We start from the raw sequence: 57671 nt of genomic DNA on the forward strand, positions 1-57671 counted from the left end.
GCTCCTATGTAGCGACCGCGGCCAAGCACGGCATCGGTATGTTCGACGCCCTGGTCCACCTGGCCGAGGGCCGGTGCTGGATGCCCGAAACCGTCTGATCCTTCTCCGGGACACCTGAACAGTCACGCTCTCGCAATGACGAAGGAACCCGCCCGAAGCACACACGCTGACTTTGCCGATACCCAAGCCCTGCGGGCCCTCGCCCGCCAGCTCCGGGCGGACAGTATCCGCTGCTCCACGAGCGCGGGGAGCGGTCACCCCTCATCGAGCATGTCGGCCGCCGACCTCCTTTCAGTCCTTGTAGCACGTCATCTGCGCTATGACTGGGACGCGCCCCGGTCTCCCGCCAATGACCACTTGATCTTCTCGAAGGGACACGCCTCACCTCTGCTGTACTCGGTGTACAAGGCGGTCGGTGTGATCGACGACGAAGAGTTGATGACCACCTACCGTCGGCACGGTCACCGGCTCCAGGGGCACCCGACCCCGGTCCTGCCGTGGGTCGACGTCGCCACCGGATCACTGGGCCAAGGACTTTCGTACGGCGTCGGCATTGCGTGGGCGGCGTCGAGGCTGGATGAGAGCCCTTCCCACATCTGGGTGCTCTGCGGTGACAGCGAAATGACCGAAGGCTCGGTATGGGAGGCGTTCGAACGCGCCTCCACGGCCGGGATCGGCAACGTCACGGCCATCGTCGACGTCAACCGGCTGGGCCAGCGCGGGCCGACGGCGCTGGGGTGGGATCTCGACACGTACCGGACGCGCGCGGAGGCTTTCGGGTGGCTCGCGCTCGTGGTGGACGGACACGACGTCGACGCGATCGACGCCGCGCTGACAACCGCTCACGAAAGCGACCGGCCCTGCGCGATTTTCGCTCGGACGGTCAAGGGCAAAGGGTTCTCCGAGATCGAGGACAGCCCGACATGGCACGGCAAACCGCTTCCCGAGGAGATGGCGGAACGGGCACTCGCCGAGATCGGCTCGGACGGAAACATCCGGGTCCGCGGCCCGTTGCCCGACGCCGGTCAGACACGCAGCGAGGAGGAGCTGAAGGACCACCCCCTGGAACTCCCGCGCTACGAGCTCGGCGAGCGAGTAGCGACCCGCCGCGCGTACGGTGAGGCCCTCACGGCCGCTGGCGCGCATCCACGCGTCATCGCCCTCGACGCCGAGGTGAGCAACTCCACGCACGCCGAGATCTTCGCCAAGGCGCATCCGGAACGCTTCTTCGAGGCCTTCATCGCGGAACAGCAATTGGTGGCCACGGCCGTCGGGGCGGCGGTTCGCGGATACGTCGCTTTCGCGTCGACGTTCGCGGCTTTCCTCACTCGGGCGTACGACTTCATCCGCATGGCTGGGATCAGCGGAGTGGACCTCCGCCTGATCGGCTCGCACGCGGGCGTTGAGATCGGCGCGGACGGGCCGTCTCAGATGGCGCTGGAAGACCTTGCGGCGTTCCGTGCCGTGTACGGGTCCACCGTGCTCTACCCTTCCGACGCGACTTCCACCGCCGCTTTGGTCGAGTCGATGCTGGCCCTCCCCGGGGTTGCGTACCTTCGCACCACCCGCGGCGCCTACCCCGTGCTCTACTCACATGACGAGGTCTTCGGAGTGGGCGGGTCCAAAACCCTCGTCTCCTCCCAGAGTGACGACGTGACGCTCGTCGGCGCTGGCGTCACCGTGCACCAGGCCTTGTCCGCAGCGCGCACACTCGCGGACGAAGGCATCGCGTGCCGCGTCATCGATCTCTACTCCGTCAAGCCGGTCGATACGGAGACGCTCAAGCGGGCCGCACAGGAGACCGGCCGGATCCTCGTGGTGGAGGACCACTACCCCCAGGGCGGTCTCGCCGCGGCAACGATGGAAGCGCTCTCCGCCAGCGGCACAGTGTGTGCCGTCAGGAGCCTTGCCGTCCGCACGCTGCCGGGATCGGGGGAAACGGCCGAGACGCTCGACGCAGCGGGAATCTCGACCCGGCACATCGTGGCGGCGGCGCGCGGCTTCGTGCAGCAGGAAGGCTGACCTTCTGACGAACACCACCCCCGCCGGCCAGTGCCGAGTACGGGGGGTGTGGTGCGCGGCGCCGGGGCGAGACCGCACTGGTGTCGGCCTTCGCGGGGCTGGTCGCCAACCGCCAGTGTGACGTCGGGTAGGTCGATGCCGCCTTCAACCGAGGGCTAGCCGAACGCGCCGAAAGGTCACGGCACGATGTTCGCAAGCGGTCGCAGGTGAGGTGAGCTCAAGCGATTTCAGTGTTGCCCGGATCCGTTTGTCGGCACGTCGCAGATGTGGCTGGTGAGGGGCGGGGCTCCCCGGGTTCCGGTGGCTTGGTACTCTTCCCCGGCCAGTCGATACCACAGATGTGGTCAGGGAATCCGGTGTGAGTCCGGAACTGACGCGCAGCGGTGTGGGGGACGGCCGGAGCACGAATGCCACTGGGAAGGGCCGCCTCGACCGCAGGGTCGGGGAGGCGCCGCCTGGGAAGGCGCTCCGTCCGGTTGAACCCGAGTCCGAAGACCTGCTGGCACCTGCGTTGCACGTGCACGAGGTATCAGAAACCAGGCTCCGCGCCCGAGCCCCGACCCCTCTGAGGCACACCCATGTCCCAGCTCGCGACCCGCTACGCGTTCTCCCACACGTCCCGTCGCACCCCGTTCCGGGTGATGGCACTCTTCCTCACCTCCTCCCTCCTGCTCGCCGCCTGCACGTCCCCCGACGGGACCGAGGCCGACCCCTCCGAAGCCGATGCGGCCGGCTACCCGCGGACTCTCGACAACTGCGGCCACGAGGTCACCGCCGAGGCGCCGCCGGAACGGGCCGTCTCCCTCAACCAGGGCAGCACCGAGATCCTCCTCTCCCTTGGCTTGGAGGACCGCATCGTCGGCAGCGCCACCTGGACCGACCCGGTCATGGACGGCCTGGAAGAGGCGGCCGATGCGGTCCCTCGCCTGGCCGAGGACCAGCCCTCCTTCGAACGGGTCCTGGACACCGAACCGGACTTCGTCAGCGCCTCGTTCGTCTCCACGGTCGGCCAGGGCGGTGTCGCCACCCGTGACCAGTTCGAGGACCTCGGCGTGCCCGCCTACGTCGCACCGTCCGACTGCGCCTGGGGCAAGGAGAACGAAAGCGGCGGCGACGGTTCCCGGTCCGAGGAACTCATCCTCGACGCCGTGTACGAGGAGATCGAAGACCTCGCCCACCTCTTCGACGCCGAGGATCGCGGTGACGAACTCGTCGGCGAACTCCAGAGCCGCGTGGACACCGCGACCGAGGGACTCGACGCCTCCGACGTCTCCCTCATGTACTGGTTCGCCAACTCCGAGTCCCCCTTCCTCGCCGGCTGCTGCGGTGCGCCCGGGGCCATCACGGCGGAGATCGGCGCGGAGAACGCCTTCGACGACACCGATGAGGAGTGGCCCCAGATCAACTGGGAGACCGTCGCCGACCGCGACCCCGACGTCATCGTGCTCGGCGACCTCACGCGCGACTCCCAAACCGCCGAGTCGGCCGAGGAGAAGATCGCTTTCCTGGAGGACCACCCCGCCACCAGCAACCTGACCGCCGTGCAGGAGGAGCGCTACGTCCTGCTCAGCGGCCAGGCCATGAACCCCTCGATCCGGACCGTCGAGGGCGTCGAGCAGGTGGCCGACGGACTTCGGGATCTCGGACTCGCCCAGTGAGAGGCGCCCGTCTGACCCTGCTCCTGGTGGGCGGGCTGGTCGCGCTGGCGGTGTCGGTCTCGGTGACTGTGACCATCGGCCCCGCGGCCATCACCCCCGGCGAGGTGTGGTCCTCGCTCGGTGCCCGCCTCGGGATCGGCGAGAGCCCTCTGACCCCCATCCAGGACGGCATCGTGTGGGACCTGCGCATGCCGCGCACCCTCATCGCCGCGGTGTGCGGGGCGGGACTGGCCCTGTGCGGTGCGGTCATGCAGTCCCTGCTGCGAAACCCGCTGGCCGACCCCTTCGTGCTCGGGGTCTCGTCCGGCGCCTCCACCGGTGCGGTCGCGGTGATCGTGCTCGGTTGGGGCGCCGGGGTGCTGTCCCTGTCGGCCGGGGCGTTCCTCGGTGCGCTGCTCTCCTTCGGGATGGTCATGCTGCTCAGCCACACCCTCGGCGGGACCATGGACCGGGTCGTGCTGTCCGGGGTCGCTGCCATGCAGCTCTTCTCGGCCCTGACCTCCTTCATCGTGCTCATGTCGGCCGACGCCGAGACCACGCAGGGCGTGCTCTTCTGGCTGCTGGGTTCCTTCAGCAACGTGGGCTGGGCCGATGTGGTTCTGTGCGCGGGGGTCCTGGTGGTCGTGCTGGCCGTGTGCCTGGCCCACACCACCACCTTGGACGCGTTCGCTTTCGGGGAGGAGGCCGCGGCCTCGCTCGGCGTGCGTGTGGCGCGGGCGCGTGTGCTGCTGCTGACCGCGACGGCCCTGCTCACCGCCGCACTCGTGAGCAGCGTGGGCGCGGTCGGGTTCGTGGGGCTGATCCTGCCGCACGCCACCCGGATCCTGACCGGGTCGATGCATGCCCGGCTGCTTCCGGTGACCGCGCTGATCGGGGCCGTGTTCCTGGTGTGGGTGGACACGCTGGCCCGTACCGTCCTGGACCCGCAGGAGATCCCTGTGGGTGTGGTCACCTCGCTCGTCGGCGTGCCCGCCTTCATCGCCGTTCTGTACCGCTCGAGGAGGCAGACGTGAGATCGTCCGGATCCAGTTCCCCCGGCCACGGATGGTCCGGCAACGGTCCTCCCGAGGCCGGTTCCGGGGGCGGCCACCTGCGCGCCGACGGTGTGGTGCACCGGATCGCCGACCGCATCGTGCTCGACGGGGTCACCCTCGCCCCGCGCCCCGGTGAGACGGTCGGACTGCTGGGCCCCAACGGATCCGGCAAGTCCACCCTGCTCCGGCTCCTCGCGGGGGTTCTCGGACCCACCGCCGGGACGGTCACCCTCGACGGGGACCCGTTGCCGCGCATCGGCCGCCGGGCGGTGGCCCGGCGTGTGGCCGTGGTCCAGCAGAACTCCCACACCCAGACCGAGATGACCGTGCGCGACGTCGTCGCCTTGGGGCGTATCCCGCGCCGCCGCGCCTGGACCCCGGTCTCCACCGACGACCTGCGCGCGGTCGACACGGCCCTGGAACGCACCGGGCTCACCGACCGTGCCGAGCAGTCCTGGCACACCCTCTCCGGTGGGGAGCGCCAAAGGGTCCAGATCGCCCGGGCCCTGGCTCAGGAACCCAGTGAGCTCCTGCTCGACGAACCCACCAACCATCTCGACATCCAGTACCAGCTCGACCTGTTGGAGCTGGCCGTGAGCCTGCCCGTGACCACGGTGATCGCGCTGCACGACCTCAACCTGGCCGCGATGTACTGCGACCGGCTCGTCGTGCTCCGAGCCGGTCGGGCGGTGGCGGAGGGGTCGCCGGGCCAGGTGCTGACACCCGAGCTCATAGGAGAGGTCTACGGGGTCCGGGCCGAGGTCACCACCGACGGTGAGCGCCCCGTCGTCCGGTTCCTGCGCCGCCGGGATCCGGAGCAACCGGGCTCCCGACCGCTCCCGGGGCACGAGCCCACTACATGACCGCGCTGTGCGCCTCTCGAACGGAGTGCCGCTCGCCGTACGTTCCTGCGGTCGGCGGCCCTGGAAAGGGGAGGCCCGTCGCGAGTCGGCTCGCGGCGCCCGTTAGTGTGTGAGCTCCTCGTTCGTGGCACAGGAACCCGGTGCGAGTCCGGGACGGTTCCGCCACTGTGACACCTCCCACCAGGTGCAAGTCAGACACTGTCCACGAGCGGTCCGACCATCGACGGGGCGAGAACCCCTGGGGAGGAATTCCGGCCATGACGGTACGGATCGCGCTGCTTTCCACGTCCGACACCGATCTGCTCTCTGCGCGGGCCAGTGGCTCCGCGTACGTGTGGGCCAACCCCTCGCGTGCCACCGACACCGAACTCACCGAAGCCGTCGAGGGCGCCGACCTCGTCGTGGTCCGGATGCTGGGATCCCCGCACGACCTGTGGTCGGGCCTGGCCGCGGTCCGCGAGCGCGGCACCCCGCTCGTGGTGCTCAGCGGTGAACAGCAGCCCAGCGCCGAACTCATGGAGCGCTCCACGGTTCCCATGGGTGTGGTTACCGACGCCCACCGGTACCTGGCCGAGGGCGGACCCACCAACCTCGACCGCCTGCACGCGTTCCTGTCCGACACCGTGCTGCTGACCGGCGAGGGGTTCGAACCGCCGCAGCACGTGCCCCTGTGGGGCCTGGCCGAGCGCGAGGTCCCACAGGACCCGTCGCTTCCCAAGGTCGGCATCCTCTACTACCGCGCCCACGAGGCCGGCGGGAACACCGCCTTCGCCCACGCCCTCGCCGACGCCGTCGACGCCACGGGCCGCGCCGTCGGTGTGCCGGTCTTCGCCGGGTCGCTGCGTTCGGCCCCCGACGACCTGTTCGAGGCGTTGCGCGACTTCGACCTCCTCATCGTCACCGTCCTGGCCGCCGGCGGCAGTGTCCCCGCGTCCGCGAGCGCGGGTGAGGACGACGAGGCCTGGGACGTGGAACGTATCGCCGCCCTCGACATCCCGGTCCTGCAGGGCCTGTGCCTGACCAGCTCCCGCGCCGACTGGGAAGAGGCCGCCGAGGGCGTCAGCCCGCTCGACTCCGCCACCCAGATCGCGATCCCCGAGTTCGACGGGCGCATCATCACCGTGCCGTTCTCCTTCAAGGAGATCGACGAGGACGGCCTGCCCCGCTACACCGCCGACCTGGAGCGCTGCGCCCGCCTGGCCGGGATCGCCGCCTCCCACGCCCGCCTGCACCAGGTCCCGGCCTCCGAGAAGCGCCTTGCCGTCGTGCTCTCGGCCTACCCCACCAAGCACTCCCGCATCGGCAACGCGGTCGGTCTCGACACCCCCCGCTCCCTGGTGCGCCTGTTGCGGCGGCTCCGCGAGGACGGCTACGACCTGGGCGAGCCCGACGCCCTGCCCGGCCTGGACCTGCCGGACGAGACCGAGGCAGGCGACGCCCTCATCCACAGCCTCATCGAGGCCGGCGGCCAGGACGAGGACTGGTTGACCACGGCACAGATGACCGAGGCCCAGGTACGCATCGCCCCCGAGCAGTACGCCGCCTGGACCGAGGGCCTCCCGGCCTCCCTCAAGGACGCCATGGCCGAGACCTGGGGTCCGGCCCCCGGCAAGCTCTACGTCAACGACGAGGGCGAACTCGTCTTGGCCGCGCTCCGGGCGGGCAACGTCGTGGTCCTGGTCCAGCCCCCGCGCGGCTTCGGCGAGAACCCCATCGCGATCTACCACGATCCCGAACTCGCGCCGAGCCACCACTACATGGCCGCGTACCGGTGGCTGGAGCACGGGTTCGGCGCCGACGCCGTCGTCCACCTCGGCAAACACGGGTCGCTGGAGTGGCTGCCCGGCAAGGATGCCGCTCTGTCCGCCGCCTGCGGCCCCGACGCGGTGCTCGGGAACCTGCCGCTCATCTACCCGTTCCTGGTCAACGACCCGGGCGAGGGTGCCCAGGCCAAGCGTCGCGCGCACGCCACCGTCGTGGACCACCTCGTCCCGCCCATGGCCCGCGCCGAGAGCTACGGCGACATCGCCCGCCTGGAGCAGCTCCTCGACGAGCACGCCAACATCGCCGCCATGGACCCGGCCAAGCTCCCCGCCATCCGGGCTGAGATCTGGTCGCTCATGCGCGCCGCGGAGATGCACCGCGACCTCGGGCTCGAGGAGCGCCCCGACGACGAGGAGTTCGACGACTTCCTGCTCCACGTCGACGGCTGGCTGTGCGAGATCAAGGACACCCAGATCCGCGACGGCCTGCACGTGCTCGGCGAGCCTCCGGAGGGCGAACCCCGCGTCAACCTCACCATGGCCGTCCTGCGCGCTGCGCAGGTCTGGGGCGGGGTCGGCGCCGCCGTGCCCGGCCTGCGCTCGGCCCTGGGCCTGAAGGGAGAGGCCCCCACCAACGAGGTCGACGAGGTCGAGGCCCAGGCCCGCGCACTGGTCGAAGGGATGGAGGCCGCCGGCTGGGACCGCTCCGCCGTGGCCGACCTGCACGAGGACCCCGACGTGCGCCGGGTCCTGGAGTTCGCCGCCGACCAGGTCGTGCCGCGCCTCGCCCGCACCACAGACGAACTCGACCACCTCACGCACGCCCTCACCGGCGGGTTCGTGCCGGCCGGCCCCTCGGGCTCCCCCCTGCGCGGGCTGGTCAACGTGCTCCCGACCGGCCGGAACTTCTACACGGTCGACCCGCGCGCCGTGCCCTCCCGCCTGGCCTGGGAGACCGGCCAGGCGATGGCCGACTCCCTGTTGCGCCGCCACATGGAGGAGACCGGCACCTACCCCGGGTCCGTGGGCCTGTCGGTGTGGGGCACCTCGGCGATGCGCACCTCCGGCGACGACGTGGCCGAGGTCCTGTCCCTGCTCGGTGTCCGCCCGGAGTGGGACGAGGCCTCCCGCCGGGTCAGCAAGCTCGACGTGATCCCGTTGGAGGAGCTGGGGCGCCCGCGCATCGACGTGACCGTGCGCATCTCCGGGTTCTTCCGCGACGCCTTCCCGCACGTGGTCGCCATGCTCGACGACGCTGTGGCACTGGTCGCCGACCTCGACGAAGCCGACGAGGACAACTACGTGCGCGCCCACACCCGCGCGGACCTGGCCGACCACGGCGACCACCGACGCGCCACCACCCGGATCTTCGGTTCCGCGCCCGGATCCTACGGCGCCGGGATCCTGCAGCTCGTGGAGTCCGGGAACTGGCGCGACGACCGCGACCTCGCCGAGGTGTACACGGCCTGGGGCGGTTACGCCTACGGGCGCGGCCTCGACGGGGTTCCGGCCGCCGACGACATGCGGACCAACTACCGGCGCATCAAGGTCGCCGCGAAGAACGTCGACAGCGCCGAGCACGACATCGCCGACTCCGACGACTACTTCCAGTACCACGGCGGCATGATCGCGACCGTGCGCGCGCTTTCGGGCGCCGAACCCAAGGCCTACGTCGGCGACTCCACCACCCCCGACGCGGTGCGCACCCGGCCCCTGGCCGACGAGACCGCACGAGTGTTCCGCGCCCGCGTGGTCAACCCGCGCTGGATCGGGGCCATGCGCCGCCACGGGTACAAGGGGGCCTTCGAGCTGGCCGCAACCGTCGACTACCTCTTCGGGTTCGACGCGACGGCCGGGGTCGTGCACGACTGGATGTACGAGAAGCTCGCCGCGGAGTACGTGCTCGACGAGGAGACTCAGGCGTTCATGCGCCGCTCCAACCCGTGGGCGCTCAACGGCATCGTCGAGCGGCTGCACGAGGCGGCGCGGCGCGGTCTGTGGGCCGAGCCGGACCAGGAGACGCTGCAGGCGCTGTCGGAGGTGTACCTGGAGGTCGAGGGCGACATCGAGGAACGCTCCGAATGAGGGTCCGCATCGTCGGCATCGGGATGGGCCCCGACCAGCTCACCCCGGAGGCCTCCGCCGCGCTGCGCGGGTGCGACTACGCGGTGGCGGCGCGCAAGCGGCGGGACGACGGGTTGTTCGACCTGCGCCGTGCGGTGTGCGAGGCCCACGGGGTGCCGCTGGTGGCCGTGGCGGACCCGGAACGCGACCGCGACGACCCAGCCGACTACCGCGCGGCGGTCGCCGACTGGCACGAGGCGCGCGTGCGGGCCGTCGAGGAGGTCCTGGCCGAGCGGGGCGGCAGCGCGGCGTTCCTGGTCTGGGGAGACCCGTCCCTGTACGACTCGACGCTGCGGATCGTGGCCCGCATCGATGATCGGGGGAAGGTGCCCGTGGAGTACGACGTGCTGCCCGGGATCAGCGCCCCGCAGCTCCTCGCGGCCCGGCACCGGATCGTGCTGCACGACGTGGGGCGGCCGGTGCACGTCACGCCTCTGCGGAGGCTGGACGACGCCGTCGCCGCCGGCCAGGACAACATCGTCGTCATGCTCGGGGCCCGCCCCGCCTTCGAAGGGTTGGGAGAGTGGTCCGTGTGGTGGGGCGCCAACCTCGGCACCGGATCGGAGGAGCTGGTGGCCGGGCGGGTCGCCGACGTGCTCCCGGAGATCGGTGAGGCCCGGGCCCGCGCGAAGGAACGGGCCGGCTGGGTCATGGACACCGCACTGTTGAGGAGGCCGTCGTGAGCGGGGACGCAGCAGGAGGACTCACGGGAGCGCACGGGACTCCCGGCGGATCCGGCGGCGGTGGCCTGCTGGTGGCGGGGGCGACCTCCGACGCCGGCAAGAGTGTGGTCACCACCGGGCTCTGCCGGGCGCTCGCCCGCCGCGGGGTAGGCGTCGCGCCGTACAAGGCGCAGAACATGTCCAACAACTCCATGGTCTGCCGCGGCCCTGACGGGCGTCCCGCCGAGATCGGCCGGGCCCAGTGGGTGCAGGCGCTCGCGGCGGGGGCGGACCCGGAACCGGCGATGAACCCGGTGCTGCTCAAACCGGGCACCGACCGGCGCAGCCACACTGTGCTCCTTGGGCACCCTGCCGGGGACCTGTCCTCCATCGACTGGGAACAGGGGCGCCGGCACTTGGCGAAGGCCGCCCACGAAGCCTTCGACGACCTCTCCACCCGGTACGGCGTCGTCGTGGCCGAGGGCGCGGGCAGCCCGGCCGAGATCAACCTGCGCGCGGGCGACTACGTGAACATGGGCCTGGCCCGGCACGCGGGGCTGCCTACGGTGGTGGTCGGCGACATCGACCGGGGCGGGGTCTTCGCCTCGCTCTACGGCACCGTGGGTTTGCTGGAGGCCGCCGACCAAGCGCTGGTCTCCGGTTTCGTGATCAACAAGTTCCGGGGGGAACCGAGCCTGCTGCGGCCCGGGTTGGACGACCTCGAACGGCTCACCGGGCGCCGGGTGTACGGGACCCTGCCGTGGGACGCCGGGGTGTGGCTCGACTCCGAGGACGCCCTGGACCTGGCGGCGCACCGGGCCGGGGACGGATCGGAGAGCGGTGCCGTGCGCCGGGTCGCGGTGGTGCGGCTGCCGCGGATCAGCAACTTCACCGACGTGGACGCCCTCGGGTTGGAGCCGGGGCTCGACGTCGTATTCGCTTCCTCCCCGCACGACCTGTCCGACGCGGACCTGGTGGTGCTGCCCGGGAGCCGGTCCACCCTCACCGACCTGGCCTGGCTGCGTGCGCGCGGCCTCGACCGGGCTCTGCACGACCACGTGCGGCGGGGCCGACCGTTGCTCGGGGTGTGCGGCGGGTTCCAGATGCTGGGGCGGACGATCGCCGACCCGGACGGGGTGGAGTCCGGAGCCGGGATGTCTGCCGACGGGCTCGGGCTGCTGGACGTGCGGACCGAGTTCACCGCGGACAAGACCCTGCGCCTGCCCACGGGGACCGCGCTCGGGGCGCCCGCGCACGGTTACGAGATCCACCACGGGCAGGTCACCGTCGGCGGTGGGGACGAGGAGTTCCTGGGCGGGACCCGGTCGGGTGCGGTCTACGGGACCATGTGGCACGGGAGCTTGGAGGGCGACGGGTTCCGGGCCGCGTTCCTGGCGCGGACACTGGGCATGGAGTCGTCCGGTACGGAGTTCGCGGCAGCGCGGGAACGGCGGCTGGACCTGCTGGCGGACCTGGTGGAGCGCCACCTCGACGTCGACGCGCTGCTCGGCATCGCCCGCGCGGGCGCGCCCGGTGGGATGCCTGTGCTGCCGCCCGGGGCGCCGGGCGAGGCGGGGGCTGCCGCGACCGGCGGGTCGGCGCAGAGGGCACCCGCCCAGGAGGCACCGCGCGGGGCCGCTCCTGCGGCAGGCCCCGCCGCCCCGCGGGTGCTGATCCTGGGTGGGACGTCCGAGGCACGCGAGCTCGCCGCCCTCCTGGTGGAGGCCGGCGTGCACGTGACCTCCTCCCTCGCCGGACGCGTGGCCCGCCCGAGGCTACCCGTCGGCGAGGTCCGCATCGGCGGGTTCGGCGGCGTCGACGGGCTGCGCGCGGCCCTGTCGGACTACGACGCCGTGGTCGACGCCACCCACCCCTTCGCCCTCGGCATGACCGCCAACGCGGCCACCGCCTGCACCGGGCAGCTCCCCCTGCTGCGGTTGGAGCGCCCGCCGTGGGAGCCCGACCCGGCCTGGCACTACACGGACACCCACGAGGAGGCCGCCGACCGGGCCGCTGAACTGGGCGGGCACCCGTTCCTCACCGTCGGCCGCCAGGAGCTGGCGCGGTTCGTGCCCGCCTTGGGGGGACGTTCCGTGCTCGCACGGGTGGTCGACGTGCCCGACCTCGAGATGCCCGAGGCGTGGCGACTCGTCACCAGTCGCGGCCCCTACACCTTCGACGGGGAACACGGGCTCCTGCAGGGCCACGGCACCGGCGTCCTCGTCACCAAGGACGCGGGCGGGAGCTACACCTGGCCGAAGATGGCGGCGGCGCGCTCCCTCGGTGTCCCGGTCGTGGTGGTCCGCAGGCCGTCCGGTCCCCCAGGGGTCCCGGCCGTGCACGACGTGTCCGCGGCGCTCACCTGGGTGCTCTCCCTGCGGTAACGGCCGGCCTCCCCGGCGGCGGTCCGGCCGCACACGCCCCCGTCATACGTGCGCCTCGCACGCAGTCTCTTCGGTCTTCGGGAGTTCGGCCAGGGCGGCGAGCAGTCGTCGGGTGGTCCTCTCGGGGCGGACCGCCACCCGGATCCAGGAGGCGTCGAGCCCGGGGAACGTGTCCGCACGGCGCACGGCGATACCGGCGTCCCGCAGACGGCCGTGCACCCCGAGTCCCACCCGCGCCAGCACGAACGGTGCACGGGACGGAACGAACGCCACCCCCAGCTCGCGCAGCCCGGCCTCGAGCACGGCGCGCTGGTTCTCCAGGATCCGCGCCCGCGCGTCGGCCTCGGCGGTGGCCCGCGCGTCGGTACACGCCACGGTCGCGGCGATCGCGGGGGTGGAGACCGACCACGGCGTCTGGGCGCGGGTGAGCTCGCCCACCACCCGCGCGTCGCCGACCACGTAGCCGGCGCGCAGGCCCGGGATGGACCAGTGCTTGGTGAGGCTGCGCAGGACCACCAGGCCGGGGAGCGCCTCCCCCGCCAGCGACTCGGGTTCTCCCGGGACCGCGTCCATGAACGCCTCGTCCACCGCCACCACCCGGCCCGGTCGGCACAACTGTCGCAGCGTCTCGGCCGGGTGCAGGATCCCCGTGGGGTTGGTCGGGTTGCCGACGACCACGAGGTCGGCGTCCTCGGGCACCGCTCCCGGGTCGAAAGCGAACCCGTCTTCGGCCCGGCAGAGCACGGTCGTCACGGCGTGCCCGGACTGTTCCAGGGCGGCGTGCGGTTCGGTGAACTGGGGGTGCACGACCACAGGACGCTGCCACGGGCGCACCCGCGCGAGCAGGGTGAAGGCCTCGGCAGCGCCCGCCGTCGGCAGGACTTCGTCGGCGCGGCGGTGGTGTCGGTGGGCGATGGCAACCCGCGCCGGCGCCGCGTCGGGGTAGGCGCCCACGTCGTCGAGGCTGTCCCGCAGTGCCTGGTCGAGCCACTCGGGCCGGGGACCGGAGTACACGTTGACGGCGAAGTCGAGGCGCCCGAAACCCGCCTCCCGGTCCCCGTGGTGCCGCAGGGGATCGGACACGGGGACTGGTACGGCGGCCGCCTCCCCTGGACCGTGTGTGTCCGCCGAACCCTGCTCGTGCCCGTGGGCGGCAGCGCGCGGAGCGGCGGTGGCGGCGCTCGGCGCGGTGGCGGCAGCGCGCGGACCGGTCCCGTGCACGGCAGCGGCGAACCGCGCCGCCAGCCGCGGGTGTCCGGCCCAGTGGACGTGCAGGTACGAGGCGTGCACGCTCGGGGACGCGAACCCCTCGGCCGTTCCGTCGATCTCCCACGCCGGCGTCCGCCCGCAAGCCCCCGGTGTCAGCCGCGTCCGGTGGAACTCGTGCCCCGTGACCCGCTCCCCGGCGCGCGTCATCAGCGTGTCCGACGGCGCGACGGCCTCCGGATAGCGCAGGGTCAGCCGCTCCGACATCCGCGCGTCCGCGTCCAGCGCCCCAGCCATGGGCTCCCCGTCCAGGGTCCTGGCCAGGTACAGCATCCCGGCGCACTCGGCGACCGTCGGGACACCGTCGCGCACCGCCTCCCGCAGCTCCCCCAGCAGCCCCCGGTTCGCGGCCAGACTGCCGGCGTGCACCTCGGGGAAACCGCCCCCCAGATACAGCCCGCGCGTGCCCGCAGGCAACGCCGAGTCCCGGAGCGGGTCGAATACCTCCACCCGGCATCCGGCCTCGGCCAGCAGCTCCTCGGTCTCGGCGTACCGGAACGTGAACGCCCGGCCGCCGGCCACGGCCACCACCGGGCGGTCGTCAGTACCCGAAGCACGCGCCCCGGACCCCGGCGGCCCCGAAACCGCCGGCGACCACGGATCCACCTCCAGCGCGGGCGCGGACCGGGCCACCTCCAGTACCGCGTCCAGGTCCACCTGCCGCGCGATCTGCTCGGCCATGCGCTCGACGACCAGCGCCGCACCGTCCCGCTCGGCCGCCGGCACGAGCCCCAGGTGCCGGGACGGCGAGGCCAACCCCTCGTCCCGGCCCACCACACCCAGCACGGGCAGACGCAACGACCGCACGATCTCCGTGGTGTTGCGGTCCGACCCCGCCCTGTTCAGGATCACCCCGGCGACCTCCACGGCCGGGTCGTAGGCGGCCATGCCCGCTACCAGCGCGCCCACCGAACGCGACATCCGCGCCACGTCCACCACGAGCACCACGGGGGTCCGGGTCAGGGCCGCCACGTGCGCCGACGACGCGAACCCGTCCGTGCCGAGCCGCCCGTCGTGCAGGCCCATGACGCCCTCGAGCACGGCCGCGTCCGCCCCGCGCGCCCCGTGCAGCAGCAGCGGCGCCACACGGTCCTCACCGACCAGGTGCGGATCCAGGTTCCGGCCCGGTCGCCCGGTCGCCAGCGCGTGGTACCCCGGATCGATGTAGTCGGGCCCCACCTTGTGCCCGCTCACCGCGAGCCCGGACCCGCGCAGGGCCGCCATGAGCCCCGTCGCGACCGTGGTCTTGCCCTGGCCGGTCATCGGTGCGGCCACCATGACCCGTGGCAGGGCCCCCGCCGCCCCCGTTCGGGCAGCTACCGAGGACGTCACCACTCGATCCCCCGCTGGCCCTTGCGGCCGCTGTCCATCGGGTGCCTGACCTTGGCCATATCCGTGACCAGGTCCGCGGCCTCCATCAGGCGCGGGTCGGCCCGCCGACCGGTGATGACCACGTGCTGGCGCCCCGTCCTGTTCGACAGGGTCTCCACGACATCGTCCACGTCGATCCAGCCCCACGCGAGGGGGTAGGTGAACTCGTCGAGCACGTACAGGTCGTGCCGCTCGTCGGCCAGGCGGCGCTTGATCTCGGCCCAGCCCTCCGCAGCGGCCGCCGCGTGGTCCTCCTCGCCGTCCTTACGGCGGATCCACGACCATCCGGAACCCATCTTGTGCCACTCGACCGGGCCGCCCTCACCGGTCTCCTCGTGCAGCTTCCCCAGCCGCTCCAGGACGGTCTGCTCGCCGATCCTCCACTTGGCCGACTTGACGAACTGGAACACCCCGATCCGCCAACCCTGGTTCCAGCTGCGCAGCGCCAGCCCGAAGGCCGCGGTCGACTTGCCCTTGCCGTCCCCGGTGTGGACGGCCAGCAGCGGCTGGTGGCGGCGCTGTCGTGTGGTGAGCCCGTCGTCGGGCACTACGGACGGTTGACCCTGCGGCATCAGGCGGCCCTTTCTCGTACGGCAGTGTTCAGAGCATCGGCGTTGACCTCGCCGACCGGCAGGTGTTCGGCGCCCAGGCGGGAGGCGAGCGCGAGGGCCAGCCCCAGTCGCATCGGCCCGGACTCGCTGTCGACCACGACCGTGGCAACCTCCTGCCCGGCGATGTGGTCGGCCGCGGCCAGGGACTGCTGGACCGCACCGCGCGAACCGGTGGCCCGCCCGTCGGTCACCACGACCAGCAGCGGACGCAGGCGGGGGTCGCGCCGCTGTTCGCGCCGCAGCACCCGGTCGGCCTCCAGCAACCCCTCCGCCAACGGCGTCCGGCCGCCCGCGGGCACGTCCTCCAGCCGGGCCGCGGCCACGTCCACCGAATGTGTCGGCGGCAGCACCAGCTCGGCCCGCTGGGCGCGGAAGGTGATGAGCCCGACCTTGTCGCGGCGCCGGTAAGCGTCCAGGAGCAGGGACAGGATCGCGGTCTTGACCTCGCTCATGCGTTTGCGCGCCGCCATCGACCCGGACGCGTCCACGCAGAACAGGATCAGGTTGCTCTCCTGGCCCTCGCGCACCGCCATCCGCAGATCCTGCGGACGGATCCGCACCCCGCCGCCGTCCCTGGGACCGGCCGCCGCGGCGCGCACGGTCTCCACCAGGTGAAGCGACGACCCGGAACCGGCGCCGGGCCGCGTGGCGCCGATCCGGCGGCCGCGCCGGCCCACCGCCCGGCTCCGCTTGCCGTCGGCGCCCTGGCCCGCCCCGCGCACGGTGAGTTTGCGGGCGCGGTAGGGGGCCGTGGAGCCGACCGTGCTCGTGGCCTTCTCCGACGAGGGAGGCGGGGTGTCGCCGTCCTCGGAATCCTCACCGGGGTCCCGCGGGGCGTCCGTGTTCGGGGGTACGTCGGTCTCCTGGGCCTCGCCGGTCTCCTCCGAGGCGTTCTCCTGGCCCTGGGTGTCGGGGCCCGCCTCCTCGGGACCCGCGTCCTCCGGGGACTGTTCCGGCGGGTCGGGGGCCTCCGAAGGATCCATGGTCTCCGGGGAGTCCGAGGAATCCGGCGACTCCGGGGGTTCCGGCGGCTGCGGCGGGTCCGGCGGCGGCTCCTCGTCACCCAGGATCCGGTCGAGCAGCTCCTCGTCCAGTCCCGGTGCGTCGAACGGGTTGCGACGGCGCCGGTGCGGCAGCGTCAGCAGGGCCGCGCGGCGGATGTCGGCGCGCGTCACCGTCTCGCGCCCCGCCCAGGCGGCGTGCGCCACTGCTGCGCGGGAGGTCACGATGTCGGCCCGCAGCCCGTCCACCTCGAAGGCCGAACACACCTCGGCGATCTTCAACAGCGCCGCCTCCGACAGGTGCACCCGGTCCAGCGCGCTGCGCGCCTTCGCGATGCGGTCGGCGAGGGCCTCCTCGGCGTCGTGGTACCTGGCGGCGAACCCCGCGGAATCGCTGTCGTAGGCCATCCGCCGACGCACCACCTCGGCCCGCGCGGCGGGGTCGGTCGGCGCCGTCACCTCGACGGTCAGCCCGAACCGGTCCAGGAGCTGGGGCCGCAGCTCGCCCTCCTCCGGGTTCATGGTTCCGATGAGCAGGAACCGGGCCGCGTGTTCCACGGAGAACCCGTCGCGCTCCACCGTCACCCGGCCGGTCGCGGCGGAGTCCAGGAGCAGGTCGACGAGGTGGTCGTGGAGCAGATTCACCTCGTCCACGTACAGGAGTCCGCGATGGGCCCGCGCCAGCAACCCCGGCTCGTAGGCGACTTTCCCGTGCGTGAGCGCCTGCTCCAAGTGCAGCGATCCCAGCACCCGGTCCTCGGTGGCGCCGACGGGCAGGTCGACCAAGCGGACCGGTCGGCTCTCCACGGCGGTCTCGGCGCCGAAGGGGCCGTCGGGGGACTGCTGTCCGGAGTCGGCGGGGTCCACGGAGAAACGGTCGCCCCGGTACACCTCGACCGGGGGCAGGAGTGAGGCGAGCGCGCGCACGGCGGTGGACTTCGCGGTGCCCTTCTGTCCGCGCACCAGCACCCCTCCGATCTCCGGGGACACGCTGGTGAGGACGAGCGCCAGCCCCAGGTCGTCGAGCTGCTCGGTGTCACACCCCACGATCGCGGAGAAGGGGTAGTGCGCAGGCCGGTGAGGCATAGTGAGGCTCCCGCTCGTGTTCGCCGTCGGTAAGGGGCGGGCGCGAGGCCGGTCTTCGGACTTGCCGAGTCCCCGTGTTCGGGGCCCGGTTCACCGCAGCGGGCCTGTGCCGGACTCTCACCGGTCTTCCCAGATTCTCCCCAGCCTCCGTAGCCGCCGTTTCCGACGGCTGGGGGCCCGGGGCACCTCGTGCCTGTGCACGCCACGATAACGTCACAGCCATGACGGTCGACAAGCGCCCTCCGCCCCGCCCCGGGATCACCGTTGTCGGGGTCGGCGCCGAGGGTTGGGAAGGGCTCCCGGAGCGGGCACGCCGGCTCGTCCTGGACGCGGACACGGTCCTGGGCGGGCGCCGGCACCTGGCGATGCTCCCGGAGCGCCCCGGGCAGCAGCGGGAACCGTGGCCGTCACCCCTGCGTGAAGGGCTGCCGTCCCTGCTGTCGTCGCTCGGGGACGGCAAGGTGGTCGCCCTCGCTTCCGGCGACCCCTTCGTCTCCGGTATCGGCACCACGCTCGTCGAAGTGCTCGGTGCCGGCACGGTGCGGGTGGAGCCTGCGGTGTCCTCGGTTTCCCTGGCGCGCGCCCGCATGAACTGGCCCGCGGAACGGTGCACGGTCGTGAGCCTGGTCGGGCGCGACCCCCGCTTGGTGCTGCGCCACCTGGGGCCGCGGCGGCGTCTGCTGGTGCTGTCCTCGGGACCGTCGGCCCCCGCGCAGGTCGCCGTTCTGCTGGCCGGCGCCGGGCACCCCGCATGCCGGATGACCGTGCTCGGCGATCTGGGGGCTGCGGACGAGTCCCGTTTGGACGGCACCGCCGATACCTGGTGCGCCTCGCCTCCTGCGGATGTTCCGGCCCTGCACGTGCTCGCGCTGGAGACCGTCGACCCGGTCGGGTACGGGCTGCTCCCCGGCCTGCCCGACGACGCCTTCGAACACGACGGCCAACTCACCAAACGCGACTTGCGGGTCTCTGCGCTGGCCCGCTTGGCGCCCTCGCCGGGGCAGCACCTGTGGGACGTCGGTGCGGGCGCGGGTTCGGTCGGTGTCGAATGGATGCGCGCCGACCCGACCTGCACGGCCACTGCGGTCGAGTCCGGGGCCGAGCGCGCCGCGCGGATCGGGCGCAACGCCGGCGCGCTCGGGGTTCCCGGGCTGGAGGTGGTGCACGGTCGCGCACCGGAGGCGCTGCAGGGGTTGCCTGCCCCCGACGCCGTCTTCGTCGGCGGGGGAGCGACCCGCCCGGGGGTGCTCGAGGCCTGCTTGGAGGCGTTGCCACCGGGCGGGCGGATCGTCGTCCACGGGGTGACCCTGGAGACCGAACACTTGCTCGCCGACGCCTACCGCGCCCGCGGCGGGGAACTGGCCCGGACCGCGGTGGAGACCACCGCACCCGTCGGCACGTTCACGGGATGGACCCCGGCACGCACCGTCACGCAGTGGTCCCTGACGCTCTAGGCGGACTGACCGCGGGGGCGCTCGGGGTCGTACAGGAACGACTCGCCGCCCTCCCCCGGTGTCAACGCGCGCCCCACGAGGATCACCGCGGCCTGGCGGAACCCCGCCTCCTCCACCGCGTCCGCGATGTCGCCGACGGTCCCGTGCAGCACCGCCTCCTCCGGCCCGCCGACCCGGTGTGCGACCACGACCGGGCAGTCCGCCCCGTACTCCGGTTCGATCCGTTCCATGAGCCCTCGCACCCGCCGGATCGCCAGGTGCAGCACCAACGTCGCCCGGGTCGCCGCGAACGCCTCCAGCGACTCCGTCTCCGGCATCGCGCTCGACCGCGACTGCGTCCGGGTCAGCACCACCGACTGCGACACCAGCGGCACGGTCAGTTCACGGCCCACCAGCGCCGAAGCGGCCGCGTAGGCGGGCACCCCGGGCGTGACGTCCCACGGCACGCCGCGCGCGTCGAGCCGCCGGGTCTGCTCCGACAGCGCCGAGTACACCGACGGATCCCCGGACGTCAGCCGCACCACCGCCAAACCCTCCGTGTGCGCGGCGACGAGGCGTTCGGTGATGCGGTCCAGGTCCAGGCCCTGGGTGTCGACCAGCTCCGCGCCGGGTGCACAGTGGTCCAGAACCCCCGGGTCCAGGTACGTGCCCGGGTAGAGCACCACGTCCGCCGCTGCGAGCATGCGCGTGGCGCGTACCGTCAACAGGTCGGCGGCGCCGGGACCGGAGCCCACGAAGTGCACGGTCACGGCCGCGCCTCCTGCTCCACCCACCGCGGGGTCCACACACGTCCGGCTTCGGAGACCCGGGTCCCGGACGCGCCGACGATCAGTAGGCACCGCATGTCCACCGTTGCCGGATCCAGGTCACCCAACGTCGTCACCTCCAGGGATTCGCCCTCCCGGCCCACACTCCGGCCCACGACCACGACCGTCTCCGGCGCGCGGTGCTCCAACAGAACCCGGCGCGCGGTGGCGATCTGTTCGGTCCGGGACCGTGAGGCCGGGTTGTAGACCGCAAGCGCCAGGTCGGCCCCGGCCACCGCACGGAGCCGGCGTTCGATGACCTCCCACGGCTTGAGCCGGTCGGACAGGCTCATGACCGCGAAGTCCCCGCCGACCGGGGCACCCGCACGCGCCGCCACGGCCTGGACGGCGCTCACCCCGGGCAGCACCCGGACCGGCACGTCCCGGTAGTCGGGGTCCTCGGCCGCCTCGAACACGGCCGTGGCCATCCCGAAGACCCCCGCGTCCCCGCCGGAGACCACCGCGACCCGTTCGCCCTTCCGAGCCAGGTCGAGGGCGAGGCGGGCCCGGTCGAGTTCCACGGTGTTGCCGGAGGAGTGCCGGGTGAGCCCGGCACGCTGCGGTACCCGGTCGACATAGGCGCCGTACCCCACCACGTGGTCCACCCCGGCCAGCGCGGCGGACGCCTCGGCGGTGAGCCAGCGGTCCGGTCCCGGCCCCAAGCCGACGACCAGGAGTTCCGCGGCCGGCCCGGTGGCCTCGGGCACGGTTTGCGGGGAGGTCCGGCCGGTGCGGGACCGGGTTCCGTTCCGGCTGTCCCCGGTCACCAGGATCAGCGAGAAGTAGGGGACCGTCTCCGGGTCGACCTCCGCGACCGGCATCCTGCGCTCTTCCTCCATCGACGCCCGCTCCACGTACACCGCGTGCTCCAGCCGTCCGGCCGCCTCCAGTGCCCGCCGGACCGCCGGGAACGTGCGCCCCAGCTTCATGACCACGGCCGCGTCGGTGCCGGCCAGGCGCCGGGCCAGCTCCGGTTCGGGCAGGGTCCCCGGAAGCACCGTGAGCACGTCGGTCTGCCGGGCCAGTGGGGACTCCGCGGCCGAGGCGGCGGCCGCGAACGCGGGGATACCCGGAACGATCTCGGTCGGGTACCGCCCCGAGAGCCGGTCGTGCATGTACATGTACGAGCCGTAGAACAGCGGGTCGCCCTCGGACAGCAGCACGACGTCCCGCCCGGCGTCCAGGTGCGCGGCCAGGCGCTGCGCGGAACGTGCGTAGAAGTCCGCGAGCGCGCCCGTGTACCCGCCCGGGTGGTCGGTCGTACCGGTCGTCACCGGGTAGGTGAGTTCCTCCTCGATCGCCGTGTCCGGGACGAGTTCGGCGGCGATCCGGCGGGCGTTCGAGCGTTTGCCCGCGCCGGCGTGGTAGGCGACCACGTCGGCGGCGGAAATGAGCCGGGCGGCCTTGAGCGTGATGAGTTCGGGGTCCCCGGGGCCTACGCCGACACCGTGGAAACGGCCGGTCACTCCTCCTCCTTGGCAAGTGCGTTCAGGGCCGACGAGGTCATCGCGGACCCTCCGCGACGGCCGAGGGCGGTCACGAAGGGGACGTCGATGCCGTGCCGGTCGGCCAGCTCGGTCAGGGCCTGTTTGGACTCCGCAGCGCCGACGAACCCGACGGGGCAGCCGACGATCGCGGCAGGGCGCGGGGCGCCGTCGATCAGCATCTCCAGCAGGTGGAACAGCGCGGTGGGCGCGTTGCCCACAGCCACTACGGCGCCCTCAAGCTCCGGTTCCCACAGGGACACCGCGGCCGCGGACCGGGTGGTGCCCCAGTCCCGCGCGAGGCCGGGAACCCGCGGGTCGGACAGCAGGCACCGCACCTCGTTCTCGCCGGGCAGCCGCGCGCGGGTGACGCCCGCCGCCACCATGCCCGCGTCGCACAGGATCGGCGCGCCCGAGCCCAGCGCCTTCCGGGCCGAGGAGAGCAGACCGGGGTGGACCACCAGGTCCGCGGCGAGGTCGACCTGGCCGGTGCCGTGGATCATGCGCACCGCGAGCCGTTCGGCGTCCGGCGGCAGGTGCCCCAGCGAGGCCTCTCGCCGGATCGTGGCGAAGGAGTCGGTGTAGATCGCCGGCCCGTCGTCGATGTAGTGGTAGTGCCGGTTCGGTCGGTTCAGCCGGTTCAGGGGCGTCAAGAGCTACCTCCGGGGACGAGGGCACCGGGGACGAGGACGCCGCGCCACGGGGTCACGACGAGGGTGCCGTGGCCGGTGGCACGGATCTCCTCGGTGAGCGTGTCGGCGGCGGCTCGGTCCAGTCCGGTGCCGTGGACGGGTACGTGATGCCCGCCCCCGGGCACGGGGCCGTACGGGAGCGGGGGTGCGGGGGGAGGCAGCCGCGGGTCGGGAGGTGCAGACTCGGTGAGCGGGGCCGGGAGTTCGGAGACGTGCCACGCGGCGGAAGGGCCGTCCCCGCGGTGCTCCAGGAACCGGTCGATGAGCGAGACCAGGGCCTCTGCCGCCTCGTCGAGGGCGACCACCGGGCCCCAGCCGTTCCCGACCCGGATCTGCGCGCGGTGTGCGTCGAGGGCGGTCAGGCCCAGGTCACAGGTGCGGTCCATGAGGTCGCCGCGGCCGTCATCGAGCACGAACAGGAACCGGCCGGGGAGCCCTGCACGGTGCGGGGCCGCGCACAGGAGCCGGTCGAGCTCGGCGGCGACCGGGCGTAGGTCGGCCCGCCCGCTCCAGAGGCCCGAGCCCGGGGAGACCATGACGTTGCGGACCAGTTCGTGGGTGCGCGAGGGGAGGAGCCCCGTGCCCTCGAGCGCGCCGACGACCTCCGGGGCGAGGGTGCCGTCCTCCCCCGGGAGGGCGCGCAGCTGCAGGTTGGCCCGCACGGTGGCCCGGACCCGGCCGTCACCGTACCGTTCCGCGACCCCGACCAGTGCGGTCAGGGTGTCCGCGGAAAGGCGCCCGCCGATAAGCCGGAGCCGGACCAGGAGCCCGTCGTCGGCCTCCCACGGTCTGAACGTGCCGGGACAGCGGTCGCGCCGGTCGCGCGGTCCGGCCGTTCCCGGGGCACGGAGCTCCGTGCTGTCGCTGCCCGGACCGGGTGGGCCCGATGCAGGTCGACCGGTTGGCGGCATGGACGTCCTTCGTGTCAGGGGGCTCCTCTGCGTGGCCCGGGGGTGACCGACGGCTCGTACCGTCGGCGCCAGCAGGTCCTCGAACGCGGGGGCGAGCGGGTACGGATTGCCTGCGCGGTGTCCCCCGCCAAGACGTGCCCGCCCGTCCCCGCACCGCTGCGGGTCAGTCCCGGATCCGATCCGGTTCCCTGGCCCGCAAGGTGGAGTCCGACTGGCCTGACGAGGTTACCCGGTCTCCCAGGTGCCGCGTCAGGCAGGCCCCCGCAGGCGGGGCCGGGGACCAAGCCCGCGCATGTGTTCCTGGCGCCGACGCTCAAGTGTGGTCACGTCGAGGACGGGGACGTGATCGATCGCATCGCTGGACCCGACCTCGCTGCGCTCAACCGCCAGGCGGTCCACCAGACCCTGCCAGCAGGACATTCCTGACATAGGCCGCGGTTGTCGGCGTTCGCCCGGTGCGCTTGGCCCCGTTTCCCTAGGGTCGCTCGGAAAGATCCCGAGGAGCCCTGATGCCCAACGACGCCCCCGAGCAGCCCCTCCCCCGCTCCCCCTATCGGAACCTGGTCCTTCTCGCTCTACTCACCCTCTCCGGCAGCAAGGAACCTCACGGTCTGCTGGAACACTCCCACCGGCTCGTGACCGGCGCGCTTCCGAGGGGACGGCGCCACCCCCGGCCACACGAATACCTGCGCGTCCGCCGCCGGGTCCTGCGGCGAGCGCTCCTCCCCCGCGGCTGGCACCCCCGTGGCCCGGCGGGCTTGCGGGTCTCACCCCTCGACGGGGTCGGGGCCGAGGCCCGCGCCTTGGAGGCGCTGGCAGGCCTGGATTCGGCCGACCGCGCCGCCTACGCCCTCCTGAAGGTGGAGGGCCTGGACACCCAGCAGGCCACCGAAGTCCTCTCCGCCGCAGGGATCCGCGACGCGGCGACCGCCGTGGAGCGTGCCCGGCGGGTACCGGAGCCGCCGCACCTGCCCGACCCCACGGTCGTGCGGGTCAGCGGCCGGGGTGCCCTGGTGCACCGGCGGGGGCTGGCCGCCGCCGCGGCCCTCCTGCTCCTGGCGGCAGCCGCCCTCGGCCTTGCCACCGCCGGCCCCGACGGCGGCGTCGGCGTCCCCACGGTCGCCGCGCCCCCGGCTCAGCTCTCCGAGCCGACCGCGCCCGACACGTGGCGGGAGAGCTTCCGGCTGGACCTGACCGCCTGGCACCCCCGAGGCGACGCAGCCGATGACGAGGACCTCGCCCAGCGGGCCCTGGCGGCCTGGACCGAGCAGGAGGGCCAACTGGGCTCCGCCGCTCCGGCCTCACCCGCGCTGCTGTTCGCCGGCGATGTGGCCGACAGCGACGTCGTACTCCTGCACGACGGCCCCAGGGTCGCCCGCTATACCCGCCGGAACGGCGAGGAGCGGGTGGAGGTATTCGCCGAACCCGGCAACGGGGTGGCCAACTGGCCCGCACTGCGCCTGGCCGATACCCAAGAGGGCACCCACTACCTCTTGCCCCCGTGGGTCGTCGAGGCCGACACCGCACCGCTCGGACAGGACGACGCCAGCTGGTCCCCGATCGAACACGAAGACGGTGTCACCGAGGCCCTGCCCACCGGGGAGCACTGCGACGTGGGGCCCGTCCTGCGCCTGCGTGCTCCCGAAGTGGCACACGGCGAGCCGTACACGGCGATCGACCTGGGCGGGCTGGACACGGCCCACCTCGGATACATGCCGCCCCCGCCCGCCGACATCCGCAGGCTCGGTCCGCACGAGGTGCTCGGCCCGGATCAGGGCTTCGACCTGTGGGGCGAGCTGGCCTGTGCCGGGGACCCTCCCGATGACCCGATACGCACCGCGACCGCCTGGGAGTTCGCCGTCCAGGACCTGCCCGGCGGCGGCACCGGCCGCTGGTCCTGTGTGCGGTTCGGCGGGCAGGACGGCGGGGGCCTGGCCCGCGCCGTCCTGGTCGCCGAGACCGACGACGGAACCGAGACCACCGTGGCCGGGGAACGAGAGGACGGGTGGGCCTGCAGCAACCTCAACCGCCAGGTGGTGGCCGGCACCTGGTGGCAGGACCCCGAGGACCGGTGGCACTACCTGGCCGCCGGTTCCCGCGAGACCGCCGCTCTCACAGCGGAGGGCGGGGCCGACGGGTCCAGTGAGGACGGCGAGACGGTGCTGGAAGTCGAGGGACCGGTGGCCGAGGCCCACCCCGTCGACGAGGTCGACCTCAACGCCGTCGACGTCCACGGTGACGAGATGACTGTGCTGGCCCGCTGAGACAGCGCCCCGAAGACGCGCGCCCCGCGGTTCGCGCCGCTGAGGCGGGCACCCTCGAGGCGCGAAAGCCCCAGCACGGCACCTGTCGGCACGGATCCGCCACTTCCCCCTCCGATGGCCGGATCCGGTCACTCACACATGAAAATGCACGTGCAGGTACACTGCCGGTGACATCTTTGGGAAGGTATCCCTACACCCCGACGGGGAAACCGGGGGAACGGACGGAGCGGGAATTCCAGGTCGGGTCCGCCTTATCACGGAACCTCCCGTGTTCCCGCCGCGCCGCTCTCCCGGTCGCGGGCCGAATCCGCTGTCGGCCCAGGGCCGTAGTTAGGGTAAACGCATGTCGATATGGGCGCGGGCAGACCGCACCGGCAGGGTCGGGGAAGCCCTCACCATGCTGGAGGGACAGGGGATCATCGACGGTCTGGAGATCCTCCCTGCCGAGACCAAGCCCTTCCGGGTGCGCATCCCCGCCGGGATCATCCACATGGACGAGGACGAGGCCTCGATGTTCGCCTTCGGAGCGGTCGTGGGCTCCTTCGGCAGAGCCGCGCGCCAGCACGCCTGACCCCGCCTCTCCTCTCAAGGCGGGCCCGCTCAGTCAGCGTGGCCCGGGCGCCGCTAATGGCGTCCCATGGTGCGCAGGATCGCGTCCAGCAGGAGGTCCCGGACCATCGTGCGGTGCTCGGCGTCGTGTTCGACGGTCAGCTCGCTGTTGAGCGTGGACAGGCACATCCCCACCGTCATCTCCGCCAGCGGCAGCGCCGGCCGCCCGTCCTTGGGGAGCTCCTCCACGAACCGGGCCACCTCGATCGCCTCGCGCACCGCCTCGATCCACGGTTCGATCCGTTCGCGCCACCACTGGCGCTGCGGTCCCGGCTCCGCGCCCAGGCCCGATGCGGCGGCGAGCAGCGCACCGTCCGACAACCACAGCCCCACCCAGGCGTCCAGCAGACGACCCATGTAACCGTCGATCGACTCCATCCGGCCGAACGTGAGGTCCACGTGGGAGGCGAAGGCGGTCAGGCGCACGTCGACGGCGGCCTGGAGTACCTGGTTCTTGTGGTTGTAGTAGCGGTAGACGGTGGAGCGGTCGATGTCGACGCCCTCAGTGATCTCCTTGTAGGAGATCTGGCTGAAGGGCTTGGTCCGCAGGAGCTCCACCAGGCTGTTCTGCAGCTGGAGCATCCTCTGGGCGGCCCTGAGGCTCCCGCTGGTACCCGAACTCGAATCCGGCGGCGCCGTCATACCCGATCCATCCGTCATGAGCCCCCACAGCCCTCGTGTGCCTTACGCCCTCCAGCTTGCCGCAGATCGGAACGGATGCCAACACGGCGTTGGACCGCGAGGCACCCCTGTGGGATCGGGTACCAACCGAGACCGACTGCGGTACCCGGCCGGCCCTCAGGGGCCGTCAGCGGTGTGCGCCCGTCGGGCCCGGTGCGAGGTCAAGTAGTCCCGATACCAGTGGTAACTGTCCTTGGGGTGGCGCGCCAACAGCTCGTAGTCCACGCGCACCAGGCCGAAGCGGCGGTCATAGCCGAAGGCCCATTCGAAGTTGTCCAGCAGCGACCACACGAAGTACCCGCGAACATCCACCCCCGCGTCGATCGCGCGGGACAGCGCGGCCAAATGGTCGCGCAGGTAGGCGATGCGGTCGTCGTCGTGGACCCGGCCCTGCCCGTCGGGCACGTCCTCTTCGGCGGACCCGTTCTCGGTGATGAGGATCGGCGGCAGCCCCGGGTAGCGGCGGTCGAGGTCGACCAGGAGCGCGTCGAAGGTCTCCGGAACCACGGGCCAGCCCATGGTGGTGTGCCTGACCCCCTCGAAGGGGACCTGTTCGGTACCGATGTCGGCGGCGGTCCGCAGGCCCGGGTCGGTTTCGGTGTGCGGGGCGTCGCGGAGCATGATCGGCCGGTAGAAGTTGACGCCGAGGAAGTCCAAGGGCTGACCGATGGTCTCCAGGTCTCCCTCCTGCCGGTAGGAGCCGTCGGCGAGGTCGCCCCAGGTCTCCTTCTCGTTGTCCGGGTAGGCGCCCGTGAACAGCGGGTCGAACCAGGTCCGGTTGTGCAGCGTCCGGGCGCGCTCCACGGCTGTCCGGTCGGCCTCGGAGTCGGTCTCGGGCAGCAGGTGGTCGGGGTTGAGCGTGATGCCGACCTGGCCGGCGGCGCAGGCGCGCAGCTCCCCGGTGGCCATGCCGTGGGCGAGGAGCAGGTGGTGGGCCGCGGCCAGGGCCGGGGTCCCCTCCCGGGTTCCGGGGGCGTGGCGGCCGACGGCGTGTCCCACGAACGCCGAGCAGAAGGGTTCGTTGAGGGTGATCCAGCGGTTCACCCGGTCGCCGAGGCGGTCGGCGACGATCCTCGTGTACTCGGCGAACCGGTGTGCGGTGTCGCGTACGCGCCAGCCGCCCTCGTCCTCCAGTGCCTGTGGCAGGTCCCAGTGGTAGAGGGTCAGGACCGGCTCGATCCCCGCGCCGAGGACCGTGTCGACCAGGCGGTCGTAGAAGGCCAGGCCCTCTTCGTTCGGGCGGCCCCGTCCGGTGGGCTGGACGCGGGGCCAGGACACCGAGAAGCGGTACAGGTCCACCCCGAGGTCGGCGAGCAGCGCGACGTCCTCGCCGTAGCGGTGGTAGTGGTCGCAGGACACGTCACCGCTCTCTCCTCGGGCGACCCGTCCCGGGGTGCGGCAGTAGGTGTCCCAGATCGACGGTCCTCGTCCGCCGTCGTTGGCGGCGCCCTCGACCTGGTAGGCGGCGGTGGCGGTTCCGAACAGCAGGCCCGGGGGGAGGCTCGGCTCGGGCGTGGCGGGGTACATGACGGGGCCCTTCGGGTTGGGAGCGCTCCCAGTCTGATCCACGCAATGCGTCCCGGCAACCCCGCCAAACGAGTTTCTCCTCCGTCCCGCCAACCGGGCCCGCCACCCACTGCGGCCGAGGAGTCTCCCGCCGCCGAACCGGAACCGCCCCGCCGCCGTCATAACCCCCAGCGCGTCCCGTCACCGGCGCGCGGGAAGGGAGAAGGATGACTTGGAGCCAGTATTCCCAGCACAGGCGGATCAGGGACCTCGAGGATAGGCTGAGCGTCTCGCAATCACAGCTGAGCCGTGAACGCAGGCACCTGCGCTCGAAGCTCGGCCAGATCCAGGGCACCTTGGAGGAGAGGCTCGACCGGGTCTCCGCCACGCTGGACGCCTTCATGGAACTCACCGACATCCGCGCGGACCTGGCGATGTTCGACGACGCGGCGCTCGCCCGCCACCGCACCCTCCAGTTGCTGGACGGCGCCGCCCTGCCCGACCTCACCCTCAAGGACGTGCCCGGCTACTGGCTGGTCCCCACCGCCCACGGCCTGCACGCCCTCCTCAACGACGACGTCTCCAAGGCTCGTGTGCGCTTCGACGAGGCCGCCGAGCTCGACCACGAACGGGCCCGCTGCTTCACGGCCCTGGCCGCTCCGCTCACCCGCCCCGAGCACGCGCGCACCCTCGGTGCGAGCGTGGCCGCCGACATGCTCCCCCACCTTCCGGCCCCCGAAACCCGCCTGAACCGGGTCCAGCGCGCGTTGTGGCTGCTGACCGCCGACGGTTCCTACGGCGACGACGCCCGCGAACACCTCCTGCGGTCCACCTTGCGCGCCTGGTCGGCCGAGGGCGTCCGCGTCCCCGCCGCCAACCAATGGATCCGCCTCTCCCCTGTCGAAGGGCGCCGCGGGACGAGGGAGTCCTCGAGCGTCCGCAGAGCTCAGGCTGCCCAGGCCCTCGGCGATCTGCGCGAACGGGTCGCCCGCCTCACCGCCCTCGGAAGTGAGGACACCCCGTTCGAAGTACTGGCCCACGACCAAGCGAGCACCGACTTCCTCACCGAGACCCTGCGCCTGCTCATCGAGGAAGGCAGCGCCGAGGAAGCTCCCCTACTGGTCCAAGCCGGCCGCCTCCGCTCGGTGATCGAGAACAACCAGGCGGGGCACGCCATCCAGGCCTGGAGCGATCCCGTCGAAACCGTCAGCACCCTCCTCCAACGGGACCTGGCTCGGGAAGGCGCACCCGTCCACCGCCGCACCTTCGCCCTCGCCCTGCAGCGGACCGCGCTCCTGGACGCCGCCGACACCCTGGTGGAACGGGCCTGCGAGCCAGCGCTGGAGGAGACGGTCCTGAACTCGTACGGTGCGCGCATCACCGTCACCGAGTCCGGGGCCGACGTCCGGCAGGTCTACCGCGCCCGTCAGCAGCTGCGTTATCTGCACACTCCCAGCAGCCGCTACCGGACCGTCCTCTTCGCCTCGCTGGTGACGGTTGTCGTGCTGCTCCTCATGGCCCTGTTGACGCTGAACAACGTCCTGTGGGTACTGGCCGCGGTTGCCGGGGCAGTCGCCGCGGGTGCCTACTTCTCCGGTGAACGGGACCAGGCCAAGAAGGAGGAAGCCCTCGGCCTCCTGTTGCAGAAGCTGGACCAGCAGGTGGAACGGACCGTCGAGAACCTGCGCCGCACCCGGACGGAGGCGGAGGAGCACGCGGCTACGGCCCGCACCGAGGTCGAGAAGGTCCGCCCTCTCCTCGACCCGTGAGCTCCGGTACGCACCGCCTGCGGCCGGGCCCCGGGGCCGCCGTGTCAGAGCCAGCCGTTGCGCTTGAAGACCAAGTAGAGCCCCACCGAGGTCGCCGCCATGAAGAGCAGCACCAACGGCCAGCTGAAGACCCAGTGGAAACCGGGTTGGGGCGCGATGTTCATCCCGAAGACCGAGGAGATGAGGGTGGGCACGACGAGGATGCCGCCCCAGGAGGACACCTTCTTCATGGCCTCGTTCTGGGATTGTCCGATGAGCGCGCTGTTGACCTCCATGATGTTCTGCAGGAGCTGGCGGAAACCCTCGACGTGCTCGCGTGCGGCGGTGACGTGGTCGGTGACGTCGCGCAGGTAGTTGTGCACGAGGTGCCGGTGCTGGTCCGGGACCTTCGGCAGGCCCGGATCAGCCTCCTCAGAGTGGTCCAGGAGGGCCGTGAGGTCGCTGAGGACGACGTCGAGGGGATCGATCGCGCGGTGGAGGTGGATCGCCTGCCGGGCGAGCCGGTAAGTGTGGCGGGAAGCGGCCGGGGCGCCGTCGAGGACCTCGCTCTCGGCCTCGTCGATGCTGTCCTGGAAGTCGAAGATGACGGGTGCGTAGGCGTCCACGACCCGGTTGACGACGGCATGGATGACCGGAGGGGACCCCAGGGCGAGGAACCGGGGCTGGGCCTCCAGCTCGGCTCGGACGTCCTCGAAATCGATCTGCCGGGTGTGCCGGATGGTGATCGCGAAGCCGGTCCCGCCGAACATGTGGATCTCACCGGTCTCGACGGTCTCCGCCGACCGGTCGTACCGGGCGGGGCGGAGCACGACGAACAGGACGTCGCGGTAGGTCTCGACCTTCGGCCGCTGGTGGGCGACGATCGCGTCCTCCAGGGCGAGCCTGGGCAGTTCGAAGTGGTGTGCGGCTTCCCTGAGCTGCTCCTGGTTGGGCGCGGTCATGCTGATCCAGGCGAAGAGCGCGGGGTCCTCGCGCACCGCCGCGCGTGCTTCGCCGAGGGTGGCGGCCTCGTGCACCCTCCTGCCCTCCCGGTACAGGAGCGTGCGGAGCTCTCCGGGTGGGGCACCGGTCGGCGGGACGGCGTTGTCGCTGCCCAGGATCATGGTGCGTTCGGGTGCGGATTCGTTCATCGGCGGTCCTCCCCCGGTCTGGCCTGACCTGCCCGATCCTGGCCCGGGCCCCTCGGGGACGCGCGCCGACACGCCATGCGGGACCCGAGCGGCGGCGTCAGTCCGCCAGTCCGGAGGCGCGGATGGTGATGTTGAGCCGACCGTCCAGGCCGAGCCGGGGGTCGGCGGTACCCGGCCTGGTGCGCGGCACCCCGTGGTAGGCCATGCGCGAGGGCCCGCCGAAGACGAACAGGTCGCCGCCGCGGAGTTCGACGTCCGTGTAGGGGCGGGTGCGGGTCTCGGTGTTGCCGAAACGGAAGACGCAGGTGTCTCCGAGACTGAGGGATACCACGGGCGCCCGGGAGGCCTCGTCGCGGTCCTGGTGCATGCCCATGCGGGCGTCGGCGTCGTAGAAGTTGACCAGGGCGATGTCGTAGGGGTCGCCCTCGTACGGGGCGCCGTAGGCGGCCTCGGCGGCGCGGGTGGCCAGGTCGCCGAGAAGGTTCGGGAAGGGCTGGACGGCGGTGCCGTCGGGCAGGGTGCGCGCGTAGGAGTAGGGCTGCCAGTGCCAGCCGAGCGAGACCATGGACACGCTCATCACGCCGCCGCGCGGCATGGAGTGGCGGCGCATCCCGGACGGCCCGCGGGCCCACTCCCGGCAGCGCCGGACCAGGTCGTCCTGGGTGTCGAAGCGGAGCCACCCGGGCAAGTGGACCGCGCCGGGGGCGACGGTGACGGGCGGTGATCCGAACAGCGCATCGTCCATGGCGCCATCATGCCTGGCATGCGCGGACCGCGCGAGGCGTCGGCTTGGCGCGGCGGTCACCCGGTCAGCGGCCCGGGGCCGGGCGCGGTCAGCGGCGCAGGAGGTCGCGGACGTTGACCACGAGCAGGACCACCACGATCAGTACGATCGGCACCGAGATAGCGATACGCCAGTCCGCGATGAAGGCGGCCACCACCCCCACTATCAGGCTTATGATCAGCGTCGCGACCGCCAGTCCGGTGACGTACTGGCCGAACTTGCGGCGGGCGATGGAGTCGATCGCGGCGAAGGCCAGCACCACCCCGAGCATGGCCCACAGGGTCATCTGCCCGTCGAGCAGGAACAGGGTCAGTGCCAGGGAGATCAGTAGCAGGGGCGTGCTCAGCGCCACCCACAGGTGGAGGAAGCGGTTGGTGCGCTGGTCACCGGAGGCGTACGGCATGTGCGGTGCCTTGAGGTGTCCGGTGGGTGAGGGCACCAGCGGGGTGTCGCTCTCCAGGGACCGCAGGAGCGTGTCGCGCTCGTCGGCGAGCAGAACGCGCTTTTCGTAGACCCCGGCGAGCTCGGCCTCCAGTTTCTCGATCCGCTGTGTGTACTCGCGGGCGCGGGGCCGGGAGTGGGCCTCCCGGTCGAGGGCTATCCGGGACGATTCGAGCTGCCGCAGCTTGTCGCGTCGGCTGACGACGTCGGCGTCCATGTCGCGCAGGCGCCCGTCGAGGCCGCGCACATGGGAGCGGAGTTCGGCGCGGGCCGCCCGTTCACTGGGGGCCACCTTCTGCAGCCCGACCCAGGCAAGGGGGTCGGCCCAGGAGCGCCGGATGGTGCCGTCGCGCTCGTAGCGCGGCCCGCTGGGCGCGCGCTCCCCCTCGAAGAAGTCGCGGGTGTCGCGGCCCCACAGACCCCGGAAGCCGCGCACCCAGGGGGTGTCGTCGTCGATGAGGACGGCGTTCCACTCGCGGTCGCCGCCCGGGCCGAGGCGTTCGCCGTCACCGCGCGCGTAGTCGACGAAGGGCACTCCGATGCCGTGCCGGTTGATGGCGCTGTCGGCGCGGAAGAGGCGCTGGGTGATCCGGCGCCAGGCACGGACCAATCCGCGCAGGAAGGCGGGATCGACCTGGATGAGGTAGTCGCCGGGGAGCATCTGGTGCGAGTGCGAGCCCGCGCCGACGTAGATCATGGGGTGGACGCCGTCCCGGTGCAGGTCCGGGTCGGCCCAGGAGCGGCGCAGGTCGTCGCCGTGGTACTCGTGCGAGGAGGCGCCCACCCACACGGGCCGGGTGGTGCCGTCGGGGTTGGCCACGACGTAGATGGTGACGCGTTCCCAGTCGGCCTCGTGGTCGTTGACGCCGCCGTAGATGGTGCGCCAGTCGTTCATGGCGTAGAAGAACCAGTACTGCAGGATGATGTAGCCGCCCTCGCGGGTGACGCGCCCGTAGTAGGTGGCGCCGCCGTTGTCGACGCGCTCGCGGTAGCGGGTCACCGAGGCGAAGGTCACGCCGCCGGGGACGGCGCCGCGGATGAGCAGGGAGATCTTCATCAGGATGTCGAGGACGCGGCCGAGCACGCCTACGGCCGCCAGGCGGCCGCTCTTGGGGATGACCGAGCGGGCGATGCCCTTGAAGCGTCGCGCCTCCTCGCGGAGCGTCTCCTCCTGGACGAAGCGCAGGTGCTTGTGGCGCCCTGGCCACTCCTCCTCGGCTTGGGAGAGCCGTTCGAGGGTGAGCTCCCCCGCGGGGACGATCACGCTCTCGCGCCCGCCGGGTTCCTCGATCCAAAGGCTGCAGTTGCGTACGTAGGCCTCCACATCGGTGGGGAAGAAGAGTTCCCCCTCGGTGCACATGAGCACCGGTTCGTGGGCCCGCAGGAGTTCGAGGTCAGATTTGGCCGCCATGATTCGGACCAAGTTAGTGCATGCGGGGGCGTGGGCGCGCGCCGGATGGCCGTGCCCCGGAGGTGGGACCGGTCATGTCCGCGGGTGCACCGGTTCGGGCATCCTCGGCAAATCTTCACTTGCCACCATGGAAAGTAAGTGCGACTATGGAAATATGACGACGACGGAGGAGATGCTTATGCGCAGGGAAGAGGCGCGGGACGCCCTCGAGCAAGCTGAAGCACTGGACGCGAAGGTACGCGGACGCGGTGGCTGGTACCTGGGATACGCAGTGGTCTTCTCTGTCACGAGTTTCATCCTGCTCGTGTCGATCGGCCTGTTCCAAGGCACCCCGGCACCGATGGCCGCCTCCGTACTGTTCGGGGTGACCGTGCTCGTGCTCCTCGCCTGGATGTTCACCCGTCCCGTCACACCGCGCCGATTCGGCTGGATCCACACCTTCTCGATGCTGGGTTGGGGCACGGTCTACGGCGCGACGATCATGGTGGGGAGCGAGCACTTCCCCGGCGACCCGGCGTGGTGGATCACCGGGGCGGCCCTAAGCACCGTTCCCCTCTTGCTCGCGGGCTTCATCGACCTGCGGCTCAGCAGGAGTAAGAAGTGAGCCATCCACGCAGTCGGCTGGACGAGGTCATTCACTCCCCCGTCCGGTTCTCCATTGTGGCGGCCCTCGCCTCAGCCAGGCAGATCGAGTTCCGGGTCCTGCGGGACACCTTGGAGGTCTCCGACTCCTCGCTCTCCAAACAGATCGCGACCTTGGAGGAGGCCGAGTACGTCGGCGTGACCAAGTTCCGTGTGGGCCGACGGACCCGGACCTCCCTAGCCCTCACCTCGCAGGGCCGCAAGGCCTTCGAACAGCACGTCCAAGCCCTGCGCGACATCGCCTCGGGCGCGGCGGTACACCTGCCCGACGACGTCTGAGATCCGGTGCCGGTGACGGCCCTCCGCCGCGCGGCGTCCGCCCTGGTGCAGGGGCGCACGGCGAAGGACCGGGTCAGGTGGGCCGCTGTGCCGGGCGGCGGCGCGGCCAGCCGTCGGCGCGGGGTGCGGGGTTCGGGGCCACGCACTCGGGTCCTTCCGACCGCCCCCGCGACCTTTGGGCCTGTGGTCCGGGGGCGCCGTCCTTCGCCCCCGGACCGGTCTTGGTGGACTGCCCCGTTGAGGTGGCCGTCCCCGCATCTACGGGCTGCCCGGCGGTGTCGGCGCCCCGCATCCGCGCCCCCTCCCGCTTCGGCACGGCGGGCCGGGCGCTGCGGTCCCCTCGGGCCGCGCCGATCCCGGCGATCACCACCAGCCCCATTCCGACCAGCTGCACGGCCACCGGCGCCTGGCCGATGACGATCAACCCCATCACCAAGGCCACTGCGGGCTCCAGGCTGGAGAAGGTGCTGTAGGCGGTCCGGCTCATCCGCTGCAGCGCGACCATCTCCAGCAGGAACGGCACCAGCGGGAAGAGCAGGGCGATGAGCAGCGTGAACACGATGAGTTCGGGATTGGGCTGGGCGATCGCGGCCGGGGCTCCCAACGGCGCGGTGACCAGGGCGCCGACCGTCATCGCCAGGGCGAGGCCGTGTACGGCGCCGAAGCCGGCGCCCACCCGCTGCGTCAGCACGATGTAGCCGACCACGCAGACCGCCCCGGCCAGGGCGAAGCCGATCCCCAACAGGTCGAGGTCGCCCTGCCAAGGGCGGGTCAGGCAGACCACGCCGACCACGGCGGCGACGATCCACACGAGTTCGCGGCGGCGGCGCATGGCGGCCACGGCGACCACGAGGGTTCCGAGGAACTCGATGGAGGTGGCGGTACCGAGCTCGATCCGCGCCGTCGCCTCGGAGTAGAACAGCATCATCCCCGCACTCGCTGTGCCCAGGATCACCACGGCACCCAGTTCGCGCCAGGTCGCCGCGCGCACGGCCCGCCACAGAGAGGGACCACCGAGCGCGAGGAGGAGCAGCGCGGCCCAGCTGAGCCGGAGCCAGGTGACCGTGGCCGGGCTGGCGTGCTCGAAGGCGGTCACGGCCAGGGCACTGCCCGTGTGCAGCGTGAACATGCCGATGAGCAGCATCAACGGCGCAGGGAGCCGGAACTGGGCACGGCGGGGCGAGGGAAGGAGGGAGCGGATCACCCGACCACTGAATCCCAGCCCTTCGTTTCTGTCCACGGACTGAAGGTTGATCTACCGTGTACTTTTGGTTGATGGACTTCACGCGACTGCGCCTGCTCGTGGAACTGGAACGGCTCGGCACCATGGCGGCTGTGTCGGAGGTCACCGGCATGAGCACCTCTGCGGTGTCCAAACACTTCGCCGTCCTGGAGAAGGAGGCGGGTGTTCCGTTGCTCATCCCGGACGGGCGCCGGGTGCGCCTCACCCCGGCCGGGCGCAGGCTGGCCGAGCACGCGGTGGACATCCTGGCCCGCGTGGAGGCGGCCCAGGCCGAGTTCGACGGGGCCACCGCACCGGTGGGCCGTGTTGACCTGGTGATGTACACCTCAGCCGCGCCGATCGTGCTCCCCGCGCTCCGTCGACTGCGGCGCGACCACCCGGGGATCGACATCCACCTGACCGAGTACGAGTCGGAGCAGGCGCTGGACCTCCTGCAGGACGGCGGGGCGGATCTGGGGGTGGTCTACCAGTACAGCCTTCTCCCCCGGAAATTCCCGGGGATGTTGACCGTCTACCCGGTGGGAACGGAGGTCCTCCTCCTCTCCCAGCACTCCGAGGGCGCGGACAGCCGAACCCTCACCCGGCGCCGCCTGCGGGAGCTGGCGGACGCCTCGTGGATCACCAGCCCCTACCGGGGGGACGAGGAGGCCCTGCTCCACCGGATGTGCGCCGACGCGGGCTTCACACCGAAGATCGTGCACCGCATCGACACCTTGGAGCTCTTCGAGGAGCTGGTGGCCTCCGGCGTGGGCGTGGGGGTGGTGCCCCGCCTGTCGACCACCACCCGGCGCGGGGTCGCCCATGCCCCGCTGGGCGAGCTGGGCGGGGCCCGCCGGGTCTACCTGGCCGGCCGCACCGGCGGTTGGTCGTGGAAGCCGATCCGGCTGGTCGCGACCTACCTGCACCAGGCGGCCGAGGACGTGCTCGACGAAGTTCCGCCGCTGCCGGTCTGAGCGGCGCCCCGCCCGGTGGACCGCAGTCTGCCGCGCCCTCCTGCGTCCGGGGTCAGCCCGCGATGGCGAACGGCCCGACCGAGGGGACGGGGACCTTGCTCGCGGCCTCCCGGACGGCGGTGAGCAGCGGTTCGGGCGTCGCCCCCGCCCTGGACAGGACGTAGATGTGGCGCCGGGCGGTCTCCTCCACCCCGCGGACCACGATCTGCGGCTTGTTCAGGCCGGTCCAGGCCAACCGCGGCATCAGTGCGACGCCCAGGCCCGCCTGGATCATGGCGAAGACGGCGTTGAAGTCGTCGACCGTGTGAATCACCCGCGGCTGGAAACCCGCCTGGTTGGCGGCGGCGGTCACGCAGGAGTGCCAGGCCGTGTCGGGCGCGGACATGATCCAGCCCTCAGCAGCCAGGTCGTCGGCCAGGTGCAGGCTCGTCCGGGTGGCCAGGGGGTGTTGGTAAGGAAGGATCGCGTCGAACAGCTCGACCATGACCCGGTCCGTGCGGAAGTCCGGGTCCCCGGCGGCGGGCATGTGCGTGGTGGACATGGTCAGGGCCACGTCCAAAAAGCCCGAGCGCACCATCTCGGTGCTGTCCTCGGGTTCGGCCTGCACGACCTCGAAGGTCCACCCGGGGTGGCTGGTGCTCATTCGGGCCAGGGCCGGGGCGATCAGATCGCTGATGCCGGTGGAGAAGGAGCCCACGCGGACCACGCCCCGGTCGCCGTCGGTGTACTCGGCCAGGTCCGCGGTGGCGCGCTCCATCTCGGCGAAGATCACGTGCGCCCGTTTGAGTAGGACGCGAGCGGCCCCGGTCAGGAGAAAGCGGCGGCCTTGGCGTTCGACGAGGGGGACCCCGGCCTCCTTGGCCAGGGCGGCGAGTTGTTGGGAGACCGCCGACGGAGTGACGTTGAGCGCCTCCGCGGTCGCCGCCACCGTGCGGTGGTGGTCAAGGGCCTGAAGGAGCTGCAACCGCCGAACGTCGATCATGCCGTCCAATTTATGACAGTACGACCAGGTTTCGGGGTGGTTTCCGCCCGATAGACCACGCTATGCACGTGATTCCGTGCACACCGTCCAAGTCGCCCCCAGCAGCCCCAGCAGGCCACTCCATAAAGAAAGATCAGAGATTCTTTCTCTAAAGCGATCTCATGCTTCCTTTTCTTCGTGTCGCGCCTGTTCCGGTCGATACCGGCGCGTACAGTCAGATTCACAGCTCAACCACGGATCCGCACAACACGGATCCCAGGGGATCAGCACCCAATGCTGGTGGAACGGGTGAGAAGAACATGCAAACTTCGCTGATGACCAAACCTCGCGTGACGAACGTCGGCGTCCTTGGCTTCCGCTACCTCGGATCGCACGAGGTAGAGGAGCTCGCCGACCTGTGGGGCGCACTGCACCAGCAGCACACGGTGACCGCCCCGCATCTCGAGGACATCATCAGCGCGGTGAGCCTGGACGAGTCCTGGCGCCGTCGCCGCGCCCAGTACCTGGCGTGGCTCGCCGACCCCGACACCATGGCGATCCTCGCCGAGCACGACGGGGACCTGGCCGGGTACGCCATGGTCACCATCCGTGAGAACGCACAGGGCAGCTGGGACCGCGGTGAGCGGGTCGCCGTCGTGCAGACCTTCGCCATCGACCCCGAGTACAAGGGCTCCGGTGTCAGTTCCAAGCTCCTCGAAGAGGTCCGTCGCCAGCTCGCCGGCCAGGGCATCCGCGACATCGAGTTCTCCGCGCTGGCCACCGCATCCGAGGACATCAACTTCCTCGAGGAGGAGGGCTTCCGCCCCTTCGTGACCACGATGGTCTGCCGCGTCGACGGCTTCGGCGCCCACGACTAGGAGCTCCACGGCCGGAGGTCCACCTTCCTCCCAGTGCCAGCCCCCGTGCGGTCATACCCACGTCCCGCACGGGGGCTTTTGCGTGCCCGGACACACGCGACACACCGCCTCGGACCTGACGGCACACCGCCTCCGGGACAGGGCGGAGACGCTACCCTCGGCCCGTGGCCTCCTCCGACTCCAGCACCTGCATCTTCCCCGGCTGTACGCGATCCGTCCCCCGCGGCTCCTCCCCCGGACGCCCGCCGCAATATTGCGACCTGCCCGAACACACGCGTTGGCGGGCGTGGAAGGAACGCCAGCGCCAAGCCCAGGAAGCGGACAACGCCGAGGAAGCGGCCCGCACCGACCAGGACGAGAAAGCTGCGGCCCCCGCCTCCGGCCAGGGAAGCGAGCCCGTCACCGTGGCCCGGCTGCGCGCCGACGACCTCCTTACCCGGTTCGCGGTCCAGGCCGAACAGCTCAACACGACCCTGGAAGCGGCCACCGAGGCCTTCTCCACCATGTCCGATCCGGCCGCCGCCGAGGCCCAGGTCGAAGCGGCCCGGTTGACCGCCGCGCGCCAGGTCTCCGAAGCCGACTCCGCCCGATTGGAGGCGGAGAACCGGCGCCGGGAGGCCGAGGCGGCCCGCCGTACCGCCGAGGAGACCACCGCTTCCGCCGTCGCCGCCACCCAGGACGCCGAGCGCATCGCCGAGGAGTCCCTGCACCGCCGGGACGCCGCCGAGGCCGAGCGCGACCGGCAGGCGGATCTGGCCCGTGTCGCCGTCGGAGAGCGCGACGCCGCCGTGGCAGAGGCCAACGCCGGACTGGCCGCGGCCGAGCACCGGATCACCGAGACCACCGAGCGTGCCCGCGCCGACCTGGAGCTCGAACGCACCGAATCCGCTTCCCGGCTGGGGCGGGCCACCGAGGAGTCCGAGCGGTTGCGCGCGGAGCTCACCGAACAGGCGCGGCTGCGGGACGAGGCCGAGCTGGCCGAGCGGAGCGCCCTGGCCAGGACCGAGCAGGCCGAGGAGCAGGCGCGCCGCGACGCGCAGGCCCTGGAGTCCGAGCGGACCCGCTTCGGTACCGAGTTGGAGCGGGCCCACCAGCGCGTGGAGTCCGACCGTGCGGCAGCCGAGGCCGAGCGCGCGCGCCTCACCGCGGAACTGGATCGCCTGGCGACCGACCGCGAACGCCTGGCCGCCGAACTCGACACCCAGCGCCGCAACGCCGAGCTCACCCTCGCCGAGGTCAGGGAGGCCGCGGCGGCGCGCCTAGCGGTGGCCGAGGAGGCACGGGACCGGGCGTTGGAGCGGGCCGAGCGGGCCGACACCGCGCCCGACAGCTCTCGCACGGCCGACCCATGACCTACGTCCCCGTTCGTCCCGTTCGGCTTAGGATAGGGCCGTGCGAGATCTGGGAACCACTGGCGATACCGGTCCAATGAGCCTGAGCGGTGACGAATCCGCTAAGAGCCCGGAGCGTGTCACGGTGGGTGAACGCCCCCGTCCCCGAGTCGACCTCAAGGCGGTGTTCGGCCTGGAGGCGGGAGCCTGGGCTTGGACGACCGCTGTGCAGGCCACCATCGCGATGACGGTGTCCTTCGCCTTGGCGGCGTTCCTGTTCGGCCCTCAGATCGGCACCCTGGCCGCGCTCGGGTCGATGACCGTCCTGTACGAGAAGAAGACCCCCTACGCCTACCGTGCCGCCGCCCTGGCCCTCGTGGGGCTGGGGTTCGTCGCGGCGGTGACCCTCAACTCCCTGGCCGCGTCGATCACGCCGTGGGCGGCGGTGGTCACCATCGGCCTGACCGCGGGCCTGGCCACCTGGGTGTGCGCGGCCTGGCGGGTCGACAAGCCGGGCACGATGTTCTTCGTCCTGGTCGCCAGCATCTCCACCATCGCGCCGGGCAGCCCCGCCGACGTGCCCCTGAGCGCGCTGGTCGCCGCCATGGGAGCGGCGATCGGATGGGCGGTGTCGATGTCTGGCGCCCCCGTACGCGCCCGGCACCCCGAGTACCAAGCGGTAGCCGGGGCCTACCGTGCGCTGGCCGCACTTCTCAGAGCCGTGGGCACCCCCGAGCTCGACCACGCCCAGCACAAGGCGTCCGTTGCCGTCGCTGAGGCGTGGCGGATCGTGCTGCTCGCCCAGACGCGCGGATACCGCACCACCGCGGAGGCGGCCCGCCTGCGCGCCCTGCTGCGCTGGGTCTCAGACGTCCACCTCGCCGCGACCCAGGTGTGCATGGCCCGGCCCACCGAGCTGCCTGCACAGGCGGCGGACTTCGCCGACTCCATGGCCGCGGCCGTCGCCGACCCCGAAGGCGCCCCCGACCCGGACGCCCTGGACGAGCTGCGCAGGGGCATGCGCCCGCGCTCGCTGGAGGCGCGCCTGTACAACCTGCTCTCGCGGGCCGCCACCGCCGCCCGCCGCGGCGCACACGACGACGAAGAGGACGACAAGCGCGCCGCCGACCTGCACGACGACCGCTACCCCGCGCTGTGGAACTCGCTGCGTTCCAGCCTGAGCGGCGACTCCCTGATCAGGCCCACCGCGCTGCGCATGGGGCTGACCGTGACCCTGGCCGGGGCGTTCGGCCTGTGGATGGGCCTGGACCACTACTACTGGGTGGCCCTGACCACGACCGCCGTCCTGCAGGGCGGCAACGTGGTGCTGACCATGAACCGTTCGGTACAGCGTTCACTGGGCACCCTGCTGGGCGTGGTGGGCGGCGTCGCGCTGCTGTCACTCGACTTGTCGCTGATAGCGATCATCGTCCTCGCGGGACTCTTCCAGGGCGCCACCCAGCTCGTGGTGGTCCGCAACTTCTTCTACGCCTCGGTGCTGCTGACGCCGATGGCGCTGATGCTGTCCTACACCGCCAACCCCTACCCCGTCGCTGAGCTGGCCGGGTCGAGGATCATCGACACCCTGGTCGGCTCCGCGTTCGGTATGGCGGGTGCGCTCCTGCTCTGGCGCAAGACGTCGGCGACGCGGCTACCGCAGGCGATCTCCGGGGTGTTGGAGAGCATCAGGCAGTGCATGATGGCGGTGCTGGACCAGGACGTGGAGATCACCGAGGAGCGCCGCTACCGGCTGCGGCGGGACATGCGGTCCTCTCTGCTGAACCTGCGCGGCGTGTACGAGAGCGCGATCGGCGACGTGCCGCGGGCCGCGTCCACGCGGCCGCTGTGGCCCGTGGTGGTGGCCACCCAGCGCATGGGATACCTGGCGCTGGCCGCCCTCACCCAGGACCGCACCCCCGAGCAAGCGGGCACGATCACCCTGCAACGGGTGGACCTGGCCTTCCTCGAACTCATCTCCGCGATGGAGGAGCGCCGCACCCCGCGGCTGGGCGCCCTGCCGCGGCTACCCGCCTACCCCCGGATCCACATGGAGTTGCGCGCGCTGGCCAACGCGATGACCAGCGCCGTGGCCCAGGACGAGCGGTCCGCGCGGCAGGAGGCCGAGCGCCGGGCCCAGCGCGAGCGGCGCCGGGCCCAGAAGGACGTCGACGCGGACCTGTGACCTCCCAGCCAGCATTTCCATCGGCGATCTTGCTACCAGAAGCTATGTCGGCGCCGATTTCGCTTCCGGTAGCAAGCTCACGGGGAACTCGGAGCGGGCGCCGGTTCAGTCAGTGAGCGCGAAGGCCCGCACGGGGAAGGCCGCCATGCCGCGGACCTTCGCGGGGACCGCGTAGAACGAGAAGCCGTAAGCGGGTAGCTGGTCGAGTCGGCACAGGTGCGTGACGATCGGGATGCCGCCGGTGAGCAGGGTGGCCTGCGCCGGTCGGGCGCCCTCGGCGGCGGGCGAGGTGTCGTCGACGCTGACCGAGTCGATGCCGACCAGGGTCGCCCCGGCCTGGACGAGGGTTTTGGCCGCCGTCTCCGTGAGGTGGGGGTGGTCGAACTGGCCGTAGGAGTCCGTCCTCCAGTGGCGGTCCCAACCGGTGCGCACCAGGACGGCGCGTCCCCGAACGTCCAGCCCGGTGAAGGCCTCCGGTCCGATCTGGTGGTCCTCGGTCGCGGTGATCACGACGCCGGGGAGGTCGGCGACCCGCTCCAGGTCCAGGTCGGCCGGGTCCGCCCCGTCGCGGTAGCGGTGTGCGGGCATCTCGACGTGGGTGCCGGTCGCCCCGACCATCGTGACCCTGCCGGTGCTGTTCCCGTGCCCGGGGATACCGCCAGCGACCGTGGTGCTTTCCTCGATCACCGGCTCGGGCAGGCCAGGACAGGTCGTCATCCCGTCGGTGATCTGGTGGCTGACATCGACCAGTTTCGCCATGGCTGTCTTCCTCACTCGCGTCCGGAGAGACCCGCTGACCTGGATCAGAGGTCTAGACCATCACCCTAACGCGTGTGGTACGGGTCACGACAAGGGTTCGGAGATCCTTCCGCCCGAGTCCGAGCACCCCCTCGGCAGACGAACGACACCGCGACCCCGATAAGCTCTGGTGGCACAGCCACGGACCCGCGGCCCCCACCCGATCGCGTCCGCACCCCAGGCTGAGAAACCACCCACCGAGAAGGGGCGACTTCATCGTGTCACTGTACGGAGCGGCCAAGGTCGTCGTCGCACCCGCCAGCCGGGTGGTGTGGCCCCAGAAGGTCGAGGGCGCGCACAACGTTCCCGAGCGGGGCCCGGTGATCCTCGCCGCCAACCACTTGGCGCTCATCGACCCCCTCTTCATCGGGGTGGCGTGTCCGAGACCGGTGCGGTTCATCGCCAAGCAGGAGCTCTTCGACGAGGGGACCCTCCCCAAGCGCGCGTTCACCCGCCTCCTGCGCGCCTTCGGCCAGCTCTCCGTGGACCGGCGCCCGGGCCAGAGCGCCCAGGAAGCCATGGACAACAGCCTTGCGGTCCTGCAGAGCGGCGAAGTGTTCGGCATCTTCCCCGAGGGCACCCGCTCCCCCGACGGCCGCCTGCACAAGGGCCAGACCGGCCTGGCCTGGCTGGCCCTGACGACGGGGGCGCCCGTGGTACCGGTCGCCCTGGCCGGGACCGAGCGGATCCTGCCCCCTGGACGCAAGGTGCCTCGGTTCAACCGGGTGGCCCTACGCATCGGGGAGCCGGTGGACCTGTCGGCCTGGGAGGGCCAGGCGCACAAGGCACGCCCGCGCCGAGCGGCCACGGACGCCATCATGGCCGCCATCGCCAAGTTGTCCGGACAGGAGCAGGTGCCCAGGTTCGCGGCGACGGTCAAGGCCGAGCTTGACCAGCGGTGACTTTCCCCACAGCGAACCCCGGGCTTAATCGCCCTTGAGGGGGCGTTGACTCCAGACTGAGGGCCCCTTTTGCGGCGCCGAATCCGGCGTCCCGCCTGGGATGCGCCGGTGACCAGTACCGAGCGGTACTTCGGCCTGACTGCCACTCCCCTCGGGAGCAAGCAGAATTCCCTACCCTTATAGTGGGGATTACCGATGGCAACATCGGTTACATTAGGCAAGCCTTACCTATGGCGTCCGACCCTGGCGCGAAGACTTGGAGCTGTGCGATGACGCGACCACTGCGAGTGGGAATCGTGGGTGCAGGCCCGGCGGGAATCTACGCCGCGGACCTGCTTACCAAGGACGAGACCCTGTCCGCGTGCGGCACGTCCGTCAGCATCGACATTCTCGACAAGTTGCCCTCTCCCTACGGCCTGGTCCGCTACGGAGTGGCCCCTGACCACCCCCGGATCAAGCAGATCCAGGGCGCCCTGCACAAGATCCTCGACAAGCCGCAGATCACCTTCTACGGCAACGTCGAGTACGGCGTGGACCTCAAGCTGGAGGACCTGCGCCGCCACTACGACGCGGTCATCTTCGCCACCGGCAGCGACCGCGACCGCCCGCTGGACATCCCCGGAGTCGACCTCCCCGGCAGCCACGGCGCCGCTGACTTCGTCTTCTGGTACGACTCCCACCCCGACGTCGCGCCTTCCTGGCACGTCGAGGGCACCAGCGTCGCCGTCCTCGGTGCGGGCAACGTGGCGGTCGACGTCGCGCGCATCCTGGCCAAGGACGCCGACGACCTCCTCCAGACGGACATCACGGACAACGTCTACGAGGGTCTGCGCGCCAAGCAGATCACCGACGTCCACGTGTTCGCCCGCCGCGGCATCGCCCAGTGCAAAGCCACCCCGATGGAGCTTCGCGAGCTGGACAAGCAGCCCGGCGTCGAGGTCCTGGTCTACGCCGAGGACTTCGACATGGACGAGGGCAGCCTGGCGGCCTGCGAGGAGTCCAACCAGGTCAAGACCAACGTCAAGGTCCTGCAGAACTGGGCGATCCGCGACGAGCGCGGTGCCGACCGGCGTCTGCACCTGCACTTCCTGCACTCCCCCGTGGAGATCCTCGGCGAGGACCGCGTCACCGGTCTGCGCACCGAGCGCATGGAGCTGGCGGGCGACGGCAGCGTCAAGGGCACCGGCGAGTACATCGACCACGAGGTGCAGGCCGTCTACCGGGCCATCGGCTACCTGGGCTCGCCCCTGACCGACCTGCCCTTCGACGACGAGCGGGGCGTCGTCCCCAACGCCGAGGGCCGGGTGCTGGACCTGGACGACGAGCACGTCGACGGCGTGTACGCCACCGGGTGGATCAAGCGCGGCCCGGTCGGCCTCATCGGCCACACCAAGGGCGACGCCCTGGAGACCGTCACCAACCTGGTCGCCGACCGCGAGTCCACAACGCCCGCCCCCGAGCCCGACCCGGGCTCCTTCCGTGTGCTCCTCGAAGAGCGCGGTGTCGAGTACACCACTTGGGAGGGTTGGCAGCGGATCGAGGCCAAGGAGGAGGAGCTGGGCGCCGAGCGCGGCCGCAAGCGCCTCAAGCTGCACTCCCGCGAGGAACAGACCAGCGTCGCACGGCAGCCCTAGAGCCGTCCTAGAGCCAACGTGTGAGCTTCCCAGCCGGTCCCGCTCCCCTTTGCGGGACCGGCTTTTCGTTGTACCCGAACGATGTCGCCCCTCACCGTGAGATTGCACATGCGGCTGTCTCAGGGTTCGTGGAACAACTCCGCGGCCCGATGGGTTAGAGTCTTTGTTGGTCGGTGTGGTAGCAAGTGTCCCCCGGGCCTCACCTATAGCCTTCGCGGAATACCGCGTCCGGCACCCACCTCTCGGGGTGGGCGGACCGGACGGCCAGGAGCCCCGTTGTGCCCCGCGCCGAGAGGCGACCGCCACGCCGACCATCATCCTCATGCCCCGCTCCCACCGAGGTGGGGGTGGGGCATCGTGGTATCTCCAGGAAACGCAACGAAGGACGGTCAGGCGTGGACGAACGGTCCCCCCGGCAGCCGGATTCCTCCGGGCCGCCCGAAGATTCGGACGGTACAGAGGCGCGTCAGTCGCGTCCGGAGAATCCCTACCGCATTCCTCAGCGGCCACCCGGGGCTCGCCCCACGGAAACCGGAGACTTCGGCTTCGAACACCCGCGCCCCGCGGACCCCGTCGCCCCGTCCCCGTCCGGTCCCAGCACCCCCGCAGAGCCCTGGGACCCCCGCCAGGGACAGCACGAGACCACCGCTGCCGCCAGCACTCCCGATGAGGGCCGCGGCGGTTCCGACGGCTCGCGGGGACGCTGGGACGACCCCGCCTCGCCCGCGCCCGTCGGCGAGGCATGGGACGCCTCCGCGCGCGAACCCGCCTGGGGACAGCCCGCCGAGCCCGAGCCGGCGTCCTGGGAAACCCCGGATCCCGAACCTGCAGCCTCCCCGGCGGACTGGCACACCCCCGCCGAGCCGTACACGGCGCAGGAGAGCTGGAGCGCACCCGCCGAACCGCAGACCCCGGACGGAGGCTGGAACACTCCCTCCAAGCCGCAGGCCTCCCAGCAGCACTGGGGTGGTCCGCCGGAGCGCCACGACTCCCACCAGGGCTGGAACGACGCCGGGGCCGCTCCGCAGCAGGCCTGGAGCCATCCGGAGCAGTCCGAGCACCCCGAGACGCCGTGGCCCGTGGTCGGGCACGGCCCCGACCAGGGGTGGGGCGCACCGACGGAGGGCTCGTACGAGCCCCCGCGTGACTGGAACACCCCTGCAGAGCCACCCGGTGGTCCCTCGGCCGTCCACGAAAGCTGGCACAACCCCGGGACCGGTCCGCAACAGTCCTGGGACCAGCCGTCCGGACACGGACAGGAGGGTGCCGGAACCCAGCCGCAGACGTGGGAGACCCCGTACGGGGGCCAGCCCGCCTACCAGGGCGACACTCCCTACCCGGGCACACCGCTCGCCCCCAACGGGCCGCAGGAGGGAGAGGACCGCAGCGACAGCTTCGAGTTCCTCTACAGCGGCGCGGTCGGCCCGAGCGGCCCCCAGGGTTACGGCGGGCCGCAGGGCTACGGCGGGCCTGAAGGCTATGGCGGCCACGGCAACACCGACGGCTACGACAGCTACCACGGACACGGCGGCTACGGCGGCCCTGGAGGTCCCGGCGGCCCGGACGACCCGTACGGCGACGACTACGACCCGGGACCGCCACCGCCCCGCAAGAAGTCCCGTCGCGGGCTGGTCATCGGCGTGGTCGCGGCCGTGGTCGTGCTGGCCCTGGTCGGGGGCGCCGCGGGGTGGTACGTCTACACGCTGCCCCAGCCCGAAGAGACGACGGCGGAGTTCCAGGCCGCCTGGGAGGAGCAGGACTACGCGCGCCTGGCGGAAGTCACCACCGGTGACGACGCGGAGGCGATCCTCAGCGGGATCGACAGCGGCCTGGGTGTCGACGCCGTCGACGTCGAGGTCGGGTCCCCTAACACGGACGGCGGTACCGGTACCGCCTCCTACGAGGTGACCGTGTCGCTGACCAACGCCGACAACTGGGGTTGGGAGGGCGAGCTGCCGCTGCTGCGCGAAGACGGAGAGTGGTGGGTCGACTTCTCCCCCGAGGTCGCCTACCCGGGCTTGGGTGAGGGCGAGGTCCTGGCCCGTACCGCGGTGTGGGGCGAGCGCGGTCAGATCCTGGCCGCCGACGGCACCCGCATCGACGGCCCGGACGCGTCCGGTTCCATGCAGATGATCGCCGGTTCACTGGGCGAGGCCGACGAGGACGACGTCGAGCGCCTGGGCCCGGCGTACAGCGTCGGTGACACCATCGGCACGAGCGGACTCCAGCGCACCCACGAGGAGCACCTGGCCGGTGAGGCCGCGACCACCATCGTGATGGCGGACGCAGCCGAGGCCGAGGACCCCGCGACGCTGGAGGCCACCGAGGACAACACGATCGCGACGCTGGACGGCTCGGACGGTGAGGACATCACCACGAGCATCGACATGGGCGTGCAGAGCGCGGCGGCCAACGCCATCATCGACGCCGACGACCCAACTGGAATGGTGGCGATGCGCCCCTCCACCGGGGAGATCCTGGCCGCGGTGAACGTGCCCGGCGGGTTCAACCGGGCTTTCGAGGGTCAGTACGCGCCCGGTTCGTCCTTCAAGATCGTCACCTACAGCTCTCTGTTGGACAACGGGATGTCGGTGGACACCACCATGGACTGCCCGGAAGAGTACGAGCTGGGCGGCTGGCCGTTCCGCAACGCGAACAACGCCGAGTACGGCGAGCAGTCGGTGACCGAGGCGTTCGCGACCTCCTGCAACACCGCCCTCGTGCACGAGGTCGGTGAGTACCTGACCCCGGAGACCCTCCAGGCCAGCGCGGAGCAGTTCGGTATGAACGCGCCGATGGACATCGGTGTGACTGCCCAGGAGCCGGCCTTCCCGCCGGTGGACAGCACCACCATGATGGGTTCGCAGGGTATCGGCCAGGGCCAGATCCTCACCTCGCCGCTCCACATGGCGACGGTGCCCGCCGCGATCGCCGACGGTTCCTGGCGGCACCCGATGCTGGTCACCGAGCCCGCCCAGGAGGATGTCCCCGAGCCCACGCCCATCGGCAACGCCGAAGCGATCCAACCCATGATGCGTGCGGTGATCACCGAGGGCACGGCCGAGGACATCGACTTCGAGGGTGAGGTCTTCGGCAAGACCGGCACCGCCGAGTTCGGTACCGAAGAGGACGCCAACGATGACGACGAGCTGCCCAGCCACGCGTGGATGGTCGGCTACAAGGGCGACGTCGCGTTCGCCCTGGTGGTCGAAGGCGGGGGCGGCGGATCAGCCGTCGCCGGACCTCTGGCCGCCGAGTTCACCAACGCGCTCTAGCCGCCCCTGAGCGAAATGGCCCTGTCCCGGTTCTGCCCGGACAGGGTCATTTCTCGTTCCGGTCAGTTCGTGCCGGTCAGACGGTGGCGCGCCGGTAGCGCTCGGACAACTCCCGCAAGTGCTCCACGACCTCAGCCGGACCGTCGAGGGTGAAGTCCAGACCCAGCATGCCCAGGTACACCGCGATGGTCCGAGGCGAGTCGGCTCCGGTATCCAGCACACAGGTGCAGGTGTCGAGGGGGCGGACCGTGCCCACCGCCGGAGTGATCCGGCGCTCCACCTCTTCTGCGGAGGCGTGCACGGTGACGCTGGCGCGGTAGCGCCAGGCGGCTGAGGAGGCTCCGCGCGAGACCCGGGCGGTGACGTCCTCGGGGACCTGTCTGGGCGTGAAGACCGCTCCCGGCGTCCGGGAGGGGGCCATCCGGTCGACCCGGAACGTGCGCCAGTCATCGCGGGCGCGGTCCCAGGCGAACAGGTACCAGCGGCGCCCCCAGTTGACGAGCTGGTACGGCTCGACCTGTCGTCGGCTCGGCTCACCGCCATGAGCGCTGTATTCGAAGCGCAGAAGCCGCCTATCCCGGCAGGCCCCGGCGATCAGGACGAGTGTGTCGGCGCTGACGGACGGACCGGGGGCGTCGCTGGGCACCGGGACGGTATGGGTCCGCAGTGCGTTGACCCTGCGCCGCGACCGGGAGGGCAGGACCTGTTCGAGCTTGGCGAGTACGCGCAGGGCGGTCTCGCCGACCCCGGCTAGAGCGCCCTCCGAAGCGGTACGCAGCCCCAGAGCCACGGCGACGGCCTCCTCGTCGTCGAGGATCAGCGGCGGCATGACCGCGCCGGAGCCGAGCCGGTAGCCGCCTTGGGCGCCCCGGGTGGCGTGCACAGGGTAACCGAGCCGACGCAACCGCTCGATGTCGGTACGCACCGTCCGGCGGCTGACGCCCAGGCGTTCGGACAGTTCACCGCCGTTCCAGTCACGCGGGGTCTGCAGCAGGGAGAGCAGTCTGAGCAGGCGTGCCGAAGTCTCCAACATGGTCCGATTCTGCCCTCTAATGAGGAAGGAAGTCTGCCTAATACGTTCCTATGTTGGAGGTATGACGAACAGCGAGAAGATCCAGCCCTTCACCGTCGATGTCCCCCAATCCGATTTGGACGACCTCCGCAACCGCCTGGAACGCACCCGCTTCGCCGAAGAACTGCCCGCCGCGGGGTCCTCGTACGGAGTTCCCGTGGACCCGGTCCACGATCTGGTCTCCCACTGGCTGACCGGTTTCGACTGGCGGGCCAAGGAGGCGGAACTGAACGCCGTTCCGCAGTTCACGACGGAGATCGACGGCCAGAACGTCCACTTCCTGCACGTTCGCTCCCCCGAGCCAGGAGCGACCCCGTTACTGCTCACGCACGGCTGGCCCGCCACCCCGGCTGAGTTCCTCCCCGTGGTGGGGCCGCTCACCGACCCCGGCGCACACGGTGGAGACGCTTCGGACGCCTTCCACCTGGTGGTCCCGTCCCTGCCTGGCTTCGGTTTCTCCGGGCCGACGCGTGAGCGCGGATGGACCCGCTTCCGGGTGGCCCGTGCGTGGATCGAACTGATGGACCGGCTCGGATACGCGCGCTTCGGGGTCGGCGGCAACGACGTGGGGGCCATGGTCTCCCCAGAGGTCGGCCGGTTCGCGCCCGATCGCGTGCTCGGGGTACACGTGACCCAGGTGTTCGCGTTCCCCTCCGGTGACCCGGAGGAATTCGCCTCGCTGTCGCCCGAGGACTTGGGCGCGGTCCAGTACATGCAGGAGTTCATGGAGACCAAGGGCGCCTTCAACGTGCTGCAGTCCAGCGCTCCGCAGACCCTGGCCCACGCTCTGGCCGACTCACCGGCAGGCCAGCTCGCCTGGAGTCTGCAACTCATGGAGGGGTTGGACCGTGACGAGATCCTCACCCACGTCGCGACCTATTGGCTGACCAACACCGCCGCCTCTTCCGCGCGCTCCTATTACGAGGACGCACACACCGAGGAGTCCTATACCGAACCCACGACCGCGCCCCTGGGGCACGCGGGCTTCGCGGGCGACTTCCGCTCCGTGCGGGCCTTCGCGGAGCGCGACCACAGTGCCATCACGTCCTGGAACACCTACGACCGGGGCGGGCACTTCTCCGCAAGCGGTGCCCCTGACCTGCTCGTCGACGATATCCGGGCCTTCTTCCGCGGGCTCCACTGACCGCCGGAGTCGATGAGCACGACGTTCGCCGGGGCCTTCCTACACTCGGCCCCGGCGGTCACAGATGCCGGCCACCAGCGCGGTGAAACCGGAAAACGCCGACCCCGGGGACGTGCAGCCCGGTCGGCTATCCGACCGGATCGGCCGGCGCCGGCGGCCCCTCCACGGAGTCGCCTTCCGGTTCCGGGCCCGGGACACTGTTCTCCGAAGTCTCGGTGGGGCTCGGGTTCTCCGGCTGGGGTGCGCTCGGAGTGAAGACGAACAGCATCACCAGAAGGCTCGCCGTGATCGCGGCTATCAGGCCGCAGGCGACCCACGGTTTCCAGCTCCGCAGTCCGGGATCGGCCGGGGCATCGGGGTCTTCGCTACCGAAGGCCTCCAGACGTCCGGCAAGCTCCGGGGCATCCTCGCTGAGCTGTCGCTCGATCTCCGCGAGGATTCTCCGCTCATGCTCTCGCAGTGACATGGCACCCTCCTCAACCGCCGGGGGAAGGACTGTCGTCGCCGGGTGCTCTACAGTCTCCCCCAGGTGACCCCCGGATATCCAAGGGTCAACCGGATTTCCGTCCCGGTTTTTTGCGGATCGCCCCACGATGAAACGACTGTTCCGTTATGCGAGAGTCGAGGGTCACACGGAGGCGGGACCCGGGTCCCGTCCCTGCCCCCCAGACGTCCCTCCTCGGACCTCAGGGAGCACCTCCCGGCCCGTGTCCCCCATGGCCCCCGGGGACCACCGCGGACTCATCCCGGGTAGCACTCGACCTCGGAGGCCTTGACCCCCGCCCACACCGTGTCGCCGCGGGCCAGACCGAGTTCGGCCAGGGCCGCCGGCGTGATGTCCGCCGCCAAGGGCAGCGGACCGGTCAGGTGCACGCGGACCTGGTCGCCGAAGCGCTCGATCCCGTCGACGGTCAGGCGCCACACGTTGCGGGTACTGCCGTGCGGGTGCTCCGGGTAGAGGGCCACCGCACGCGGCGGGAAGGCCACCAGGGCCGACCCCTCGTGGGCTTCACGCACCGCCACGCGGACGGGTCCGCCGTGCTCCGCGTCCTGGAGGAGCACGGACGCCCCCTCGCCCGCGCCTTGGAAGAGGTTCAACCCCACCAGCCGGGCCACGTAGGCGGTGCGGGGGCGCCGGGCCACCTCCGCGGGCGCACCCCGCTGCACCACCCTGCCGGACTCGATCACCGCGATGCGGTCGGCCAGCACCATGGCGTCCAGGGGGTCGTGGGTGACCAGGACCGTCACCCCGTCGAACCCCTCCAGCAAGTGGCGCAGACGGGTCCGGACGTCGATGCGGGTGCTGGCGTCGAGCGCCGCCATCGGTTCGTCCAACAGCAGCATCCGGGGCCGCACCGCCAAGGCGCGGGCCAGGGCGACCCGCTGGGCCTGGCCGCCGGAGAGCTGTCGGGGACGGCTGTGGGCGTGTTCCCCCAAGTCCATGTGGTCCAGCAGCGCGGCGGCTCGAGCGCGTGCCTCGCTCTTTGACGCCCCTTGGCAGCGCGGGCCGAAAGCCACGTTGTCCAGGGCGCTCATGTGCTCGAAGAGCAGGTAGTCCTGGAAGACCATGGCGATCGGGCGGCGCTCGACCGCCGTGGTGGTCTCGTCGGCGCCGTCCACGACCACGTGCCCCTCGGTGAGGGGGATCAGCCCGGCCAGGGCGCGCAGGGCCGAGGACTTGCCCGCGCCGTTGGGGCCCAGCAGGGCGAGGATCTCCCCCGGCGCGGCTTCCAGGGACACGTCGAGCGTGAAGTCGCCGCGACGCAGGCGCAGCGCGGCGTCGAGCGCGGGGGCCGGGGCCTCCACAGGCGGCGGGGAGGGCTCTCGGGGCTCGGTGGCCCGGTTGGCCGGTGCCATCAGGCGTTCACCCACCTCTCGCGCAGGGTGGCCAGGACCACCAGGGACACCAGGAGCAGCACCAGGCTCAGCACGATGGCAGCCTCGGGGTCGCGTTGCATGGCCATGTACACCGCCAGCGGCATGGTCTGGGTGGTGCCGGGGAAGTTTCCGGCGAAGGTGATGGTCGCACCGAACTCGCCTAGGGCGCGCGCCCAGCACAGCACGGCGCCCGCCCCGATGCCCGGCAGGACCATGGGCAGGGTCACGCGGGTGAAGATGGTGACGCGGTTCGCGCCGAGGGTCGCGGCGGCCTCCTCGAAGCGCCGGTCGGCGCCGCGCAGAGCGCCCTCGACGCTGATCACCAGGAAGGGCATGGCCACGAACACCTGGGCGATGACCACCGCCGCCGGGGTGAAGGGCAGGGTCAGCCCGAACCAGGCGTCCAGGTACTGGCCGAGCAGCCCGTTGCGGCCCAGCACCATCAGCAGGGCCACACCGCCCACGACCGGCGGGATCACCAACGGGACGGTGACCAGCGCGCGGATGAAGCGGCGGCCGGGGAACTCGGTGCGGGCCAGCAGCCAGGCCAGCGGCACACCGAAGAGCAGGGAGACGACCGTGGCGACGGTGGCGGTGGACAGGGACAGCCACAGGGCGGCCAGCACGTCCGGGTCGGCGATACGGGCGCCCATGGTGGACCAGGGGGCCCGGACGAGCATCCCGGCGAACGGCAGGACCAGGAAGAGGACGCCCACCACCGCGGGAACGAAGAGGATCCAGGGAATCCGCCCGGACCGGGCGCGCGGGGCTCGGCTGCCCGGAGCGCGTCCGGCCCGGCGGGGTGTCACGGTGGTCACGGGGTGCCGAACCCCGCGTCCTCCAGGATCGCGGCACCGGTGTCCGAGGTGACCTCCTCCACCCAGGCCGCGGCCAGTTCGCTGTCGGCGCTGCCGGCGAGCACACCGACCGGGTAGTCGTTGACCGCCTCTTGCGCCTCGGGGAACTCCAGGCCCTCGACCGCGCCGCCGGCGGAGATGACGTCGGTCTCGTAGACGAGTCCGGCGTCGACCTCGCCGAGCTCCACCTTGGTGAGGACGGCGCGGACGTCCTCCTCCATGGTGACCGGGGTGATGTCCACGCCGGAGGCCTCCATGGCCTCCTCAGTGCCCGCACCGCAGGGGACCTCCTCGGCGCAGAAGGCCACTTGGACGTCGTCCCCGGCCAGGTCGTCGAAGGTCTCGATCCCGGCCGGGTTCTCCTGCGGAACGGCGATCTGGAGGGTGTTGGTGACGAAGACCAGGCCCTCCTCGCTGTGCTCGGCCGCCCAGTCCTCGTCCAGGCCCTCGCCGTCGAGGACCTGCTCCATGGTGGGGACGCTGGCGGCGGCGAACACGTCCGCGGGGGCGCCGGAGTTGATCTGCTGGGCCAGCTCGCTGCTGCCCGCGAAGTTGAACGTGACCTCGACCTCGGGGTGCTGCTGCTCGAAGTCCTCAGCGATGTCGGCGAAGACGTCAGTGAGGGAGGCGGCGGCGAAGACGTTGAGCTCGCCGCTGAACGCCTCGCCGTTCTCCGCCGCACCGCCGTCGTCGGCCCCGGTGTCCTCGCCGGCGCAGGCGGTCAGAGCGAGGGAGACGGCGGCGAGCGCGGCGGGCAGCCCCACGGCCGACCGCCGACCGAAGCGCGGGCTGCTGGGGGTGGTCTCACGCATGGTGCTCTCCGGTGGTCTCGATGATGACGTTGGTGGACTTGACGACCGCGGTGGCCACGGTCCCGACCTCCAGGCCGAGCTCGTCGGCGGCCTCGCGGCTCATCAGCGAGACCACCCGGTGGGGGCCGGCCTGGATCTCGACGCTGGCCATGACCCGGTCTCGGACCACGTTGGTGACCAGTCCCTGGAAGCGGTTGCGGGCGGAGGAGGATCGGAGGCCGGGGTCCTCTTCGGAGCCCGAGCGCATGAACGCTGCCAGTTCGGCCCCGTCGAGCTGACGGCGGCCCGAGGGGTCCCGGGTCGCGGGCAGCCGACCGGAGTCGACCCAGCGGCGGACGGTGTCGGCACTGACCCCGAGCAGGTCGGCGGCCTCACTGATCTGGAAGGTCGGCATAGGGAGAACCTACTATGCGCATATGCGAGTGGATTACGTGTTTTTCCCTAGCAAACCACAACGAGATTCCGGTTTCTTTGGCGATTATGCCAGACGGGAACACGAAACCGGGCCCGCCCCCGTGCTGGGAGCGGGCCCGTTCAACAGGCTGCGGGACGGTCCCGGTCAGCTGCGGGTGTCCGCGATCTCGCTGACCGGCCCCTCGGCCCGGTAGTCGTCCAGGGCGGTGACCACGTAACCGGCGCCGTCCTCCAGGGGCTCGGTGTCGGTCAACTGCGTCTCGCCGGACATGCCGACCAGGTTCTCCGGAGCCAACGCGGCGCAGTAGGCCTCGTCGTCACCGGCTTCCAGGGCCTCGGCAGCGTCGGCGGGCAGGCGGTAGACCGCGTAGAAGCGGGCGTCCTCGATGGCCTGCCACTCGACCTGGACCTCGCCGTCGCCGACGACGGCGTCGACGTCGGTGGGCGCGCCGACCTGCGGCCCCTCGTCCTCCGGCGAGTCGATCACCGGGGGCAGGGCGGGCTGGGCGTAGTGGCCGTCGAGCAGGTGGTCGACGGCGCCTCCGTTCTCCCGCATGTCCTTGATGGAGAAGTAGATGTCCCCGGAGACCTGGTCGAGCTCGCCCGAGTAGTCGATCTGGGTGCTCAGCGAGTCGTCGCCGGTCCAGCCGTCCTCCCCGAGGCGGTAGGCGGCCTGGCCCACGTACAGGTCGACGTCGGTGCCCTCGACCTCGTCGGCCCACCAGTCGGTCATGGCCTCGTAGTCGGCCGTGTCGAAGCCCCGCTCCCAGTACAGCTGGGGAGCGACGTAGTCGATGGTGCCCTCTTCGATCCAGGTCAGGGTGTCGGCGTACTGGTCGTCGTAGGACTGCAGGCCCGAACTCGGCGAGCCGGCGGGGTCGTTGGAGTCGTTGCGCCAGATACCGAACGGGGAGACACCGAAGCTCACCCAGGGCTTGGTCTCCTGGATCTGTCCGTGCACGTCGCGCATGAGCTGGTCGACGTTGTCCCGGCGCCAGTCCTCACGGTTGTCGAAGTCGCCGCCGTGCGCCTCCCAGGTGGCGTCGTCGTCGAAGGTCGCGCCGTCCTGCGGGTACGGGTAGAAGAAGTCGTCGAAGTGCATGCCGTCGATGTCGTAGCGCTCGACGACGTCCATGATGACGGAGGTCACCCACTCGCGGACCTCGGGGTTGCCGGGGTCGACGTAGGCCTCGGTCCCGAAGTCGACCAGCCACTCGGGGTTCTCCTTGACCGGGTGGTCGTCGGCGAGGTTCTCGATGTCCGGGTCCTGCAGGCCCACGCGGTACGGGTTGAACCAGGCGTGCATCTCCAGACCGCGCTTGTGCGCTTCCTCGACCGCGTACTCCAGCGGGTCGTATCCGGGGTCGCCGCCCTGCTCACCGGTGAGGTAGCGGGCCCAGGGCTCCATGTCGGACTCGTACACGGCGTCGGCGGTGGGCCGGGCGTGCAGGAAGACGGAGTTCAAGCCCATCTCTACGGATTCGTCGAGGTACTCGTCGAGTTCGGCCTTCTGCTCCTCCTCGGACAGGCCCGGCTCGGAGGGCCAGTCAATGTTACGGACGGTGGTGAGCCAGGCGCCGCGCATCTCGCGCTTGTCACCGTCGGCCTCGCAGAGCGCGGGGGCCGCCAGTCCCTCGCCACCGGATCCGGGGGCGTCGGCCGAGGAGTCGCCACCGTTGGTGGAGCACCCGGCCAGAAGCACTGTGGTCGCGGCGGCGATCGCCGCCCACCGCACCTTGGCGCGCGGCGTGGTCACGGCCCGTGCCATCGAACGCATCTACACATCTCCTCTGAGCAGTTCGCGCACCGCCGTCCCCGTGGCGCCACGCCGCGACCCAGAGTAGAGGAAGATGTCAATATTCGGACACAATTCGGCTAATCTGTGGATAAGGTCGCATCCTCTGGCTCACGGGAATGTTTTTGCAGGTCAACGAAGCACCGCACCGGAGGGGCTTCAGGAACGCCTACACCCTCCCCACGGTAAAGAGTCCCCACCGCTCCACGACAGCCCCGCCGAAGCACGCTCAGGAACCGGGCGGGCCAGGTGCCACCCGACCTGCGACGGACCCGGACACCACGCCCCGATCGACGTCCTAGGGCGTGTTCGGTGGGTGCTGCCCGTCGCGAGCGGCGGGGGTACTGCGCCGTAGGCGTCCGTTGAGGGTGGTGGCGGGCGACGGGTGGGCGGTGCTGGCACAAGGCCGAAGAAGGAGTTCGCCTACTGTGCGCCGCCTCGCAAGCTCGGCAGCATCGCACAGCGGGGGCCCGCCCGGGTTTGGCTGTCGGCTGAGAGATGCGCAGTGACAGTGCCGCTGGGGCGACGCGCAGCAGGGTAAGTGTCCGCCCGATACGCCCTAGACTCGACTCCTGTGAACGCCGCCCCAAGCACGCAGACCACGGGCCCGCACGACCCCGGCCAGCCGAGACTGTTCGTCCGCACCGTCACCCTGCGCGATCGCGCAGACAGCCTCGTCCGGCGCCTGCCCGACGTCTCCTCCCTGGCCTGGCTGAACGGTGACGACGGCATCGTGGGCTGGGGCGAGGCCGCGCGTTTCGACCCGGTGCCCCAACCGGAGGGGACCCCGCCCACCGACACCGTTCGGTTCGAGGCGGCCGCCCGCTGGTTCGG

The 57671-nt window shown here is 71.5% G+C and carries 44 protein-coding genes, 1 pseudogene and 3 riboswitches (1 of these 48 running past the window's edge); of the genes and pseudogenes, 23 read left to right on the forward strand and 22 right to left on the reverse strand.

What is annotated here, in order from left to right; translation table 11 throughout:
* The first annotated feature begins 135 nt into the window (after positions 1–135).
* The 8 genes and pseudogenes from ACYVDG_RS27080 (at position 136) to ACYVDG_RS27115 (ending at position 12510) form a co-directional block, all read left to right on the forward strand.
* The gene (locus ACYVDG_RS27080) at positions 136–2022 is read left to right on the forward strand and encodes a transketolase (protein ID WP_460759891.1); all 1887 of its coding nucleotides are present in this window, start codon (positions 136–138) and stop codon (positions 2020–2022) included.
* A 306-nt stretch (positions 2023–2328) separates the two neighbouring features.
* Positions 2329–2540, forward strand: a riboswitch (cobalamin riboswitch).
* A gap of 123 nt (positions 2541–2663) precedes the next feature.
* Positions 2664–3680: an ABC transporter substrate-binding protein gene (locus ACYVDG_RS27085; protein ID WP_460760043.1), complete on the forward strand. Its 1017-nt coding sequence runs from the start codon at positions 2664–2666 to the stop codon at positions 3678–3680.
* On the forward strand, positions 3677–4693 hold the full coding sequence (locus ACYVDG_RS27090) for a FecCD family ABC transporter permease (protein WP_460759896.1): 1017 nt from the start codon (positions 3677–3679) through the stop codon (positions 4691–4693). The genes ACYVDG_RS27085 and ACYVDG_RS27090 overlap by 4 nt, the downstream gene beginning before the upstream one ends.
* A 77-nt stretch (positions 4694–4770) precedes the next feature.
* Positions 4771–5577: an ABC transporter ATP-binding protein gene (locus tag ACYVDG_RS27095; protein WP_460760049.1), complete on the forward strand. Its 807-nt coding sequence runs from the start codon at positions 4771–4773 to the stop codon at positions 5575–5577.
* A 76-nt stretch (positions 5578–5653) separates the two neighbouring features.
* A riboswitch (cobalamin riboswitch) is annotated at positions 5654–5798 on the forward strand.
* 36 nt (positions 5799–5834) lie between these two features.
* Complete coding sequence (cobN, locus tag ACYVDG_RS27100; protein ID WP_460759902.1) at positions 5835–9425, forward strand: cobaltochelatase subunit CobN; 3591 nt, start codon at positions 5835–5837, stop codon at positions 9423–9425.
* Entirely contained in the window at positions 9422–10147 is a 726-nt protein-coding gene (gene cobF / locus ACYVDG_RS27105; RefSeq protein ID WP_460759906.1) for a precorrin-6A synthase (deacetylating), read from the forward strand. Before cobN ends, cobF begins: the two co-directional genes overlap by 4 nt.
* A 65-nt stretch (positions 10148–10212) precedes the next feature.
* A pseudogene (locus ACYVDG_RS27110) lies at positions 10213–11700 on the forward strand (cobyric acid synthase); the annotation flags it as partial.
* Between the two features lie 99 nt (positions 11701–11799).
* Positions 11800–12510 (forward strand): cobalt-precorrin-6A reductase, encoded by a 711-nt coding sequence (locus ACYVDG_RS27115; RefSeq protein ID WP_460760054.1) that lies wholly within the window; start codon positions 11800–11802, stop codon positions 12508–12510.
* Between the two features lie 42 nt (positions 12511–12552).
* On the opposite strand, the gene ACYVDG_RS27120 is transcribed toward ACYVDG_RS27115, so the two are convergent.
* From ACYVDG_RS27120 to ACYVDG_RS27130, 3 genes are read right to left on the reverse strand one after another with little or no spacing between them, the layout of a single operon-like run.
* On the reverse strand, positions 12553–15054 hold the full coding sequence (locus tag ACYVDG_RS27120; protein WP_460760057.1) for a cobyrinate a,c-diamide synthase: 2502 nt from the start codon (positions 15052–15054) through the stop codon (positions 12553–12555).
* 50 nt (positions 15055–15104) lie between these two features.
* Positions 15105–15719, reverse strand: coding sequence for a cob(I)yrinic acid a,c-diamide adenosyltransferase (gene cobO, locus ACYVDG_RS27125; RefSeq protein ID WP_460759911.1), 615 nt, complete (start codon positions 15717–15719; stop codon positions 15105–15107).
* Positions 15719–17845: a VWA domain-containing protein gene (locus tag ACYVDG_RS27130; RefSeq protein ID WP_460759917.1), complete on the reverse strand. Its 2127-nt coding sequence runs from the start codon at positions 17843–17845 to the stop codon at positions 15719–15721. Before ACYVDG_RS27130 ends, cobO begins: the two co-directional genes overlap by 1 nt.
* Before the next feature lie 29 nt (positions 17846–17874).
* A riboswitch (cobalamin riboswitch) is annotated at positions 17875–18010 on the reverse strand.
* 56 nt (positions 18011–18066) lie between these two features.
* On the opposite strand from ACYVDG_RS27130, the gene cbiE reads away from it, so the two are divergent.
* Positions 18067–19299 carry a precorrin-6y C5,15-methyltransferase (decarboxylating) subunit CbiE gene (gene cbiE, locus ACYVDG_RS27135; protein WP_460759920.1) on the forward strand — a complete coding sequence of 411 codons (1233 nt, stop codon included), beginning with the start codon at positions 18067–18069 and terminating at the stop codon, positions 19297–19299.
* Here cbiE and ACYVDG_RS27140 read toward each other — a convergent pair.
* Genes ACYVDG_RS27140 through ACYVDG_RS27155 form a run of 4 tightly spaced genes read right to left on the reverse strand, consistent with a single transcriptional unit; the run spans position 19296 to position 23192 of the window.
* Positions 19296–20048 (reverse strand): cobalt-precorrin-4/precorrin-4 C(11)-methyltransferase, encoded by a 753-nt coding sequence (locus tag ACYVDG_RS27140; RefSeq protein ID WP_460759923.1) that lies wholly within the window; start codon positions 20046–20048, stop codon positions 19296–19298. The genes cbiE and ACYVDG_RS27140 overlap by 4 nt on opposite strands.
* Positions 20045–21571, reverse strand: coding sequence for a precorrin-2 C(20)-methyltransferase (locus ACYVDG_RS27145; protein ID WP_460759926.1), 1527 nt, complete (start codon positions 21569–21571; stop codon positions 20045–20047). The genes ACYVDG_RS27140 and ACYVDG_RS27145 overlap by 4 nt, the downstream gene beginning before the upstream one ends.
* On the reverse strand, positions 21568–22233 hold the full coding sequence (locus ACYVDG_RS27150) for a precorrin-8X methylmutase (protein WP_460760060.1): 666 nt from the start codon (positions 22231–22233) through the stop codon (positions 21568–21570). Before ACYVDG_RS27150 ends, ACYVDG_RS27145 begins: the two co-directional genes overlap by 4 nt.
* 5 nt (positions 22234–22238) lie before the next feature.
* The gene (locus ACYVDG_RS27155) at positions 22239–23192 is read right to left on the reverse strand and encodes a nitrite reductase (RefSeq protein ID WP_460759929.1); all 954 of its coding nucleotides are present in this window, start codon (positions 23190–23192) and stop codon (positions 22239–22241) included.
* 509 nt (positions 23193–23701) lie between these two features.
* On the opposite strand from ACYVDG_RS27155, the gene ACYVDG_RS27160 reads away from it, so the two are divergent.
* Positions 23702–25456 (forward strand): hypothetical protein, encoded by a 1755-nt coding sequence (locus ACYVDG_RS27160; protein WP_460759936.1) that lies wholly within the window; start codon positions 23702–23704, stop codon positions 25454–25456.
* A gap of 343 nt (positions 25457–25799) precedes the next feature.
* The gene (locus ACYVDG_RS27165; protein WP_460759941.1) at positions 25800–26027 is read left to right on the forward strand and encodes a hypothetical protein; all 228 of its coding nucleotides are present in this window, start codon (positions 25800–25802) and stop codon (positions 26025–26027) included.
* Between the two features lie 53 nt (positions 26028–26080).
* Here the strand turns inward: ACYVDG_RS27165 and ACYVDG_RS27170 are convergent, their stop codons facing one another.
* Together ACYVDG_RS27170 and ACYVDG_RS27175 are read right to left on the reverse strand one after the other, a co-directional pair.
* A complete protein-coding gene (locus tag ACYVDG_RS27170) occupies positions 26081–26647 on the reverse strand; it encodes a TetR/AcrR family transcriptional regulator (RefSeq protein WP_460760065.1) in 567 nt (188 codons plus the stop codon).
* 216 nt (positions 26648–26863) lie between these two features.
* The gene (locus ACYVDG_RS27175) at positions 26864–28273 is read right to left on the reverse strand and encodes a GH1 family beta-glucosidase (RefSeq protein ID WP_460759944.1); all 1410 of its coding nucleotides are present in this window, start codon (positions 28271–28273) and stop codon (positions 26864–26866) included.
* A gap of 206 nt (positions 28274–28479) precedes the next feature.
* Between ACYVDG_RS27175 and ACYVDG_RS27180 the strand changes: the two genes are divergently transcribed.
* A complete protein-coding gene (locus tag ACYVDG_RS27180; RefSeq protein WP_460759948.1) occupies positions 28480–30021 on the forward strand; it encodes a hypothetical protein in 1542 nt (513 codons plus the stop codon).
* A 44-nt stretch (positions 30022–30065) separates the two neighbouring features.
* Here the strand turns inward: ACYVDG_RS27180 and ACYVDG_RS27185 are convergent, their stop codons facing one another.
* The 3 genes from ACYVDG_RS27185 to ACYVDG_RS27195 form a co-directional block, all read right to left on the reverse strand.
* Entirely contained in the window at positions 30066–31151 is a 1086-nt protein-coding gene (locus ACYVDG_RS27185) for a magnesium and cobalt transport protein CorA (protein ID WP_460759951.1), read from the reverse strand.
* Positions 31152–31248: 97 nt separating this feature from the next.
* On the reverse strand, positions 31249–31896 hold the full coding sequence (locus ACYVDG_RS27190) for an alpha-ketoglutarate-dependent dioxygenase AlkB family protein (protein ID WP_460759954.1): 648 nt from the start codon (positions 31894–31896) through the stop codon (positions 31249–31251).
* 88 nt (positions 31897–31984) lie between these two features.
* Positions 31985–33787, reverse strand: coding sequence for a hypothetical protein (locus tag ACYVDG_RS27195; RefSeq protein ID WP_460759958.1), 1803 nt, complete (start codon positions 33785–33787; stop codon positions 31985–31987).
* 154 nt (positions 33788–33941) lie between these two features.
* Between ACYVDG_RS27195 and ACYVDG_RS27200 the strand changes: the two genes are divergently transcribed.
* A complete protein-coding gene (locus tag ACYVDG_RS27200; RefSeq protein WP_460759963.1) occupies positions 33942–34391 on the forward strand; it encodes a hypothetical protein in 450 nt (149 codons plus the stop codon).
* Positions 34388–34708, forward strand: coding sequence for a winged helix-turn-helix domain-containing protein (locus ACYVDG_RS27205; protein ID WP_460759968.1), 321 nt, complete (start codon positions 34388–34390; stop codon positions 34706–34708). Before ACYVDG_RS27200 ends, ACYVDG_RS27205 begins: the two co-directional genes overlap by 4 nt.
* Positions 34709–34781: 73 nt before the next feature.
* Here ACYVDG_RS27205 and ACYVDG_RS27210 read toward each other — a convergent pair whose 3' ends face one another.
* On the reverse strand, positions 34782–35912 hold the full coding sequence (locus ACYVDG_RS27210; RefSeq protein WP_460760073.1) for an EamA family transporter: 1131 nt from the start codon (positions 35910–35912) through the stop codon (positions 34782–34784).
* A gap of 71 nt (positions 35913–35983) precedes the next feature.
* Between ACYVDG_RS27210 and ACYVDG_RS27215 the strand changes: the two genes are divergently transcribed.
* Positions 35984–36904 (forward strand): LysR family transcriptional regulator, encoded by a 921-nt coding sequence (locus tag ACYVDG_RS27215; protein ID WP_460759971.1) that lies wholly within the window; start codon positions 35984–35986, stop codon positions 36902–36904.
* 52 nt (positions 36905–36956) lie between these two features.
* Here the strand turns inward: ACYVDG_RS27215 and ACYVDG_RS27220 are convergent, their stop codons facing one another.
* Positions 36957–37886 carry a LysR family transcriptional regulator gene (locus ACYVDG_RS27220; protein ID WP_460759976.1) on the reverse strand — a complete coding sequence of 310 codons (930 nt, stop codon included), beginning with the start codon at positions 37884–37886 and terminating at the stop codon, positions 36957–36959.
* 314 nt (positions 37887–38200) lie between these two features.
* On the opposite strand from ACYVDG_RS27220, the gene ACYVDG_RS27225 reads away from it, so the two are divergent.
* From ACYVDG_RS27225 to ACYVDG_RS27235, 3 genes are all read left to right on the forward strand, one after another.
* A complete protein-coding gene (locus ACYVDG_RS27225) occupies positions 38201–38743 on the forward strand; it encodes a GNAT family N-acetyltransferase (protein WP_460759979.1) in 543 nt (180 codons plus the stop codon).
* Positions 38744–38907: 164 nt separating this feature from the next.
* Positions 38908–40095 (forward strand): hypothetical protein, encoded by a 1188-nt coding sequence (locus ACYVDG_RS27230; RefSeq protein WP_460759982.1) that lies wholly within the window; start codon positions 38908–38910, stop codon positions 40093–40095.
* A gap of 76 nt (positions 40096–40171) precedes the next feature.
* Entirely contained in the window at positions 40172–42256 is a 2085-nt protein-coding gene (locus tag ACYVDG_RS27235; protein ID WP_460759986.1) for an FUSC family protein, read from the forward strand.
* A 105-nt stretch (positions 42257–42361) separates the two neighbouring features.
* Here ACYVDG_RS27235 and ACYVDG_RS27240 read toward each other — a convergent pair whose 3' ends face one another.
* Positions 42362–43015: a cyclase family protein gene (locus tag ACYVDG_RS27240; RefSeq protein WP_460759990.1), complete on the reverse strand. Its 654-nt coding sequence runs from the start codon at positions 43013–43015 to the stop codon at positions 42362–42364.
* Positions 43016–43272: 257 nt separating this feature from the next.
* Between ACYVDG_RS27240 and ACYVDG_RS27245 the strand changes: the two genes are divergently transcribed.
* The 3 genes from ACYVDG_RS27245 to ACYVDG_RS27255 all read left to right on the forward strand — a co-directional run bounded on the left by ACYVDG_RS27245 (position 43273) and on the right by ACYVDG_RS27255 (position 48865).
* Positions 43273–43956: a lysophospholipid acyltransferase family protein gene (locus ACYVDG_RS27245; RefSeq protein WP_460759995.1), complete on the forward strand. Its 684-nt coding sequence runs from the start codon at positions 43273–43275 to the stop codon at positions 43954–43956.
* A 287-nt stretch (positions 43957–44243) separates the two neighbouring features.
* A complete protein-coding gene (locus tag ACYVDG_RS27250; protein ID WP_460760078.1) occupies positions 44244–45590 on the forward strand; it encodes an FAD-dependent oxidoreductase in 1347 nt (448 codons plus the stop codon).
* Between the two features lie 395 nt (positions 45591–45985).
* The gene (locus ACYVDG_RS27255) at positions 45986–48865 is read left to right on the forward strand and encodes a penicillin-binding transpeptidase domain-containing protein (RefSeq protein WP_460759998.1); all 2880 of its coding nucleotides are present in this window, start codon (positions 45986–45988) and stop codon (positions 48863–48865) included.
* A 76-nt stretch (positions 48866–48941) separates the two neighbouring features.
* Here the strand turns inward: ACYVDG_RS27255 and ACYVDG_RS27260 are convergent, their stop codons facing one another.
* Positions 48942–49898 carry a helix-turn-helix transcriptional regulator gene (locus tag ACYVDG_RS27260; protein WP_460760002.1) on the reverse strand — a complete coding sequence of 319 codons (957 nt, stop codon included), beginning with the start codon at positions 49896–49898 and terminating at the stop codon, positions 48942–48944.
* 61 nt (positions 49899–49959) lie between these two features.
* Here ACYVDG_RS27260 and ACYVDG_RS27265 point away from each other — a divergent pair, with 61 nt between their 5' ends.
* Positions 49960–51081 carry an epoxide hydrolase family protein gene (locus ACYVDG_RS27265; protein ID WP_460760005.1) on the forward strand — a complete coding sequence of 374 codons (1122 nt, stop codon included), beginning with the start codon at positions 49960–49962 and terminating at the stop codon, positions 51079–51081.
* Between the two features lie 127 nt (positions 51082–51208).
* On the opposite strand, the gene ACYVDG_RS27270 is transcribed toward ACYVDG_RS27265, so the two are convergent.
* From ACYVDG_RS27270 to ACYVDG_RS27295, 6 genes are all read right to left on the reverse strand, one after another.
* Complete coding sequence (locus ACYVDG_RS27270) at positions 51209–51547, reverse strand: DUF3040 domain-containing protein (RefSeq protein ID WP_460760008.1); 339 nt, start codon at positions 51545–51547, stop codon at positions 51209–51211.
* 275 nt (positions 51548–51822) lie between these two features.
* Positions 51823–52938 (reverse strand): ABC transporter ATP-binding protein, encoded by a 1116-nt coding sequence (locus tag ACYVDG_RS27275; RefSeq protein ID WP_460760013.1) that lies wholly within the window; start codon positions 52936–52938, stop codon positions 51823–51825.
* On the reverse strand, positions 52938–53777 hold the full coding sequence (locus tag ACYVDG_RS27280; RefSeq protein ID WP_460760017.1) for an ABC transporter permease: 840 nt from the start codon (positions 53775–53777) through the stop codon (positions 52938–52940). The genes ACYVDG_RS27275 and ACYVDG_RS27280 overlap by 1 nt, the downstream gene beginning before the upstream one ends.
* Complete coding sequence (gene modA / locus ACYVDG_RS27285; RefSeq protein ID WP_460760021.1) at positions 53774–54628, reverse strand: molybdate ABC transporter substrate-binding protein; 855 nt, start codon at positions 54626–54628, stop codon at positions 53774–53776. The genes ACYVDG_RS27280 and modA overlap by 4 nt, the downstream gene beginning before the upstream one ends.
* Positions 54621–55022 carry a TOBE domain-containing protein gene (locus ACYVDG_RS27290; RefSeq protein ID WP_460760028.1) on the reverse strand — a complete coding sequence of 134 codons (402 nt, stop codon included), beginning with the start codon at positions 55020–55022 and terminating at the stop codon, positions 54621–54623. The genes modA and ACYVDG_RS27290 overlap by 8 nt, the downstream gene beginning before the upstream one ends.
* Before the next feature lie 165 nt (positions 55023–55187).
* Complete coding sequence (locus ACYVDG_RS27295; RefSeq protein WP_460760033.1) at positions 55188–56819, reverse strand: glycoside hydrolase family 10 protein; 1632 nt, start codon at positions 56817–56819, stop codon at positions 55188–55190.
* Positions 56820–57411: 592 nt separating this feature from the next.
* Between ACYVDG_RS27295 and ACYVDG_RS27300 the strand changes: the two genes are divergently transcribed.
* Positions 57412–57671, forward strand: the 5' end (the start) of a protein-coding gene (locus ACYVDG_RS27300) for an isochorismate synthase (protein WP_460760039.1). Its footprint extends 1054 nt past the window's final position; the window shows 260 of its 1314 coding nt (coding positions 1–260); its start codon is at positions 57412–57414; its stop codon lies off the right edge, out of view.

This window comes from Nocardiopsis oceani (assembly GCF_054777395.1).

What these genes read in the sequence shown, in the direction of transcription:
- ACYVDG_RS27080 (WP_460759891.1), top strand. Translation starts at nt 136, where the DNA reads ATGACGAAGGAACCCGCCCGAAGCACACACGCTGACTTTGCCGATACC.
- ACYVDG_RS27085 (WP_460760043.1), top strand. Translation starts at nt 2,664, where the DNA reads ATGGCACTCTTCCTCACCTCCTCCCTCCTGCTCGCCGCCTGCACGTCC.
- cobN (WP_460759902.1), top strand. Translation starts at nt 5,835, where the DNA reads ATGACGGTACGGATCGCGCTGCTTTCCACGTCCGACACCGATCTGCTC.
- cobF (WP_460759906.1), top strand. Translation starts at nt 9,422, where the DNA reads ATGAGGGTCCGCATCGTCGGCATCGGGATGGGCCCCGACCAGCTCACC.
- ACYVDG_RS27120 (WP_460760057.1), bottom strand. Translation starts at nt 15,054, where the DNA reads ATGGTGGCCGCACCGATGACCGGCCAGGGCAAGACCACGGTCGCGACG.
- cobO (WP_460759911.1), bottom strand. Translation starts at nt 15,719, where the DNA reads ATGCCGCAGGGTCAACCGTCCGTAGTGCCCGACGACGGGCTCACCACA.
- ACYVDG_RS27130 (WP_460759917.1), bottom strand. Translation starts at nt 17,845, where the DNA reads ATGCCTCACCGGCCTGCGCACTACCCCTTCTCCGCGATCGTGGGGTGT.
- cbiE (WP_460759920.1), top strand. Translation starts at nt 18,067, where the DNA reads ATGACGGTCGACAAGCGCCCTCCGCCCCGCCCCGGGATCACCGTTGTC.
- ACYVDG_RS27155 (WP_460759929.1), bottom strand. Translation starts at nt 23,192, where the DNA reads ATGCCGCCAACCGGTCGACCTGCATCGGGCCCACCCGGTCCGGGCAGC.
- ACYVDG_RS27160 (WP_460759936.1), top strand. Translation starts at nt 23,702, where the DNA reads ATGCCCAACGACGCCCCCGAGCAGCCCCTCCCCCGCTCCCCCTATCGG.
- ACYVDG_RS27165 (WP_460759941.1), top strand. Translation starts at nt 25,800, where the DNA reads ATGTCGATATGGGCGCGGGCAGACCGCACCGGCAGGGTCGGGGAAGCC.
- ACYVDG_RS27170 (WP_460760065.1), bottom strand. Translation starts at nt 26,647, where the DNA reads ATGCTCCAGCTGCAGAACAGCCTGGTGGAGCTCCTGCGGACCAAGCCC.
- ACYVDG_RS27175 (WP_460759944.1), bottom strand. Translation starts at nt 28,273, where the DNA reads ATGTACCCCGCCACGCCCGAGCCGAGCCTCCCCCCGGGCCTGCTGTTC.
- ACYVDG_RS27180 (WP_460759948.1), top strand. Translation starts at nt 28,480, where the DNA reads ATGACTTGGAGCCAGTATTCCCAGCACAGGCGGATCAGGGACCTCGAG.
- ACYVDG_RS27185 (WP_460759951.1), bottom strand. Translation starts at nt 31,151, where the DNA reads ATGAACGAATCCGCACCCGAACGCACCATGATCCTGGGCAGCGACAAC.
- ACYVDG_RS27190 (WP_460759954.1), bottom strand. Translation starts at nt 31,896, where the DNA reads ATGGACGATGCGCTGTTCGGATCACCGCCCGTCACCGTCGCCCCCGGC.
- ACYVDG_RS27195 (WP_460759958.1), bottom strand. Translation starts at nt 33,787, where the DNA reads ATGGCGGCCAAATCTGACCTCGAACTCCTGCGGGCCCACGAACCGGTG.
- ACYVDG_RS27200 (WP_460759963.1), top strand. Translation starts at nt 33,942, where the DNA reads ATGACGACGACGGAGGAGATGCTTATGCGCAGGGAAGAGGCGCGGGAC.
- ACYVDG_RS27215 (WP_460759971.1), top strand. Translation starts at nt 35,984, where the DNA reads ATGGACTTCACGCGACTGCGCCTGCTCGTGGAACTGGAACGGCTCGGC.
- ACYVDG_RS27220 (WP_460759976.1), bottom strand. Translation starts at nt 37,886, where the DNA reads ATGATCGACGTTCGGCGGTTGCAGCTCCTTCAGGCCCTTGACCACCAC.
- ACYVDG_RS27225 (WP_460759979.1), top strand. Translation starts at nt 38,201, where the DNA reads ATGACCAAACCTCGCGTGACGAACGTCGGCGTCCTTGGCTTCCGCTAC.
- ACYVDG_RS27235 (WP_460759986.1), top strand. Translation starts at nt 40,172, where the DNA reads ATGAGCCTGAGCGGTGACGAATCCGCTAAGAGCCCGGAGCGTGTCACG.
- ACYVDG_RS27240 (WP_460759990.1), bottom strand. Translation starts at nt 43,015, where the DNA reads ATGGCGAAACTGGTCGATGTCAGCCACCAGATCACCGACGGGATGACG.
- ACYVDG_RS27260 (WP_460760002.1), bottom strand. Translation starts at nt 49,898, where the DNA reads ATGTTGGAGACTTCGGCACGCCTGCTCAGACTGCTCTCCCTGCTGCAG.
- ACYVDG_RS27265 (WP_460760005.1), top strand. Translation starts at nt 49,960, where the DNA reads ATGACGAACAGCGAGAAGATCCAGCCCTTCACCGTCGATGTCCCCCAA.
- ACYVDG_RS27270 (WP_460760008.1), bottom strand. Translation starts at nt 51,547, where the DNA reads ATGTCACTGCGAGAGCATGAGCGGAGAATCCTCGCGGAGATCGAGCGA.
- ACYVDG_RS27275 (WP_460760013.1), bottom strand. Translation starts at nt 52,938, where the DNA reads ATGGCACCGGCCAACCGGGCCACCGAGCCCCGAGAGCCCTCCCCGCCG.
- modA (WP_460760021.1), bottom strand. Translation starts at nt 54,628, where the DNA reads ATGCGTGAGACCACCCCCAGCAGCCCGCGCTTCGGTCGGCGGTCGGCC.
- ACYVDG_RS27290 (WP_460760028.1), bottom strand. Translation starts at nt 55,022, where the DNA reads ATGCCGACCTTCCAGATCAGTGAGGCCGCCGACCTGCTCGGGGTCAGT.
- ACYVDG_RS27295 (WP_460760033.1), bottom strand. Translation starts at nt 56,819, where the DNA reads ATGCGTTCGATGGCACGGGCCGTGACCACGCCGCGCGCCAAGGTGCGG.